Annotated in this window: 56 protein-coding genes and 3 tRNA genes (1 of these 59 only partly in view); 30 read left to right on the top strand and 29 right to left on the bottom strand. The window is 66.8% G+C overall.

Translation table 11 applies throughout. The features are described from left to right. The 4 genes from WB461_RS02320 to WB461_RS02305 form a co-directional block, all read right to left on the bottom strand. A protein-coding gene (locus WB461_RS02320; protein ID WP_423851107.1) for an oxygenase MpaB family protein crosses the window boundary here: on the bottom strand, positions 1–43 show its 5' portion. Its footprint begins 827 nt before the window's first position; 43 of the gene's 870 nt are visible here — the first part of the coding sequence; it begins with the start codon at positions 41–43; its stop codon lies off the left edge, out of view. A gap of 80 nt (positions 44–123) precedes the next feature. Next, a complete protein-coding gene (locus tag WB461_RS02315) occupies positions 124–2,769 on the bottom strand; it encodes a dipeptide ABC transporter ATP-binding protein (RefSeq protein ID WP_423851106.1) in 2,646 nt (881 codons plus the stop codon). Next, on the bottom strand, positions 2,769–3,854 hold the full coding sequence (locus WB461_RS02310; RefSeq protein ID WP_423851105.1) for an ABC transporter permease: 1,086 nt from the start codon (positions 3,852–3,854) through the stop codon (positions 2,769–2,771). Before WB461_RS02310 ends, WB461_RS02315 begins: the two co-directional genes overlap by 1 nt. A gap of 79 nt (positions 3,855–3,933) precedes the next feature. Continuing rightward, positions 3,934–5,535, bottom strand: a complete 1,602-nt coding sequence (locus WB461_RS02305; protein WP_423851104.1) for an ABC transporter substrate-binding protein — start codon at positions 5,533–5,535, stop codon at positions 3,934–3,936. A 193-nt stretch (positions 5,536–5,728) separates the two neighbouring features. Between WB461_RS02305 and glyA the strand changes: the two genes are divergently transcribed. Genes glyA through WB461_RS02290 form a run of 3 tightly spaced genes read left to right on the top strand, consistent with a single transcriptional unit; the run spans position 5,729 to position 8,086 of the window. Then, a complete protein-coding gene (gene glyA, locus WB461_RS02300; RefSeq protein ID WP_423851103.1) occupies positions 5,729–7,006 on the top strand; it encodes a serine hydroxymethyltransferase in 1,278 nt (425 codons plus the stop codon). Then, complete coding sequence (locus WB461_RS02295) at positions 7,003–7,746, top strand: SURF1 family protein (RefSeq protein ID WP_423851102.1); 744 nt, start codon at positions 7,003–7,005, stop codon at positions 7,744–7,746. The genes glyA and WB461_RS02295 overlap by 4 nt, the downstream gene beginning before the upstream one ends. Before the next feature lie 4 nt (positions 7,747–7,750). After that, complete coding sequence (locus WB461_RS02290; RefSeq protein ID WP_423851101.1) at positions 7,751–8,086, top strand: DUF3817 domain-containing protein; 336 nt, start codon at positions 7,751–7,753, stop codon at positions 8,084–8,086. 2 nt (positions 8,087–8,088) lie between these two features. Here the strand turns inward: WB461_RS02290 and WB461_RS02285 are convergent, their stop codons facing one another. After that, positions 8,089–8,865, bottom strand: a complete 777-nt coding sequence (locus WB461_RS02285; RefSeq protein WP_423851100.1) for an enoyl-CoA hydratase/isomerase family protein — start codon at positions 8,863–8,865, stop codon at positions 8,089–8,091. Continuing rightward, positions 8,865–9,002, bottom strand: coding sequence for a hypothetical protein (locus tag WB461_RS02280; protein ID WP_423851099.1), 138 nt, complete (start codon positions 9,000–9,002; stop codon positions 8,865–8,867). The genes WB461_RS02285 and WB461_RS02280 overlap by 1 nt, the downstream gene beginning before the upstream one ends. A 116-nt stretch (positions 9,003–9,118) precedes the next feature. Between WB461_RS02280 and WB461_RS02275 the strand changes: the two genes are divergently transcribed. After that, complete coding sequence (locus WB461_RS02275) at positions 9,119–9,637, top strand: peptidylprolyl isomerase (RefSeq protein WP_423851113.1); 519 nt, start codon at positions 9,119–9,121, stop codon at positions 9,635–9,637. Further along, the gene (locus tag WB461_RS02270) at positions 9,634–10,497 is read left to right on the top strand and encodes a rhomboid family intramembrane serine protease (protein ID WP_423851098.1); all 864 of its coding nucleotides are present in this window, start codon (positions 9,634–9,636) and stop codon (positions 10,495–10,497) included. The genes WB461_RS02275 and WB461_RS02270 overlap by 4 nt, the downstream gene beginning before the upstream one ends. Before the next feature lie 61 nt (positions 10,498–10,558). Here WB461_RS02270 and WB461_RS02265 read toward each other — a convergent pair whose 3' ends face one another. Continuing rightward, entirely contained in the window at positions 10,559–10,840 is a 282-nt protein-coding gene (locus tag WB461_RS02265; RefSeq protein ID WP_423851097.1) for a cell division protein CrgA, read from the bottom strand. 49 nt (positions 10,841–10,889) lie between these two features. Between WB461_RS02265 and WB461_RS02260 the strand changes: the two genes are divergently transcribed. Further along, positions 10,890–11,621: a DUF881 domain-containing protein gene (locus tag WB461_RS02260; protein ID WP_423851096.1), complete on the top strand. Its 732-nt coding sequence runs from the start codon at positions 10,890–10,892 to the stop codon at positions 11,619–11,621. Positions 11,622–11,625: 4 nt separating this feature from the next. Here the strand turns inward: WB461_RS02260 and pknB are convergent, their stop codons facing one another. The 6 genes from pknB to WB461_RS02230 all read right to left on the bottom strand — a co-directional run bounded on the left by pknB (position 11,626) and on the right by WB461_RS02230 (position 18,836). Continuing rightward, positions 11,626–13,392: a Stk1 family PASTA domain-containing Ser/Thr kinase gene (gene pknB / locus WB461_RS02255; RefSeq protein ID WP_423851095.1), complete on the bottom strand. Its 1,767-nt coding sequence runs from the start codon at positions 13,390–13,392 to the stop codon at positions 11,626–11,628. 97 nt (positions 13,393–13,489) lie between these two features. Continuing rightward, positions 13,490–14,965 carry a peptidoglycan D,D-transpeptidase FtsI family protein gene (locus WB461_RS02250; protein WP_423851094.1) on the bottom strand — a complete coding sequence of 492 codons (1,476 nt, stop codon included), beginning with the start codon at positions 14,963–14,965 and terminating at the stop codon, positions 13,490–13,492. Continuing rightward, positions 14,962–16,344 carry an FtsW/RodA/SpoVE family cell cycle protein gene (locus WB461_RS02245; protein WP_423851093.1) on the bottom strand — a complete coding sequence of 461 codons (1,383 nt, stop codon included), beginning with the start codon at positions 16,342–16,344 and terminating at the stop codon, positions 14,962–14,964. The genes WB461_RS02250 and WB461_RS02245 overlap by 4 nt, the downstream gene beginning before the upstream one ends. Next, complete coding sequence (locus tag WB461_RS02240) at positions 16,332–17,633, bottom strand: PP2C family protein-serine/threonine phosphatase (RefSeq protein ID WP_423851092.1); 1,302 nt, start codon at positions 17,631–17,633, stop codon at positions 16,332–16,334. Before WB461_RS02240 ends, WB461_RS02245 begins: the two co-directional genes overlap by 13 nt. A gap of 3 nt (positions 17,634–17,636) precedes the next feature. Continuing rightward, positions 17,637–18,113 carry an FHA domain-containing protein FhaB/FipA gene (locus WB461_RS02235; protein WP_423851091.1) on the bottom strand — a complete coding sequence of 159 codons (477 nt, stop codon included), beginning with the start codon at positions 18,111–18,113 and terminating at the stop codon, positions 17,637–17,639. Then, complete coding sequence (locus WB461_RS02230) at positions 18,114–18,836, bottom strand: FhaA domain-containing protein (RefSeq protein WP_423851090.1); 723 nt, start codon at positions 18,834–18,836, stop codon at positions 18,114–18,116. A gap of 156 nt (positions 18,837–18,992) precedes the next feature. On the opposite strand from WB461_RS02230, the gene WB461_RS02225 reads away from it, so the two are divergent. Next, positions 18,993–19,075, top strand: a tRNA-Leu gene (locus WB461_RS02225). A 114-nt stretch (positions 19,076–19,189) separates the two neighbouring features. Here WB461_RS02225 and WB461_RS02220 read toward each other — a convergent pair. From WB461_RS02220 to WB461_RS02200, 5 genes are all read right to left on the bottom strand, one after another. Continuing rightward, the gene (locus WB461_RS02220) at positions 19,190–21,028 is read right to left on the bottom strand and encodes a phosphoenolpyruvate carboxykinase (GTP) (RefSeq protein WP_423851089.1); all 1,839 of its coding nucleotides are present in this window, start codon (positions 21,026–21,028) and stop codon (positions 19,190–19,192) included. Positions 21,029–21,179: 151 nt separating this feature from the next. Then, on the bottom strand, positions 21,180–21,476 hold the full coding sequence (locus WB461_RS02215) for a DUF4235 domain-containing protein (protein WP_423851088.1): 297 nt from the start codon (positions 21,474–21,476) through the stop codon (positions 21,180–21,182). Between the two features lie 5 nt (positions 21,477–21,481). Beyond that, positions 21,482–22,039, bottom strand: a complete 558-nt coding sequence (locus WB461_RS02210) for a type 1 glutamine amidotransferase domain-containing protein (RefSeq protein WP_423851087.1) — start codon at positions 22,037–22,039, stop codon at positions 21,482–21,484. A gap of 64 nt (positions 22,040–22,103) precedes the next feature. Continuing rightward, positions 22,104–22,385 carry a WhiB family transcriptional regulator gene (locus WB461_RS02205; protein ID WP_423851086.1) on the bottom strand — a complete coding sequence of 94 codons (282 nt, stop codon included), beginning with the start codon at positions 22,383–22,385 and terminating at the stop codon, positions 22,104–22,106. A 43-nt stretch (positions 22,386–22,428) separates the two neighbouring features. Continuing rightward, a complete protein-coding gene (locus WB461_RS02200) occupies positions 22,429–23,688 on the bottom strand; it encodes a YncE family protein (RefSeq protein ID WP_423851085.1) in 1,260 nt (419 codons plus the stop codon). A gap of 87 nt (positions 23,689–23,775) precedes the next feature. Between WB461_RS02200 and WB461_RS02195 the strand changes: the two genes are divergently transcribed. Together WB461_RS02195 and WB461_RS02190 are read left to right on the top strand one after the other, a co-directional pair. Next, on the top strand, positions 23,776–24,579 hold the full coding sequence (locus tag WB461_RS02195) for a crotonase/enoyl-CoA hydratase family protein (protein WP_423851084.1): 804 nt from the start codon (positions 23,776–23,778) through the stop codon (positions 24,577–24,579). Between the two features lie 49 nt (positions 24,580–24,628). Continuing rightward, on the top strand, positions 24,629–25,393 hold the full coding sequence (locus tag WB461_RS02190) for a class I SAM-dependent methyltransferase (protein WP_423851083.1): 765 nt from the start codon (positions 24,629–24,631) through the stop codon (positions 25,391–25,393). 19 nt (positions 25,394–25,412) lie between these two features. Here WB461_RS02190 and WB461_RS02185 read toward each other — a convergent pair whose 3' ends face one another. The 3 genes from WB461_RS02185 to WB461_RS02175 all read right to left on the bottom strand — a co-directional run bounded on the left by WB461_RS02185 (position 25,413) and on the right by WB461_RS02175 (position 27,500). Beyond that, complete coding sequence (locus WB461_RS02185) at positions 25,413–25,685, bottom strand: DUF2277 domain-containing protein (RefSeq protein ID WP_423851082.1); 273 nt, start codon at positions 25,683–25,685, stop codon at positions 25,413–25,415. 32 nt (positions 25,686–25,717) lie between these two features. After that, the gene (locus tag WB461_RS02180) at positions 25,718–26,863 is read right to left on the bottom strand and encodes a glycerophosphodiester phosphodiesterase (RefSeq protein ID WP_423851081.1); all 1,146 of its coding nucleotides are present in this window, start codon (positions 26,861–26,863) and stop codon (positions 25,718–25,720) included. 109 nt (positions 26,864–26,972) lie between these two features. Continuing rightward, positions 26,973–27,500, bottom strand: coding sequence for a TetR/AcrR family transcriptional regulator (locus WB461_RS02175; protein ID WP_423851080.1), 528 nt, complete (start codon positions 27,498–27,500; stop codon positions 26,973–26,975). Between the two features lie 96 nt (positions 27,501–27,596). On the opposite strand from WB461_RS02175, the gene WB461_RS02170 reads away from it, so the two are divergent. Then, positions 27,597–29,123: an MFS transporter gene (locus WB461_RS02170; RefSeq protein WP_423851079.1), complete on the top strand. Its 1,527-nt coding sequence runs from the start codon at positions 27,597–27,599 to the stop codon at positions 29,121–29,123. 22 nt (positions 29,124–29,145) lie between these two features. Here the strand turns inward: WB461_RS02170 and WB461_RS02165 are convergent, their stop codons facing one another. Beyond that, positions 29,146–29,697 carry a TetR/AcrR family transcriptional regulator gene (locus WB461_RS02165; RefSeq protein WP_423851078.1) on the bottom strand — a complete coding sequence of 184 codons (552 nt, stop codon included), beginning with the start codon at positions 29,695–29,697 and terminating at the stop codon, positions 29,146–29,148. Positions 29,698–29,744: 47 nt separating this feature from the next. On the opposite strand from WB461_RS02165, the gene WB461_RS02160 reads away from it, so the two are divergent. The 3 genes from WB461_RS02160 to WB461_RS02150 all read left to right on the top strand — a co-directional run bounded on the left by WB461_RS02160 (position 29,745) and on the right by WB461_RS02150 (position 34,145). After that, positions 29,745–31,286 (top strand): carboxyl transferase domain-containing protein, encoded by a 1,542-nt coding sequence (locus WB461_RS02160; RefSeq protein ID WP_423851077.1) that lies wholly within the window; start codon positions 29,745–29,747, stop codon positions 31,284–31,286. A 70-nt stretch (positions 31,287–31,356) separates the two neighbouring features. Beyond that, positions 31,357–33,225, top strand: a complete 1,869-nt coding sequence (locus WB461_RS02155; RefSeq protein WP_423851076.1) for an acetyl/propionyl/methylcrotonyl-CoA carboxylase subunit alpha — start codon at positions 31,357–31,359, stop codon at positions 33,223–33,225. Then, positions 33,225–34,145, top strand: a complete 921-nt coding sequence (locus tag WB461_RS02150) for a hydroxymethylglutaryl-CoA lyase (protein WP_423851075.1) — start codon at positions 33,225–33,227, stop codon at positions 34,143–34,145. The genes WB461_RS02155 and WB461_RS02150 overlap by 1 nt, the downstream gene beginning before the upstream one ends. Positions 34,146–34,175: 30 nt before the next feature. Here WB461_RS02150 and WB461_RS02145 read toward each other — a convergent pair whose 3' ends face one another. Continuing rightward, positions 34,176–34,850 carry an EcsC family protein gene (locus WB461_RS02145; protein WP_423851074.1) on the bottom strand — a complete coding sequence of 225 codons (675 nt, stop codon included), beginning with the start codon at positions 34,848–34,850 and terminating at the stop codon, positions 34,176–34,178. 67 nt (positions 34,851–34,917) lie between these two features. Between WB461_RS02145 and WB461_RS02140 the strand changes: the two genes are divergently transcribed. The 3 genes from WB461_RS02140 to WB461_RS02130 all read left to right on the top strand — a co-directional run bounded on the left by WB461_RS02140 (position 34,918) and on the right by WB461_RS02130 (position 36,913). Continuing rightward, complete coding sequence (locus WB461_RS02140; protein WP_423851073.1) at positions 34,918–35,883, top strand: phosphotransferase; 966 nt, start codon at positions 34,918–34,920, stop codon at positions 35,881–35,883. Next, on the top strand, positions 35,880–36,533 hold the full coding sequence (aat, locus tag WB461_RS02135) for a leucyl/phenylalanyl-tRNA--protein transferase (RefSeq protein ID WP_423851072.1): 654 nt from the start codon (positions 35,880–35,882) through the stop codon (positions 36,531–36,533). The genes WB461_RS02140 and aat overlap by 4 nt, the downstream gene beginning before the upstream one ends. A gap of 107 nt (positions 36,534–36,640) precedes the next feature. Then, positions 36,641–36,913 (top strand): HU family DNA-binding protein, encoded by a 273-nt coding sequence (locus tag WB461_RS02130; protein ID WP_423851112.1) that lies wholly within the window; start codon positions 36,641–36,643, stop codon positions 36,911–36,913. Positions 36,914–36,992: 79 nt separating this feature from the next. Here the strand turns inward: WB461_RS02130 and WB461_RS02125 are convergent, their stop codons facing one another. Then, a complete protein-coding gene (locus tag WB461_RS02125; protein ID WP_423851071.1) occupies positions 36,993–37,319 on the bottom strand; it encodes a rhodanese-like domain-containing protein in 327 nt (108 codons plus the stop codon). A 166-nt stretch (positions 37,320–37,485) separates the two neighbouring features. On the opposite strand from WB461_RS02125, the gene WB461_RS02120 reads away from it, so the two are divergent. Both WB461_RS02120 and WB461_RS02115 read left to right on the top strand, forming a co-directional pair. After that, positions 37,486–37,881 (top strand): ATP-binding protein, encoded by a 396-nt coding sequence (locus WB461_RS02120; protein WP_423851070.1) that lies wholly within the window; start codon positions 37,486–37,488, stop codon positions 37,879–37,881. 34 nt (positions 37,882–37,915) lie between these two features. Then, positions 37,916–38,752, top strand: coding sequence for a DUF5926 family protein (locus tag WB461_RS02115; RefSeq protein ID WP_423851069.1), 837 nt, complete (start codon positions 37,916–37,918; stop codon positions 38,750–38,752). Positions 38,753–38,767: 15 nt separating this feature from the next. Here the strand turns inward: WB461_RS02115 and WB461_RS02110 are convergent, their stop codons facing one another. After that, the gene (locus tag WB461_RS02110; protein ID WP_423851068.1) at positions 38,768–39,949 is read right to left on the bottom strand and encodes an arginine deiminase; all 1,182 of its coding nucleotides are present in this window, start codon (positions 39,947–39,949) and stop codon (positions 38,768–38,770) included. A gap of 160 nt (positions 39,950–40,109) precedes the next feature. On the opposite strand from WB461_RS02110, the gene WB461_RS02105 reads away from it, so the two are divergent. The 4 genes from WB461_RS02105 (at position 40,110) to WB461_RS02090 (ending at position 44,871) form a co-directional block, all read left to right on the top strand. After that, positions 40,110–40,820 (top strand): HAD family hydrolase, encoded by a 711-nt coding sequence (locus WB461_RS02105; protein ID WP_423851067.1) that lies wholly within the window; start codon positions 40,110–40,112, stop codon positions 40,818–40,820. Continuing rightward, positions 40,817–43,303 (top strand): glycoside hydrolase family 65 protein, encoded by a 2,487-nt coding sequence (locus WB461_RS02100; RefSeq protein ID WP_423851066.1) that lies wholly within the window; start codon positions 40,817–40,819, stop codon positions 43,301–43,303. Before WB461_RS02105 ends, WB461_RS02100 begins: the two co-directional genes overlap by 4 nt. 132 nt (positions 43,304–43,435) lie before the next feature. Then, positions 43,436–43,813, top strand: coding sequence for a hypothetical protein (locus tag WB461_RS02095; RefSeq protein WP_423851065.1), 378 nt, complete (start codon positions 43,436–43,438; stop codon positions 43,811–43,813). A 47-nt stretch (positions 43,814–43,860) separates the two neighbouring features. Continuing rightward, positions 43,861–44,871: an adenosine deaminase gene (locus WB461_RS02090; protein ID WP_423851064.1), complete on the top strand. Its 1,011-nt coding sequence runs from the start codon at positions 43,861–43,863 to the stop codon at positions 44,869–44,871. 67 nt (positions 44,872–44,938) lie between these two features. Here WB461_RS02090 and WB461_RS02085 read toward each other — a convergent pair whose 3' ends face one another. Further along, a complete protein-coding gene (locus WB461_RS02085; protein WP_423851063.1) occupies positions 44,939–46,555 on the bottom strand; it encodes a phosphatase PAP2 family protein in 1,617 nt (538 codons plus the stop codon). A 74-nt stretch (positions 46,556–46,629) separates the two neighbouring features. On the opposite strand from WB461_RS02085, the gene serS reads away from it, so the two are divergent. Beyond that, positions 46,630–47,898 (top strand): serine--tRNA ligase, encoded by a 1,269-nt coding sequence (serS, locus tag WB461_RS02080; protein WP_423851062.1) that lies wholly within the window; start codon positions 46,630–46,632, stop codon positions 47,896–47,898. 13 nt (positions 47,899–47,911) lie between these two features. Next, positions 47,912–48,697: an HAD family hydrolase gene (locus WB461_RS02075; RefSeq protein WP_423851061.1), complete on the top strand. Its 786-nt coding sequence runs from the start codon at positions 47,912–47,914 to the stop codon at positions 48,695–48,697. A 10-nt stretch (positions 48,698–48,707) separates the two neighbouring features. On the opposite strand, the gene WB461_RS02070 is transcribed toward WB461_RS02075, so the two are convergent. The 3 genes from WB461_RS02070 to WB461_RS02060 form a co-directional block, all read right to left on the bottom strand. Then, positions 48,708–49,271 carry a transcription factor WhiB gene (locus WB461_RS02070; RefSeq protein WP_423851060.1) on the bottom strand — a complete coding sequence of 188 codons (564 nt, stop codon included), beginning with the start codon at positions 49,269–49,271 and terminating at the stop codon, positions 48,708–48,710. Between the two features lie 75 nt (positions 49,272–49,346). Continuing rightward, positions 49,347–49,850 (bottom strand): bacterial proteasome activator family protein, encoded by a 504-nt coding sequence (locus tag WB461_RS02065; protein WP_423851059.1) that lies wholly within the window; start codon positions 49,848–49,850, stop codon positions 49,347–49,349. 74 nt (positions 49,851–49,924) lie between these two features. After that, the gene (locus tag WB461_RS02060; protein WP_423851058.1) at positions 49,925–50,896 is read right to left on the bottom strand and encodes an NAD(P)H-quinone oxidoreductase; all 972 of its coding nucleotides are present in this window, start codon (positions 50,894–50,896) and stop codon (positions 49,925–49,927) included. 57 nt (positions 50,897–50,953) lie between these two features. Between WB461_RS02060 and WB461_RS02055 the strand changes: the two genes are divergently transcribed. The 6 genes from WB461_RS02055 (at position 50,954) to WB461_RS02030 (ending at position 54,519) form a co-directional block, all read left to right on the top strand. Continuing rightward, positions 50,954–51,871: an alpha/beta hydrolase gene (locus WB461_RS02055; RefSeq protein WP_423851057.1), complete on the top strand. Its 918-nt coding sequence runs from the start codon at positions 50,954–50,956 to the stop codon at positions 51,869–51,871. A 79-nt stretch (positions 51,872–51,950) separates the two neighbouring features. Continuing rightward, positions 51,951–52,736, top strand: a complete 786-nt coding sequence (locus WB461_RS02050) for a carbon-nitrogen hydrolase family protein (RefSeq protein WP_423851056.1) — start codon at positions 51,951–51,953, stop codon at positions 52,734–52,736. After that, positions 52,733–53,785, top strand: a complete 1,053-nt coding sequence (locus WB461_RS02045; RefSeq protein WP_423851055.1) for a hypothetical protein — start codon at positions 52,733–52,735, stop codon at positions 53,783–53,785. Before WB461_RS02050 ends, WB461_RS02045 begins: the two co-directional genes overlap by 4 nt. Before the next feature lie 42 nt (positions 53,786–53,827). Beyond that, a tRNA-Ser gene (locus tag WB461_RS02040) sits at positions 53,828–53,916 on the top strand. Position 53,917: 1 nt separating this feature from the next. Beyond that, the gene (locus WB461_RS02035) at positions 53,918–54,349 is read left to right on the top strand and encodes a hypothetical protein (protein ID WP_423851054.1); all 432 of its coding nucleotides are present in this window, start codon (positions 53,918–53,920) and stop codon (positions 54,347–54,349) included. Between the two features lie 83 nt (positions 54,350–54,432). Further along, positions 54,433–54,519: transfer RNA gene (locus WB461_RS02030), tRNA-Ser, on the top strand. Positions 54,520–54,693: the final 174 nt, after the last annotated feature.

The raw sequence follows: 54,693 nt of genomic DNA, 5'->3' as shown, positions 1-54,693 counted from the left end.
TCGCATCACCGACCCTGGTGCGGACGATGTGCAGCGGACCCATGCCTAGAGTCTGCGCCCTCAATCCCAATCCGGCCCGCCGGCCACCGCGATGCGTGATCAACGCGATGGCTGGGCGACGGGTCAGGAGATGTCGGTCAGCAGATGTCCGCGAGCCTCGCGGCGTCGGCGCTGCTCGTCGGGGTCCGGCACCGGCACCGCCGCGATGAGCCGCTTGGTGTAGTCCTCCTGGGGATTGCCGAGCACCTGCTCGCGAGGACCGATCTCGACCAGCTTGCCGTGCTGCATCACCGCAACACGGTTGGCGAGTGTGTCGACGACGGCGAGGTCATGGCTGATGAACAAGCACGCGAACTGCAGACGCTGCTGGAGGTCGGTGAACAGCTCGAGCACCCGCGCCTGCACCGACACGTCGAGTGCAGAGGTCGGCTCGTCCGCGATCAGCAGATCGGGGTCCAGGGCCAGAGCGCGGGCCAGGCTGACCCGCTGACGCTGCCCACCGGACAGCTCATGGGGGAATCGACCGACGTACGAACCACCGAGCTCGACGCTGTCCAGCAGTGCCAGCACCTTGGCCTCGACCTCCGGCTGCGTCATGTCGGTCTGGACGTGCAGCGGTTCCGCGATGCACTGGCCGATCGACATCCGCGGGTTGAGTGATGACGCCGGATCCTGGAACACGAAACCGAAGCGCGAGCGCAGCGGGCGCAGCTGCCGATCCGACAGCCCCGACACCTCGTTGCCGGACACATGGATCGTGCCACTGGTCGGCTGCTGCAGACCCACTGTGGTGCGCCCGATCGTCGACTTGCCCGAGCCGGACTCACCGACCAGGCCGAGCACCTCGCCCTTGCGCACCTCCAGGGAGACGTGGTCGACTGCTCGGAATGTCGGCTGACCGAACCCTCCGGGGAAGTCCACGACCAGGTCGTTGACCTTCAGGACGATGTCGTTGTCGTCGACCAGACCGGGACCGTTAGCCTGCCCGAGGTGGGGTACCGCCTCGAGCAACGCCCGGGTGTAGGGGTGTCGGGGCGCAGCGAAGAGCTGGCGTGCTGGCGCCTCCTCGACCACATTGCCGCGGTACATCACCACGACCCGGTCGGCCATGTCGGCGACCACGCCCATGTTGTGGGTGATCAGGACGATCGCCGTACCGAGGCGGTCGCGCAGGGACAGGAGGAGCTCCAGGATGGCCGCCTGGACCGTGACGTCGAGGGCGGTGGTCGGTTCGTCCGCGATGATGACGTCGGGGTCGCAGGCGATGGCCATGGCGATGACCACACGCTGCTTCTGACCGCCCGACAACTGGTGCGGGTAGTAGTCGACTCGTCTCTCCGGGTCCGGCATGCCGACCATGTCGAGCAGCTCGACGGCACGTTTGCGGGCGTCCTTCTTGGAGGTGCGACCATGAGCCTGGATTCCCTCGATGATCTGCCACCCGACGGTGTACACGGGGTTGAGGGCGGTCGACGGCTCCTGGAAGACCATCGAGACCTTGTCGCCGCGGATCGGCCGCAGCTCACCATTGGACATTCCGAGCAGCTCGCGGTCTCCGAGCTTGACGGAGCCGGTGACCCCGGCAGTGGACGGCAGCAGACCGAGGATCGCGCGTGAGCTGACCGACTTGCCCGAGCCGGACTCGCCCACGACTGCGACGACTTCTCCAGGAGCGACGTCGAACGTGATGCCGTTGACGGCGTGGATCCGACCGGCATCGGTCCGGAAGGTCACGGCCAGGTCGGTCAGGGACAGGGCTGCGACGCGGAGCTCGTCGCCCGCCTCCACCGTGCGGGTCGCGACGGCAGCAGCCTCATCGCCGCTGACCTCTTCGAATTCGTGCTGGATCTCGGCCTCATCGGCCGACGTGGTGTCGGCACCCCGCGTCCGCAGCAGCGGATTGAGGATGTCGTTGAGGCTCTCGCCCACCAAGGTCGCGCCCAGCACGATGAGGACGATCGCCGTTCCGGGGAACACGCCGGTCCACCAGATCCCGGACGATGCATCGGGTAGGGCCTTGTTGAGGTCGTATCCCCACTCGGCGGCGGCCGACGGCTCGATCCCGAAGCCGAGGAAGCCAAGGCCGGCGAGGGTCAGGATGGCCTCGGAGGCGTTCAGGGTGCCGATGACAGGCAGCGACTGCGACACGTTCGAAAAGACGTGCTTGCGCAGGATGCGCGGCGTCCGGACACCGACGACACGCGCCGAGTCGACGAACGGCTCGACCTTGATGGCGACCGTTGCGTTGCGGATGACCCGGAAATACTGCGGGATGAACACCACGGTGATCGAGATCGCCGCGGCCATGATGCCGCCGAAGGCACCACTGTTGCCACCCGACAGGACGATCGCGACGACGATCGCGAGCAGCAGCGACGGGAAGGCATAGAGCGCATCCATGATCAGCACCAGGATGCGATCGATCCAGCCGCCGAGATAGCCCGACAGCAGGCCGAGTGGCACCCCGATGATTCCCGACAGGATGACCGCGAGAACGATGACCTCGACGGCGGTCCGTGTGCCGTAGATGACCCGCGAGAGCACATCGGTGCCCCCCACGGTCGTGCCGAACCAGTGGTCAGCGGACGGCGGCTGCTGGGTGCCGAAGATGACGCCGCCGGAGCTGTTGTCGTTGAACCCGTAGGGCGCGATCAACGGAGCGAAAATCGCGATCAGGATGAAGGCGAAGATGAGCGCGAAGCCGAGGAACAGCATGAAGCGCTGCAGGCCGTGCGACTGCCGAACCACGGACGGGATGAATCGCTTCATCAGAACCTCACTCTCGGATCGACGAATGCGACGATGACATCGATCAGGAAGCTTGTGATTCCGACGATCAGTGCCAGCAGGGTCACGATGCCCTGCACGGCCAGGAAGTCACGCCGGATGAGGTACTGGGCGAGCTGGTAACCCAGACCCTTCCACTCGAAGGTCGTCTCGGTGAGGATCGCTCCGCCGAGCAGCAGAGCGATCTGCAGACCCATGACGGTCACCACCGGCACCAGCGCGTTGCGGAACGCATGCTTGTTGAGCACCCGCCGTTCACTGACGCCCCTCGCACGGGCTGCGGTGACATAGTCCATCCGCATGGTCTGCAGCAGGTTGACCCGGACGAGTCGCAGGAACACACCACCGGTCAGCAGGCCGAGTGCGATGGCCGGGAGCATGGCGTGCTGCAGGACATCCCAGATCAGCGACGGCTCACCCCACAGCAGTGAGTCGACGATCATGATGTTGGTCTGCGGGTGAACGTTCTGCAGGGTGAGCTCGGTGTTGATCGACGCTCGACCTGACGACGGCCAGCCGAAGGGGGTGAACGCGAGCTTGAGCAGCAGGCCGACGAAGAACACGGGGGCGGCGTAGACGAGGATCGCGAACAGCCTCAGGGCCACGTCAGGCAGGCGATCGCGATAGCGCGCAGCCAGCCGACCGAGCGGTATGCCGATCGCGAACGCGACCAGCAGCGACCAGAACGACAGCTCGAGCGTTGCGGCTCCGTTCTCGATCAGGATGCCGGAAACCGAGCGATTGTCGGTGAGGGTAGTGCCGAAGTCGCCGTGGAACAGGCCGCTGATGTACTCCCAGTACTGGGTCAGGATGGGCCGATCGAGGCCGGCCGCAGCTTTGCGCTCAGCGATCTGCTCAGCACTGAGCCGGCCACCGAGAGCCGCGGAGATCGGATCGCCGATGACCCTCATCAGCAGGAACACCATCGTCACGAGCACCCAGATCATCGGCACGATCAGAGCGAGCCGGACCAGCAGGTAACGCGCGAGAGGGCTGATGCTCCGCCGGGTTGCGGGGGGTTCATCCGGCGGGGGGGACATGGGCGCGACGGCTTCGGCTGTTGTCATCGGGGACTGCTTCCTTGATGAGGCAGGGCGGGCTCGGTGTTCGTCGAGCCCGCCCTGCCGTCAGATGTTGCTCGATTACCTACTTGGTGAGCGAGGTGAATCGGAACTTGAATGACGCGTCCAGCGTCTTTTCGACACCCTTGACGTTGTCCCGGGCGATCGCCACCTGCGAGCCGGTCAGCAGCGGCAGGAACGGGATCTTCTCGGCGAGGCGATCCTGCACCTGCTTGAGGGTGGCCACCCGGGAGTTCTGGTCGCCATCGGTCCGCTCGGAGTCGAGCAGCTTCGTCATGGTCGGATCAGAGTTGTCCTGGTTGTAGTGGTTCTTCGTGAAGTTGTCCGGGCTCAGGAACGGCGACAGGTAGTTGTCGGCGTCCGGGAAGTCCGGGAACCAGCCGAGCTGGAAGACCGGGTAGCCGTCTTCCTTGTACTCGTTCTGGTACGTGACCCACTCGGTGGACTGCAGGTCAACCGCGAACAGATCCGTGCTCTCGAGCTGACGCTTGACCGCGTTGTACTCCTGGTCCGAGCTGGAGCCGTAGTGATCGGGGTTGTACTGCAGTGCGATCTTGACCGGAGTCTTGACGCCCGCATCGGTCAGGAACTTCTCCGCAGCGGCCTTGTCAGGTCCTGCACCGTATGCGTCCTTGAACGCCTCGGTCGCGCCGGTCTGGCCCTCAGGGACCATCGAGTAGGCCGGGGTGAACGTGTCCTTGTAAACCTGCTTCGAGAGCGCTTCGCGATCGACCGAGGAGGCGACGGCCTTGCGGATCGCGAGCTTCTGCTCGCTGCTGTCGCCCGGCATGGTCTTGAAGTTGAACACGATGTAGCGCAGCTCGCCGCCCGCACCGGTGTGCACGGTGACACCGTCGGACTTGTCGAGGTCGGCGATGTCGGTCGGTGTCAGCGAACGGAACGCGACGTCGATCTTGCCGTTCTTGATGTCCAGCTTGAGGTTGTCGGACTGCGCGTAGTACTTCATCGTGACCCGATCGGTCTTCGCCTTTCCGTACGTGCCGTCGTAGTCAGGGTTGGCCTTGAACTCCGCGAGCTGGTTCTTGCTGTAGCTCGCGATCGTGTACGGGCCGGAGAAGCCGTTCGCCTTGACCGCTGCCTCGTCGTCGAGGACCTTGTCGGCGGGGTAGGTCTCCTCGTCGACGATCGGGCCGGCCGACGTCACGAGGATCTGCGGGAAGGTCTGGTCGTTGGGCGCGGCGAGCGTGAACACGACGGTCTTGTCGTCCGGCGCCTCGACCGACTTCATGGCACCCAGCAGCGATGACGGCCCACTGGGGTCTTCGATCGCGACGACCCGCTTGAAGGAGAACGCGACGTCGGACGCCGTGAGGGCGTTGCCGTTGGCGAACTTCAGGCCGTCCTTCATCGTGCACGTGTACTCGACGGGCTTGGTGAAGGAGCACTTCGACGCGGCATCCGGGGTCAGCTCGGTGCTGCCCTCGGGAAAGTTGAGGAGGTACTGATACACCTGCGTCTGGACGTTGAGCGAGCCGTTGTCGTACGAGCCAGCCGGGTCGATCGAGACGACCTTGTCGGTCGTACCGACCACGAGTCCCCCGCCCTTGTCCCCGCTGCTGTCCTTGCTCTGCCCACACGCGGCGAGCGCGATGCTGGCCAGTGAGGCGACCGCGACCAGCGCGATACCTCGTCGGAAGTTCTTCATTGCTCTCCTACCGGTTGTGCCGCACCACATGAGTACGGCGGATTGTCCACATGATGGGACTGAGCCGTTTCGCAACTTACACGCGGCAGACCCCGCCGAACCGTTCGGAAAGATTTCATTTTGGTTACCGAAGCGGAGACCTTCGGGGCCGGGACCCGGCCAGCGCCCACGGGCCGCCCGATACCCTTGGCTCATGAGCCACAACCAGCACCTGTCCGAGTTCGACCCTGACATCGCAGCGCTGCTCGACGCCGAGCTGCACCGTCAGCAGTCGACGCTGGAGATGATCGCGTCGGAGAACTTCGCACCGGTCGCTTCGCTCGAGGCGCAGGGCAGCGTCCTGACCAACAAGTACGCCGAAGGTTATCCCGGCAAGCGGTACTACGGCGGGTGTGAGTTCGTCGACCAGGTCGAGACGATCGCGATCGATCGCCTCAAGCAGCTCTTCGACGCGGGCTATGCCAACGTCCAGCCCCACTCCGGCGCCACCGCCAACGCCGCTGCCCTGCATGCCATCGCGACCGTCGGTGACACCATCCTCGGGCTGGACCTGGCCAATGGGGGCCACCTGACGCACGGCATGAAGCTCAACTTCTCCGGCAAGCTCTACCGCCCGATCGCCTACCACGTCGTCCCCGAGACCGGCCTGGTCGACATGGAGGAGGTCCGAGCGCTGGCACACGAGCACCGTCCCACGGTGATCATCGCCGGCTGGTCTGCCTACCCGCGCCAGCTGGACTTCGCGCTGTTCCGCGAGATCGCCGACGAGGTCGGCGCCAAGCTGTGGGTCGACATGGCGCACTTCGCCGGCCTGGTCGCCGCCGGCCTGCACCCGAGCCCGCTGCCGCACGCGCACATCGTCACGACCACGACGCACAAGACGCTGGGTGGACCTCGTGGTGGCGCGATCCTCACGAATGACGATGACGTCGCCAAGAAGATGCGCTCCGCGGTGTTCCCCGGTCAGCAGGGCGGCCCGCTGGAGCACGTCATCGCTGCCAAGGCCGTGGCATTCAAGATGGCGCTCGAGCCGGAATTCACCGAGCGCCAGCGGCGCACGATCGAGGGCGCTCAGATCCTTGCTGAGCGACTGATGGCCGATGACACTCGCGCGGCAGGAATCAATGTCCTGACCGGAGGCACCGACGTGCACCTCGTGCTGGTCGACCTGCGCGACTCCGCACTCGACGGACAGCAGGCAGAGGATCTGCTCCACGAGGCCGGCATCACGGTCAACCGCAACGCCGTGCCCAACGACCCCCGCCCGCCGATGGTTACCTCAGGACTGCGTATCGGCACGCCGGCGCTGGCGACCCGTGGATTCGGAGCAGAGGAGTTCACCGAGGTGGCGGACATCATTGCCGCCGCCCTGCTGCCCGGAGACGTCGACGTCGAGGGTCTGCGCAAGCGAGTGACAGTGCTGGCCGAGCGCTTCCCGCTCTACCCGGACATCGCGCCCTTCACGGCGTGAGCCGCGGCACGACCGCGCGGCTGTGGCTGCGGCCGGGGCTCGTGGGTCTCCACGTGTTCGCGGTCGTTGCGCTGGTGTTCTGCGTGTTCATGGGGCTGTGGCAGCTGGGCGTGTACGACTCCCGCCAAGGGCATGAACGAGCCGATCAGCAGGACGTCCCGCGAGTGGCCCTGTCGGCTCTGTGGGGCCCGGACGAGCCGTTCGAGGCCAGGCTGAATCATCGCCCGGTGAAGGCCGAGGGCTCGTTCGCACCAGCGGACGAGCAGGTGTGGGTCAGCGACAAGAAGCTGGGTGGACGCTCCGGTGCCTGGTTGCTCGCACCCTTGATCGTCGACGGCGATCGCGCGTTGCTGGTCGTGCGTGGCTGGGCGCCGGCCGTGACCGATCCGCCTGAGGTTCCCCCCGGTCGGATCAGCATCGATGCGGTGCTCGAGCCGGGCGAAGCCAGCGGCTCGGCCTTCGATCCGGACCGACGGGAGATCGGCTCGGTCCGGATTCCGGCGCTGACGAACGAGCTGCCGTACGACCTGTTCTCGGGGTTCGCCATCAGCACGACTGCATCCTCCTCCGGTGGGCTCGAGCTGGTGCCGCCACCGGAGCCGGGCGACGTCTCCTGGACCGTCGGCCTGCGCAATCTGGCGTACGCCCTGCAATGGTGGATCTTCGGCCTCTTCACCGTGTTCATGTGGTGGCGGATGTCGGCCGAGAGCGTGGCCACTGCGAGGGCGAAGGTAGCCTGACCGCGTGAACAAAGTGGCCGTCGCCTATCGCGTGCTCGCCTATGTCGTGGGCATCAACCTGATCTTCGTCATCGGCGCCTGGCTCGCCCAGCTCTCCACCGACGACTCCTCGTGGTGGAATCGCAACTCCGGTGCCATCGGCGTCGTGGACATGATTCACGGCTACCTCTTCATGGGGCTCCTGGTGCTGATCGCGGTCCTGGCTCGCCGTCATCGGTGGCAGCCGGCGTTCATCATCACGACGATGCTGCTGGCCACGATCCCGTTCGTGAGCTTCTGGGCCGAGCATCGGGCGACCGCCGCGGTGCACGCGGCCGACGCGTCCCAGCTGACCAGCTGACCTCAGCGGCCCGTGAAGGTCGCCTTGCCCGGCCCGTCGCGCAGGAACGACTCCGTGCCGTGCTGCAGGTCATCGGTGTCGAACAGCTCGGCCGCGATAGCCGTGGTCCGAGCGATCGACTCAGGCACACCGCCGGCCTCGAAGTGGCGCAGGATGTCCTTCGCCGCTGCGAAAGCCTGGGTTGGTCCGACCGCGATGTGCTCCACGAAGGAGAGAACGGCGTCATCGAACTTCTCGGCCGGTAGAACGCGATTGACGACGTTCCAGCGTTCCATCGTCGTGGCGTCGTAGAGGTCGCCGGTGAAGACGAACTCCTTGGCGCGACCCACACCGGCGCGGGCTGCCAGGCGCTGGGTGCCGCCCATCGTGGGCGTCAATCCGATGACCCGCTCGACCAGGCCGAACTTGGCCTTCTCGGAGGCCAGGATGATGTCGCACGCCACCGCGACCTCGAACGCCCAGGTCAGTGTGAGGGCGTGGGCCGCGAAGATCGTCGGAAACGGTAGCGCGTCGATGCGGGTCGGCAGCTCGAGCATCCTGTCGTACAGCGCCTGGGTGTCGGCCTTGGTCCGGCGAGCGTGGAACTGGGAGACGTCGACGCCGCCAGAGACGATCTTGCCCTCGGCCCGGATCAGGAGTGCGCGCGGAGGCGTAGCCACGATCTCGTCGAGCACGCGGTCGAAGTCGTCGTGCAGCTCGAGCGAGTAGAGGTTGACCGGCGGGAGGCCGAAGGTCAGGATCGCGATGCCTGAATCCGTGCGCTCGTGGGACACCGGCATCAGCGGGTACCTGCCTCGGCGGGGTCGTACGAGCCGCCCTTGTCGGCGACTGCGTTGCGGAATGCCACGACGGCGGCTGCCATCAGGAGGAGCAGAACGAGCTTGCGAACCGGATGTCTCTTCTGTGGCTGCGGCATGCCGCTCACGATAGCGACCAGAACGGTGGACAGGGCACCCGCCTGCCGCTGCTCCGCGCTTGGCATCGCATGAAAAGATGATCTCAGCACACCGAAAGGAACCCCCTGTGGCTTCGCTGATTGCGACCTTCAAGACCAACCACGGCGACATCGTCGTGGAGCTCTTCCCCGACCACGCCCCGAAGACCGTCGACAACTTCGTTGGTCTCGCCGAGGGCACCAAGGACTGGATCGACCCCAAGACGGGCCAGATCTCGAATCAGCCGTTCTACGACGGCATCGGCTTCCACCGTGTCATCCCGAACTTCATGCTGCAGGGCGGCGATCCGCTCGGTACCGGCACGGGAGGTCCGGGCTACGAGTTCGAGGACGAGTTCCACCCCGATCTTCAGTTCAACCGCCCCTACCTGCTGGCCATGGCAAACGCCGGGCCGGGCACGAACGGTTCCCAGTTCTTCATCACACTGGTGCCGACCGACTGGCTCAACCGTAAGCACACGATCTTCGGTGAGGTCGTCGACGCCGACAGCAAGGCGGTCGTGGACGCCGTCGGTGCCGTGGCGACCGACGGCTTCGATCGCCCGACCACCCCGGTCGTGATCGAGAAGCTGACGATCGAGCGTCGCGAGGCGTGAATCTTCCCGCTTCGGACTACCGCTGCTATCGGCACCCTGACCGCGAGGCCTACATCTCGTGCCAGCGCTGCGAGCGGCTGATCTGTCCGGAGTGCATGAACGACGCATCGGTGGGCTTCCACTGCCCGTCATGTGTCGCTGAGGGCGCCAAGACGGTGCGCGCACCCCGCACGATCGCCGGCGGGGCGATCTCGGGGCGCGTGGGCACCGTGTCCCTGGTGCTGATCGGGATCAATGTCGTGGCCTTCCTGGTCACCCTGGCCAGCGGCGGCAACAGCGGACCTGTCTTCCAGCACGGCTCGATGTTGTCGTCCAGCGCGGTCAACAGCTCTGGCGACGTCCTGACCGGTGTCGATGACGGGGCCTACTGGCGGCTGCTGACCTCGGCATTTCTGCACCAGAACGTCCTGCACATCGCGTTCAACATGTACGCCCTGTACCTCTTCGGACCCTTCGTCGAGCGCGCCCTCGGGACGGTTCGCTTCGTTGCGGTCTACATCACCATGGCGATCGGTGCCTCGGTGTTCGTCTACTGGCTGTCGGATCCTCGAGCCTTGACGATCGGAGCATCCGGTGCGGTCTTCGGACTGTTCGGAATGGCACTGATCTTCCTGCTCAAGGCCAAGCAGGATGTCACCACGCTCCTGGTGCTGCTCGCGATCAACGCCTTCCTCAGCACTCGCGGCAACATCAGTTGGCAGGGCCACCTCGGTGGCTTCGTCGTCGGCTGCGTGCTGGGCCTGGCCTTCGCCTACGCGCCGCGAGACCGCCGGACTCTCGTTCAGGTGGGCGTGCTGACCCTGTTGTGGGTCGGGATAGTCGTGTCTTTGATCATCCGGACCGGACAGCTCCGGGGCTAACTACACGCATGTGATTGTCAACAGCTGTGCATACAGGTGTGGATAACTACACGGGTGTAACTCACTCCCACTTCATGGCGAAACCGAACGCGGAGACGATGAACCCCATGCCGATCACGATGTTCCAGCTGCCGAGGTCGTCGTACCACTGTAGGAACGAGGGATAGTCGATCGCCTGGTTGCTCACGGTGTAGAACACCACGATCCACAGCAGGCCGATGATGCCAGAGATCACCATCGCCGGACCAGCCCAACGGTTTCCGATCTTGGTGGGCTTGGGTCCCTGAGGGGTCTTGTCTTTCGCCACGACGTCTCCGGAAGGTTGCTGCGGCCGCGACCGCATCGATGGGTGCTCTCCGATAGCCTAGGCCATCAGGTGAGAGGGGTTCTGGGTGGCAAAGACAGGGACGCACGCGCGCCAGCGCTGGCCGCTGGCCGTGCTCGGCGTCTTCGCCGCCACCGGCTTCTTGTTCGTCGCAGCATCGGTCAGTGCCGGCGGCGCGGACCTACGTCCAGCGGGGGGTGATCTTGCCTCACTCCTGCAGGAGCGTGCCCATCGCGTCGACGAACGTCGCGCTGACGCCAGGAGTCTGCGCGTCGACATCGACGGGCTCTCGGCCAGCGTCCCGGGCGCCGAGCTCGACGTCTTTCGCACCCGGGTCAAGCAGCTCGAGGAGCCCACGGGACTCACTGCGGTGACGGGCCCCGGTGTCCGGGTCACGTTGACTGACGCCCCGCGCACGGTCGATGCTCCGGGGATCAACCCCAACTTGCTGGTGGTGCACCAGCAGGACATCCAGGCTTTCGTCAACGCGCTCTGGGCTGGTGGCGCCGAGGCCGTGACGTTGCAGGGGCAGCGGCTCATCACGACGACAGGCATCAAGTGCGTCGGCAACACCGTGGTCCTGGATGGCGTCCCCTACTCGCCGCCGTATGTCATCGAGGCGATCGGCGACACCGCCGGGATGGAGTCGGCACTGGTCACGTCGTACGACACCGTGACGTATGCCGACTACGCCGCGAAGTACGAGCTCGGCCTCGAGATCGAGACCGTCGGCCAGATCAAGGCCGAGGCGTATGCCGGCGAGGTCAGCCTTGACCACGCCACGGCCACCTCGGGCTGACCCGTCAGCCGCCGTCGGCCAGCCCACCGCCGGGAACTCCACCGTCCGCACCATCGGTCTTCCCGGGATCCGGACCGGGATTGGCCGAGACCGTCAGCTCGATCGTCGTGCCGGGTGGGACCTTGCTGTTGGGGTCGATCGACTGCGCGGTGACGTCGTCCTTGGGGGCTGTGGCTGCCTTGTCGTCGGTCTGGGTGACCTTGAGGCCCGCCTTCTTGAGGGTCTTGGTCGCGTCGTCGATGTTCTGGCCGACGACGTTCGGGACGGTGACCTGGCCCTTCGACACGAACAGGGTGACCTTCGATCCGACGTCGACCTGCTCGCCGACCAACGGAGTGCTGTTGATGACGACGCCCTCGTCAGCACTGTTGTCGACATCCTTGCGACTGACCTTGAAACTGCCGTCGCCATCCTCGAGCTGTTTCTTGGCGACGTCGAACTGCAGCTGTCGGACGTCGGGCATCGTGACCTGTTCGGGGCCGGCGCTGACCACCAGGGTCACGGTGCTTCCATCGTCGACGGTGTCACCCGCGGATGGATCGGTCCTGATGACCTCGCCCTGACCGACGTCACCGCTGGCCTCTTCCTGGGTCTTGTCGGCCACCACCAGGCCTTGTCGCTCCAGCACACGGGTCGCTGCGTCGACCTCCTTGCCGGAGACATCCGCGACGGTGACCTGCTTGACCGCGGGCGGTGCCTCGGTGGCCTTGTAGATGCCGAAGGCGATCGCCCCCAGCAGGAGCACGGCGATCAGACCGATCCACCACCACTTGGCGGTGCTGTCGGTGTCGTCGTCGAGGTCCGGTTCCGCGCGACGCGCGCCCCCGGTGGGCGGCGGGAGCACAGGGGCGGCTGCGATCGCGGTGCCGCCAGCGATCGCGGTGGCTGCCGCGGGGGCCTCGACGTCCTGGCCGGCAAGCACCCGGTCGAGGTCGATACGCATGTCGGCAGCGCTCTGGTAGCGGTCCTCGACTCGTTTGGCGAGCGACTTGGCCACGATGTTGTCGATTGCTGCGCTCACATCGGGGTTGAGCTGCGACGGTGGGCGAGCCTCCTCGCGCACGTGCTGGTAGGCGACTGAGACCGGACTGTCACCGACGAACGGCGGCCTCCCGGTCAGCAGCTCGTACAGCAGGCAGCCGGTGGAGTAGATGTCGCTGCGGGCATCGACGGTCTCCCCCCGTGCCTGTTCTGGGGAGAGATACTGCGCCGTGCCGATGACGGCCGCCGTCTGCGTCATGGCCGACGAGGTGTCGGCTATCGCACGGGCGATGCCGAAGTCCATGACCTTGACCTGCCCGGATGGCGTCAGCATGACGTTGGCGGGCTTGATGTCGCGGTGGATGATGCCCGACCGATGGCTGTAGTCCAGCGCGCTCAGCACATCGGCGGTGATCGACAGGGCTCGCTCGGGCAGGATCTTGCGGCCGTTCTCCGCCCCGCGCATGATGTCGCGGAGGGTCTGCCCCTCCACGTACTCCATCACGATGTACGGCACGTGGCTACCGTGCTTGTCGGTCGACTCCCCGGTGTCGTACACGGCGACGATCGAGGGATGGTTGAGCGCGGCAGAGGACTGAGCCTCGCGGCGGAAGCGGGCCTGGAAGGTGTCGTCGGCCGACAGGTCGCCGCGAAGCTGCTTGACCGCGACAGTACGGCCCAGGCGGAGATCACGGCCGACGCGCACGTCAGCCATGCCCCCTCGGCCAAGCAGACCGCCGAGCTCGTAGCGGTCGCCAAGGCGGATCGTCTCGTCGCCGGATTCGGTCATGGTGTCAGTCTCCCAGAAGGTGTCGTCAGAGCGGGCGAGCGCGGTGTCGCGCGTGTAGCGGCGACGGATCCGAGCGGGTTGTTCGCTGATGGGTAGGTCATTTTCCGAGCACGGCCTCCATGACGGAGCGAGCGATCGGGCCAGCCAGGCGACCGCCGGCGATCTCATCTCGGACCGTGTTGCTGGATTCGACGAGCACCGCGACGGCGACCTTCGGGTCCTTGCCCGCAGGAGCGAAGGACACGAACCAGGCATACGGTGGGCGGTCGGGAGTGGATTGCGCGGTACCGGTCTTGGCGCCGACGTCGACGCCGGGAATCATCGCCGAGGTCGCGGTGCCACGAGTCACGGTGCTGATCATCATCTTGCGCAGCTTCGCGGCGTTGGAGCCGCTCATGGCCTGACCGAGGCGTTCGCCGGACGGCCGGTCCAGGACGCGCAGGTCGGGCGCGCGGACGGTCTTGACGACGTACGGCTTCATGACCTCGCCGCCGTTGGCGATGCCAGCGGCGACCATGGCCATCTGCAGTGGAGTCGTGGCGACCTCGAACTGTCCGATGCCGGACTGCGCGAGCTGAGGTGCCTCAAGCTGGCTGTCGGCGCCAGCGAACCGGCTGGGGTTTGCTGCGATCCCGTCGATCGGGTCGGTTCCGAAGCCAAACTTCGCGGCTTGGGTGGCAAGCTTGTCCTGCCCGATCTTGCCGGCCAAGGCGCCGAACGCAACGTTGCACGAGACGTTGAGCGCACGCTCGAAGGTGATCTTGTCGCCGCCGCAGTTGCCGCCGTTCTCGTTGGGCAGCGTGTACTGGATTCCGGGGAACTTCAGCAGGGCGCCGGCCTTGATCTTGTCGTCGATGTTGTCGACGACACCGTTCTCCAGAGCCGCCGCGGCCGTCACGAGCTTGAATGTCGAGCCGGGTGGGAGCGTCTGCTGCGTCCCCCGGTTGGTCATCGGCTGGTCCTTGTCCGAGGTGAGCGCGTTCCACGACTTCTGCACGGCGCTGAAGTCGTGGCTGGCCAGCCGATTGGGGTCGTACGAAGGCTGGCTCACCATGGCCAGCACCGCGCCGGTCTGCGGGTCGAGCGCGACCACGGCACCCTTGGTGTTCTTGCCGAGCCGCTGGAGGCCTTCGGCGGCGGCCTTCTGCGCCAACGGGTCGATCGTCAGCTCGACGCTGCCGCCCTTGGCCCTCTTGTTGGACACCAGATCGACCACCCGGTTGACGAACAACCGGTTGTCGCTCCCGGACAGCACCCTGTTCTGAGAGTTCTCCAGGCCGCCGCGACCGAAGACGTAGGAGAAGTAGCCGGTGAGCGGTGCGTACAGGCCACCATCGGGATAGCGCCGCTGGTACTTGAACTCGTCGGACGCCTTGACGCTCTCGGCCACGGGCTTCCCATCGACGAGGATCGCACCGCGGTCACGCGAGAACTCCTCATTGATGACCCGTTTGTTGCCATTCTTGGCGTTGAGGCTGTCGGCCTGGACGAACTGCACATAGTTGAGGTTGACCAGCAGCGCGAGAAACAGCACGAGGCAGGCGACGGCGATGTTGCGGATCGGTCGGTTCATGCCAGCTTCACCACCTGGGTCTCCTCGTTGCTGTCGAACGAGGAGATCTCGGGGGCGGGACGTCGGGTCTGGTCGCTGATTCGCAGCAGCAGGCCGATGATGGCCCAGTTCATCACGACGGAGGAGCCACCCTGTGCCATGAATGGTGTGGTCAGACCCGTCAACGGGATGAGCCGGGTGACGCCGCCGACGACGACGAAGACTTGCAGCGCAAACGAGAAGGCAAGGCCGGCTGCGAGCAGCTTGCCGAAGGCGTCGCGGCACGTCAGCGCAATCCTCAGACCCCGCTCGGCGATGAGTCCGTAGATCAGCAGGATCGCCATGAGCCCGGTGAGCCCGAGCTCCTCGCCCATCGATGCGGCGATGAAGTCGGAGAAGGAATAGGGCGTGAGCTGGGGGCTGCCCTGACCCAGCCCCTTGCCGAGCACGCCGCCGTGCGCGAGTCCGAACAGGCCGTTGATGATCTGACCATTGGCGTCTGGATCGCCGAACGGGTCGAGCCACGCGTCGAAGCGAACCCGCACGTGGCTGAAGGCGAGATAGCCGAAGTATGCGCCGACGGTGAACAGACCGGCGCCGACGATCAACCAGCCCGGTCGCTCGGTCGCGACGTAGAGCATCACGACGAACAGGCCGAAGAACAGCAGCGACGAGCCGAGGTCACGCTGGAAGACCAGGATGCCGACGCTGATGAGCCAGCCGCCGAGGATCGGACCGAGATCGCGTCCCCGGGGCAGGTCGATGCCCAGGACGCGGCGACCCGCGAGCGCCAGCGCATCCCGCTTGACCACGAGATATCCCGCGAAGAAGATCGCGAGACAGACCTTGGCGGCCTCACCGGGCTGGAAGCTGAACGGACCGAAGTTGACCCAGATGCGTGCACCGTTGATCGTGCGCCCGAAGTGTGGAAGCAGCGGCAGGATCAGTAGCGCGATCGCGGCGAATCCGAAGGTGTAGGTCAGCGACTGCAGTCGGCGATGATCACGCACCAGGATCAAGATCCCGGCGAAGGCCGCGACACCCAACCCGGTCCAGACCAACTGGGAGTTGGCGAACGCGGCGCGGTCGGGGTTGATCTGCTGCCGACCGAGGTCGAGGCGGTAGATCATCGCGAGTCCCAGGCCGTTGAGTGCGATCACCAGCGGCAGCAGCACAGGGTCCGCGTAGGGCGCGACTCGGCGCACGATGAGGTGGGTGGCGATCGCGAGGACGATCAGCGCGGCGCCGAGCTTGTACGTGTCTGCCGGGACCGTGCCCTCGGCTCCCAGACCGACCGCCGCATACGCAGCGATGCCGATGAAGACCGCCAGCACGGTCAGCGCAAACTCGGCCCCTCGCCGCTTGCGAGGGACCCATGCGGGCGTCGTCATTGAAGCCATACCGCGCTCGCGGCTGCCGCCGAGGTGGTCTTGCTGGGTGTCGGCTTCCTGCTCGGGGTCTTGGTCGGCGCCGGGGTTGGCCTGACGGCGAGCTGGTCAAGTTCCGCGACGGTCTTCTCGGCATCGGCCCTGCTGGAAGCCTGGATGCCAGCCTCTACCTGTTGGCGCCGGAACTCCGGCAGGGAGGACAGCTCGACATCGGTCACCCGCTCCACGTGCTGCAACGTGATGCCGGGGATGTCGGCCTGGACACCGCGGAAGATCGTGACCTTGCCGTTGTCAGCCGCGACGAAGTACTGCTTCTGCGACCAGTCGTACGCGTATGCGCCGACCGCGCCGAGGATCGCCATGATCACGACGAGAGCCGCCACCCAGCGGAACCAGCGGTTTCGACTCGGTGGCCGGGGTGCGTAGCGGAGCTCTTCGGGGTCGAGGTCGGCCGCCTTGCGGCGCGTGGCGTCGGTGCCGCTGGTGCCTTCGCCCGTGCGGGGCCGTTCCTGGCTTGCGGCGGCGCCGACGAGCTGCGGCTGTCCGTCGGCCGAGGACAGGTTCTCGTCCGGCTCCGTGCCCAGCCGGACGAACTCGGCGATGACGACGGTGACGTTGTCGTAACCGCCACCCTCCAGCGCCAGGCGGACGAGCTCGGTCGCTGCCATGTCGATCGTCTCCGCGCCCAGTGTGCGGCGGATGACGTCGTCGGTGACCATGTCGGTCAGTCCGTCGCTGCACAACAGGTAGCGATCGCCGAGGCTCGGCTGCAGCCAGCTGAGGTCGGCGGCGTTGTCGTCGCGACCCAGCATGGCTCGCAGGATCAGCGAGCGGTGCGGGTGGACCCTCGCCTCGGCCGGAGAGATGCGACCCTCGTCGATCAGGCTCTGGACGAAGGTGTGGTCCGTGCTGATCTGGGTCAGCTCAGGCCCGCGAAGGCGGTAGACCCGGGAGTCACCGATGTGGGCAAAGGCGAACTTCTCGCCGTCCCACAGCAGGGCGTCGAGCGTCGTGCCCATGCCCTCCACCGCGGGATCGGCCGTGATCAGCGCGGCAAGGCGCTCATTGGCGTCGTCGACCGCCTGCTCGAGAGCCGCCATCGCGTCGCCGTCGAGGTCACTGCGGTCGAGCTGCCGAATGACGTGCATCGTCTCGGACGAGGCGAGCTCGCCCGCAGCAGCACCGCCCATGCCGTCGGCAACGACCAGCAGGTGGTCGCTGGCGTAGCCGGAGTCCTCGTTGCCGGCTCGGCGCAGACCGGTGTCGCTCAGTGCGACGTAGCGGTAGGTCAGTTCGGTCATGGATTACTTCTGCAGCTCGACGATGGTCTTGCCCAGTCGCACTGCGATGCCCAGGCCGATGGGGATGGGTGAGGTGATGCGCTGGCTGCCCAGGTAGGTGCCGTTGGTTGAACCGAGGTCCTCGACGAACCACTGTTCACCGTTGGTCGCGAAGCGCGCGTGGCGGGTCGACACGTAGTCGTCGTCGAGCCGGATCGCGGCATCGGTGCCGCGGCCCAGGAGGATCGGGGTGTCGCCCAGCGGGACGCTCTGTCCGGCATTGGGTCCGGACACGACCTGCAGCTTGGTCGGGACTCCGCGGGGCGTCTTGCGGCTCCGAGACCGTGCCGGTGCCTTCTGCTTGGTCTTGGCCGGCCGGGGGGACGCGGGTGCCTTGGCACCGAAGATGTCCGAGCGGATGACCGACACCGCGGACAGCACGAACAGCCACAGCACGGCCAGGAAGCCCAGCTTGATCAGCGTGAGGGTGAGCTCGGACATCTACGCCTCGACCTCCGTCACGCGGATCACGATGACGGTGTTGCCCAGCCGGATCTCCGACCCGTCCACCACGACCCCGGTCTTGACCCGGTGACCGTTGAGGACGACGCCGTTGGTCGAGTCGAGGTCGACGACGGTCACGGTGGTCTCGGTGCCGCTCTGGTGGATCTTGATCTGGCAGTGTCGCCGCGAGATGCCGGGGTCGTCGATCTTGAGATCGGCTTCGTTGCCTCGACCGATCACGACGCCGGGTGGATTCAACGGGTGCTTCATCCCGTTGACCTCGATCAACACGTTGGAGCCGCGGATGGCGGTGTCGGTCATTCGCTGTCCGACGACCGGGGTGACTGAGGCATTGGTCTTGCTGCGCACTCGGAAGCGTCCGGTGCTGAGATTGCCGGAGTTGGTGAATGCGATCTCGAGCGGACCGGCCATCGTGTAGCGCTGCTCCACGACGTGCTCCTTGACCAACGTCGACAATTCGTCGACCAGGGTGTTGCTGAACGGATCGAGCCGCTCGAAGTCCGACGGTGACAGTTCCACGGTGAAGACGTTGGGCACGAGCATCCGCTCACGCGACAGGATGTGCGCGGAGTTGTCGACCTCGCGCTGCAGGGCTGCGGCGATCTCGACTGGCTGCACGGCGCTGCGGAAGGCCCGGGCGAACGCGCTGGAGACAGCTCCCTCGAGGCGTTGCTCGAATCGCTGCAGCACCCCCGCCATCGGCCTCCACCCTTCTGTCGTCGCGTCCGTACCCTGCGATCGTATCTGCAGAGGCCGCCCGTCCCGCATCTCCGTCGAGGACAGGCGCGCGGAATCAGTTCTCGCGCGGCCTGTTAGACTCGTTTACCGGTCCCTGAGCAGTCGTGTGGGGACCACGCGCGGGTGGCGGAATGGTAGACGCGCTGGCTTCAGGTGCCAGTGTCCGCAAGGGCGTGGGGGTTCAAATCCCCCCTCGCGCACAAATGCACAGCAGCCCCGGTGGTGAGGAATCCTCGCCACCGGGGCTTCGCCTTTTCCAGGAGTCTTCGCGCGAGCGTGGTGTGTGGGAACGGGGAGCTCGTGTGGTCCGCGCCTCAGGCCTCGGCGTCAAGGGAGGCGGCGACGCGACGGTGCGCCACCCAGATCTCCTCGGGAAGATTGGTGAACTGCTGCAGGTGTTCCTCGCGGAATCCCATCTCCTGACGCCAGCGTTGATTGTCGATCGACAGGATTGTCTCGAGGTCCTCCGGCGTGATGTCGACGCCGTCGAGGTTGAGCTCCTCGGCAGTCGGGATGATGCCCACCGGGGTCTGTCGACCCGAGACCTCACCGTTCTTGAGCTGCAGTAGCCACAGGAGTGGGCGCAGGTTGTCGCGGTATCCGGGCCACAGGAAGTGGCCGTCCTCGGGGTCCCGCTGGAACCAGTTGACGTGGGCGAAGATCGGCAGGTCCTTGGCCGCTCCGACGATCTTGAGGTAATGCGCGGCGTAGTCACCCTCGCCGTAGGCCATGAACGGCCGGTTGGACATCGGGTCGTACCGCAGCTGACCCTCGACACCCTCGGCGGCCGAGGTGGCCTCGGCGCCCAGCGTCAGGCCGTCGTAGACGCCCTCAGCCAGATCGGTGATGGCGCGGATGAGCGGCTCACGATCACGGGTGCGGCCTCCAACGATGATCGCGTCGATCGGGACGCCGGTCGCCGCGTTGTAGTCCGGGGCGATGTTCGGGACGTTGTCCAGCGTGGTGGTGAACCGACTGTTGGGGTGCGCCCACGGGCTGTCATCGCCCGCCTCGCGATCGGCGATCGGTGCACCCGTCCAGTCGAGCCAGCCGCTCGGATCTGCCGGCGGTGCGGGGGTACGTCCTTCCCACCACACCTCGCGGGTCGTGGGGTTGTAGGCGATGTTGGTGAAGATTGCCTCGGTGCCCTCGGCGATGGAGGACAGCGCCGTGGGGTTGGTGCCTTCGTTGGTGTCCTTCGCGACCCCGAAGACGCCGTACTCCGGGTTCATGCCGTAGAGCTTGCCGCTGGTCTCGTCGACCCACAGCCAGGCGATGTCGTCACCATAGAACGACACGTGGTAGCGATCGCCGAGCACGTCCGGCGCCAGCATCATCGCGAGGTTGGTCTTGCCCGAGGCGCTCGGGAAGCCACCGCAGATGTGGTGCGTCTTGCCGGTCTCCTTGTCGTGAATGCCGATCAGCATGTATTGCTCGGCAAGGAACTTACGGGACGCCCATCCGTCGTACGCGGCCTGGCGAAGGCCGTGGGCGATCTTGCCCAGCAGCGCATTTCCACCATAAGACGAGCCGAAGTGCAGGATCGTGCGCTCGTCGGCGACGGTCACGAAGTAGCGCTGGTCCTCTGGCGTGCCCTGGCCCAGATTCTCCAGGTCACCGGTCACGTGGACTGCGCGCACGAACTGGTCAGGATCGTCGAGCCCCTCGAGGAACTCGACACCGACGCGAGCCATGCGGATCATGTGCAGGACAACGGTGCGGGTGTCGGTCACCTGCACGCCGGTGGCCCACGGAGCGAGCGCGTTGCCGGGAGGTGCCATCAGATACGGGATGACGTACATGGTCTTGCCCTGCGAGGCGCCGCGCATGCGGTCCTCGAGCATGGGCCGCATCTCCGAGGCCGGGCGCCAGTTGTTGTAGACGCCCTTGTCCTCGGGGTTGTTCGTCGCGACAATCGTGCGCTCTTCCGAGCGCGCCGTGTCCTTGACATAGCTGCGGGAGTAGTAGAGCCCCTCGCCTGCCGGTTCGAGCTCGCCGGCCTCCAGCGCCTCGGCGATCAGTCGCGCGTCGTCGGACGCACCCACCACCTCGATCCGACCTGCTCCGGTGAGCTCAGCCCAGTGGTGCACGTATTCACGCACCCGGGGGTTGCTGAGTCCTGCTTCGTCCAGTGCTGCATCAACGTCGGCCATCGCTCGATCATGCCCTCTCAACTTGCAGAACGCACTCACGGGTGGCGCGAATCTCACCGAACGGTATCGCAGGTGAAGATTTCTTCACGCGACGCGATTGTTCACAGTGAGGGGTCCTGCACCGCGGAGCGCGTCGCTGCTGCACGCATGATCACGAACCGGGCCACTCCCCCGTCACGCGCTGGAAGCCCTTGGCACCCTGGCGCTGGATGATTGCCTTGACCGCGGCGTAGATCGCGCCCTGCAGCACGGCAGCGACGAGGATCTCCTTGAATCCGTATTCCGACTGCAGGGCACCGGGAGGATCGGCGTCGTCGCCCGCGCTGACCCGCTTCCAGATGTTCTTGAACAGCAACGACGCGATCAGGCCGCCGATGATCGAGCTGATGAGTCCGACCGGCCGATACAGGATCTTGGCCGAGGTGCTGGGCTTTCGGGTCGCAGACACGGCGCTCAGGCCTCCGAGAAGACGTCGGTCAAGGCGGAGTTGAACGCGTCGAGGTCGTGGGGATTGCGTGACGTGACCAAGTCCCAGCCCTCTGCCGTGCAGTGGAAGACCTGCTCATCGACCCATGAGCCGCCCGCGTTGGTGATGTCGGTTCGCAGACTCGGGTACGAGGTGAGCGTCTTGCCGGGGAGCACGCCGGCCTCGACCAAGGCCCAGGGGCCGTGGCAGATGGCGGCGATCGGCTTGCCGGCCGCAACGAACTGCTTGACCAGAGCCACCGAGTCTTCGTCGGCACGCACCTTGTCGGCATTCACGGTGCCGCCGGGGATCACCAGCGCGTCGAAGTCAGCGACGCTCACATCCGCGACGACCGAGTCGGGATCGAACTCCTCGTCCTTGTCGACGTCGCCGACCATGGACTGCACCGGCGACTTCTCGGGTGCGATCAGGGTCGGCTCTCCGCCGGCATCGAGCACGGCCCGCCAGGGAGACGTGAGTTCTGCCTTCTCCACTCCGACCTGCGAAGTCAGGAAGGCGATCTTCTTTCCAGTCAGTCTGCTCATGTCGCTCCTCGTATCGAAGTCGTACCGACGCAGGCCTCGGGGCGGTGTCCTCCGTCGCGGCAGTTCAGCTCGCGATGTTGCGGTACAGCACGGCACGCTCGCCCTCGCTCATGCCACCCCACACGCCGTAAGGCTCCTGCACAGACAGAGCATGCTCTCGGCAGCGATCGATCACCGGACACGTGAGGCAGACCTTCTTGGCGTTCTCCTCGCGCCGGATGCGCTTGGCGCCGCGTTCGGCCTCGGGCGAGAAGAAGACGTCACTGTCGGCGCCCATGCACGCGCCCTGGTACTGCCACTCATACTTCTCGATGAGCGGTACGGGGAGTCTCTTGACGTTCACCATGGGTCGGTAGTGCCCAGCGAGGACCGGGCTAAACCTGCCTACCTCATTTCCAGGCAGTCAGCACCTTGGCCGCGACCCGGCCCTCCCGAATCCGCTGCGGATGATCGCCGACGGGGATGCGCTTGACGATCTTCTTGGTGGCGTAGTCGATGACGGCCACCTGGTCGTTGCCGCTGGTGGACATCCAGCAGGTCTTGCCGGTCGGCCCGGTCGTGGCCCAGTACGGTTTGGGGCCGACGGGGATGATCGTGTGTCGGAAGGATTCGCGGCTGACGATCGCTGCGTAGTCCGACATCGTGCCCGCGACGCACAGCGAGGTGCCGGCTGCATTCATCGCGATGCCGTGGTGTGCCGAGTTGAGGACGTACTGGGACTCGGGGGTCTTCTTGGCCTCTTCGCTCTGCGGCAGGAGCGCTACCCGAGTCACCTTGCCCGCTCCGGCGGTGTCGAACTCCACGAAACCGTGGAAGAACGACACCTGGAGGTACACGAATCGCTCGTCGGGAGCGACCGCCATGGGGCGGACGGCCGAGCTCATGCCCGGGTAGCCGGCCTCGTCGAGCTTCTGCCCGATGTCCCACTGCTTGGTGATCCCGAAGGTCTTGTTGTCGACGATCTGGAAGACCTGCTTCCCCTTGACGATCGAGGCCGCCTGACCCAGGGCTCCCAGATTGCCTGGGACGTAGACCCGACCGATGCTGGCGTGGAAGATGCGGTCACCGTTCTTGGTGTAATTGCTCTCGTGGGGTGTGTCACCGGAGGGGAACTCGCGCAGCTTGCGCCCCGTCCGCAGCTCGAGCTCGTGCACCTTGTTCGCTGTCGAGTCGGACACCAGCAGGCGTCTGCCGTCCGGCGAGACTCCCATGTGGTCGGTGCGGTAGCCCTCCATCGGAAAGCGCCACGCGATCTTGCCGGTTGCGAGGTTGATCCCGACGACGTCGGCGAGGCTGGGTCGGGACACGGCCAGCAGGGTTCCGTCAGGAGTGCTGAACATGTCGTCGACGAGCTGGTCATGACCTTCGCCCACGAGCTGGCCGATGGCGAGGTAGTACGCCAGCTTGACCGGGTTCGCCTTGATCTCGGCTATCCGTGCTGCCCGGTCCGGCGCGACATCGACCCGCTTGAGCCGGCGGTACGTCGCAGCGTCGATGACATCGGCCGTGCCGTCCCAGTTGTTGCCGACGTACATCACGGTGCGTGGACCGGGCGATGTCGCGGCATCGGCAGGACCTCGCGCGATGGCCCAGACGGTGACGGGAATGAGCAGGATCAGACCGACAGTGGCCAGCAGGGGACGATGCATGGACTGATCAACGCGCGCCTGTGCGCCGAAGTTATGCCGGCGATGGGAGTGCGGCACGACCGTGGCCTGCCCGGATATCATCCCCGCATGACTGAACCCCGTGTGCTCACCGAGATCGATGGCCCGATCGCGTACGTGACTCTCAACCGGCCGGACAAGCTCAACGGTGTCGATCTTGAGCTGATCGACGAGCTGATCGCGGCGGCCGAGGCGCTCCGGGGCAACCGGGACATCCGCGCGGTCGTGCTGCAGGGCAGCGGTCGCTCGTTCTGTGCCGGACTCGACTTCGGCGCGGCCTTCAAGGACAAGCGGCGGGTCGCCCGGTTCTTCTTCGCTGGCCCGCGGATGGTCAACCGTTTCCAGAAGGTCACGGCCATCTGGCGCGATCTTCCGGTTCCGGTCGTCGCAGTGGTGCATGGACACTGCTACGGCGCGGGCGTTCAGCTCGCTGCCGGGGCGGACCTGCGGTTCACGACACCAGACGCGACCTGGTCGATCCTCGAGGCGAAGTGGGGGCTCGTCCCCGACATGGCCGGGACGGTGCCGTTCGGGGAGCTGCTTCCCGCCGACGTCGTGATGCGGCTGTCGATGACTGGCGAATCGATCACCGGCAAGCGGGCGGTCGAGCTGGGTCTGGCCACCGAGGTCAGCGATGACCCGCTCAAGGCCGCACTGGGTTTCATCGAGCAGATCATCGAGCGGTCTCCCGACTCGGTCGCAGCGACCAAGCGCCTGCTGTACGCCAACCGGCACCAGAGTCTCCGCAAGGCCTACCGACTTGAGCGGCGGCTGCAAGCAGCAATGTTCAAGTCCAAGAACACGACCATCGCTCGTCGGGCCGGCATGGCCAAGGAGAGCCCCGCCTTCGGGCCGCGGACGTACGGCCCGTAGTTCGGCCGGCGATTCGGGCTGCGTGCCAGGGGTTGTTACTGTGTTCGGCGTGAGTGACGACAAGCCTTCCAAGAAGGTCGCCAACCAGTACGAGCGCGGCTACGACTACACCAAGTACTGGGACAACCGGGACTACGAGAACGCCGCGGAGCACATCGCCATCCGGCGCCTGCTGAAGGGCAACCACTTCCGTCGGGCCGCGGACATCGGTGGCGGTTTCGGCCGACTGTGCATCTTGCTGCGGACGTTCTCGGACGAGGTCACCCTCGCCGAGCCGGCCGCATCACAGCTCGAGGCAGCCAAGAAGGTGCTCGAGGGCACCGACATCGCGCAGCTCCAGATGCAGGCTGACGACCTCAAGTTCGCCGACGGTGAGCTCGACCTGATCACGATGATCCGCGTCATGCACCACCTACCGGATCCGACGGCCGAGTTCGCCGAGATCGCGCGCGTGCTCGCGCCCGGTGGCACCGCGATCATCGAGGTAGCCAACTACGGCCACTTCAAGAACCGTCGCCGACACAAGAAGGAAGGCACGCCGCTGCCGACCGAGCCGGTCAACATCCGCACGGTGAAAGCCGACGAGCCCGACGCGATCGCCTTCGTCAACCACAACATCGACACGGTGCTCGGCCAGCTGCAGGCTGCGGGACTGGTGCTCGACAGCAAGCTGTCGGTGTCCAACCTGCGCAGTCAGAAGCTCAAGCGGGCGCTCCCGACCCGTGCACTGCTCACTGCCGAGCGCGCAACCCAGCGCCGGCTGGCCAAGAAGAACTTCGGCCCGAGCATCTTCCTCAAGCTCCGCAAGGTCTGACTTTCCGCGCGAGGTTGGCTCAGGCGGGGGCGTAGCGTCGGGCGGCGCGCGCCCGGGCCTTGGTGGCCTCGACCTCCCGATCCTTGGGCGCGGCGGTTGTGACCAGGTCCTCGAGGAGGTGCCCGGTGATGTGGGCGATCTCGGCGACGGCGCGGTTGAACGCTTGCTCGTTGGCCTTGGACGGCTTGGCCGAACCGCTGACCTTGCGGACGTACTGCAGGGCGGCGGCGTGCACCTCGTCCCCGGTGGCGGCGGGCTCGAAGTTGTGGAGCGTACGGATGTTGCGGCACATGTCCTCAGGCTAGAACAGCCGCCCACCGAGCACTAGTGCCGCTGCCACCAGTCCCGGGCAGCATCGGCGCTGTCGGTGTAGTCGGCGAAGACCCCGTCCAGGCCCGCCTCGAAGAACCGCTCGAGCTCGCCGAAGATGTCGCCCTTCGTATTCGGTGACGTTCCGTCGCGGAAGTCGGCGGGCAGGAACCGGTTCTCGTCTCGGAAGGTGTACGCGACGACCTTGAGCCTCGCGCGGTGTGCATCCTTGACCAGCGGCGTCGGGGATGTGAGGAATCCCTGGGCGTCGCGCGGGATGACGCTGTTCTTCTCCGGACCGAGCCAGTCGGCGTAGGTTGCGACGTCGCGCAGACCTGCGGGCGTCATCAGGTCGGCGTACGTCCGTGGGTCACCGGCAGCAGCCAGGTCGTACGGTGCGCCGGAGGCGGATGTGAGCTGGACCAGCGGCACCCGGGTCTGCTGGGCGAGACTGCGCAGATTTCCGGTCTCGAAGGACTGGATGACGACCCTGGAGCGGGAGGAGTCACGATGCGCCCGGCGCAGCGACCGCAGCATCGGCTGCTCGAGCGGAAGACCGACCGTTCGGAAGTACGTGGGGTGCTTGGTCTCGGGGGCGACGCCGATCACGCGACCCCGCTTGCGGCCCTCACGGTTCGCCAGCGCCAGGACCTCGTCAAAGGTCGGAATCTGGAACATGCCGTCGTAACGAGTGTTGCCGGCACGCACGGACGGCAGCCGTTCCTTGGCGCGTAGGGTGCTGAGCTCGCGGAGCGTGAAGTCCTCGGTGAACCACCCGCTCTCGGCAACCCCGTCGACGACCTTGGTGGTCTTGCGCTCAGCGAACTCCGGGTGGTCGGCGACGTCGGTCGTGCCGCTGATCTCGTTCTCGTGCCGGGCGACCAGGACGCCGTCCTTGGTGCTGACCAGATCGGGCTCGATGTAGTCGGCGCCGAGTCTGATCGCCAGCTCGTACGCGGCGAGCGTGTGCTCGGGACGGTAGCCGGAGGCACCGCGGTGGGCGAAGATGGTGATGGCCTGGTGGCGGCGGTCCGTTGTCGTGGGTGCGGTCGTGGGTGTCGTACTGGTGGCGGCCGCTGGTGCGGTCACGGCTCCGGTGGCGAGCGCGGCGACGCCGACGGCGTGGACTGTGCGGCGGACGTACGGGTGAACGAAAGTCATGACCCGAGTCCACGTGCGTCAGGTGTCGGAGCCGTGCACGCTACGGGCACGACGGGTGAACAACGGTCGATTGTTGCGTGGAATCGGTCCCGGCGCGGCAGCTTCCCGGCTAGAGGACGTCGAGGCGCCTGAGCACGTCGCGTACGTGCTTGAGCGCGTTCTTCTCGGTGAGCCCGGTCGTGTCGGCGAAGTAGAGTCCGTCACCGATCAGCTGGATCGTCCGTGCGAGCGATTCGTCACCCAGGTGCTCGCGGAGCACCGTGAACCAGCCCTCGCGCAGATCTGCGAGAGCCGCCGAGGCTCGTGAGTCACTCTCCTGCGCGATGCGTCCGGCGGCCACCAGTGCGCGATCGAAGTCGCTTCCGGTGTTGATCGAGGTCGCGAGGTAGAACTCGACCGGGCCCTTCTTCGCAGTGCGCATCTTGGCGACGTCGGTGTCCCCCTGCTCCCGAAGCCGATCCAGCATGCCGTCGACCAGCTCGTCCTTGCTGTGGAAGTGGTAGAGCAGGCCTCCCTTGGAGACCTCGGCCTCGGCCGCCACCGCGTCGAGCGTGGCCGAGCGACTGCCCCCCGTCACCAGCAGGGTCTCGAAGGCGTCGAGCAGGCGATCTCTGGTTGATCGTTCCCCGGCGGTCATGCGCCCACCCTACCGAGAGGAATATCACCATCGATCGGGTCATTGACTGTACCGTCTGGACGGTATAGTCAACTCGAACGACGAGAGGAGGACCCGATGACCACCATCGACCCGCGCTACCGCGCCGAATCGACCCAATCACCGCGCGCCGGAGTGCGCGACTGGCTGGCGCTGGGCGTCCTCCTGCTGCCGGTCCTGCTGACCTCGATCGACAACACGGTGCTGAGCTTTGCCCTGCCACAGGTCAGCACCGCACTGCACCCGACGGGTGAGCAGCTGCTGTGGCTCGTAGACATCTACCCGCTGATGCTCGCGGGCCTGCTGATCGCTATGGGGAGCATCGGCGACCGGATCGGGCGGCGCAAGCTCCTGCTGGTCGGCGCTTTCGGCTTCGGCGTCGCTTCGGTCTTCGCCGCGTACAGCCCGAGCGCGGAAGCACTGTTCGCCTCACGGGCGCTGCTGGGCGTCTTCGGTGCGACCTTGATGCCGTCGACGCTGTCGTTGATCCGCAACATCTTCACGAACCGTGAGGATCGCCGACTCGCGGTCGCGACGTGGGCCTCGGCGTTCGCCGGCGGCGCGGCGCTCGGCCCAGTCGTCGGCGGGTGGCTGCTCGAGCACTTCTGGTGGGGCTCGGTCTTCTTGATCAACGTGCCGATCATTGCGGTCTTCCTGGTGGCCGCGGTGCTGCTGCTTCCCGAGTCTCGTGATCCACGACCCGGCCGCGTGGACCTGCCCAGCATCGTGCTGTCGATGACGGCGATGCTGCCATTTGTCGTCGGCATCAAGCAGGTCGCCGAGCACGGCGTGAGCGAGGTCGCGATCGTGAGCTTCACCACCGGGATCGTCAGCGGGCTCCTGTTCGTCCGGCGCCAGCACCGACTCGTCGAGCCCATGGTCGACATGTCGCTGTTCTCCGACCGGGTCTTCAGCGGTGCGATCGTGGCGAACCTGCTGAGCCTGATGGGCTACGCCGGCTTCGTGTTCTTCGCGGCACAGTTCCTCCAGCTGGTGGCAGGCCTGTCCCCGATGTCGGCGGCGACGGTGCTGCTTCCGGGGCTGGCCGTGACGGTGCTCGGAGGCTTCGCCGCCGTACGACTGGTGCGGCTCTTCCCCGCCCGGGCCCTGGTGGCGGGCAGCTTCGTGCTCTCGGCCTCGGGCTACGGCATCGCGGCGTTCCTCGGGACGCCCACGACGTGGTCGATCATGATCGCGTTCACCGTGCTGGGACTGGGCATCGGGTTGGCCGAGACCTTGACCAACGACCTGATGCTGTCGAGCGTGCCGCCGCACAAGGCGGGTGCGGCGTCGGCGATCTCCGAGACGGCGTACGAGGTCGGCGCGGTGCTGGGAACCGCGGTGCTCGGAAGCATCCTGACCTCGGCGTACCGCTCGCACCTGACGGTGCCGGCCGTTGCGCGCTGGGGAGGTGGTGACTCCTCGTTCGAGACCCTCGGTGGCACGATGGAGTACGCCGACAACTATCCCAATGTCGTCGGTGAGGAGCTCGTGCGATCCGCGCACGCTGCCTTCGACCTGGGCGTTCAGATGACCTCGGCCACGGCGATCTTCGTGGCTCTCGCGGCCGCTGTCGTGTCCTGGCGCACCCTCAAGGACGCCTGACCGGTACCGTCCGCGCCTCGGCCTAGGCGCGAAGCGCCGATCGCGCCATCAGCGCCAGCCTGGAGCGCATCACGGCCTCGCTGATCCGCGCACTGTGTGGAGTCGAGTTGAGCAGACCGAAGGTCGCCTGGACCACGGCTCTGGCCTCTCTGGGATCCAGGTCGTCTCTCAGGCCTCGCAGCACGGCGACCCAGATGTCGACATATGCCAGCTGCAGGCGACGGACCTGCTTGCGCCCCGTGGCATCCAGGTTGGCCCACTCGCGCTCCTGGATGACGATGAGCGCGGGGTGACCCAGTGCGAAGTCGATGTGCCACGCAATCAGCCGTTCGAGTGCCGCCGCGGGACTGGCTGCCGCGGCGGCCCTGGCCTCTCCCTCGGCGAGAAGCTCCTCGCTGACTGCGGTCAGGGACTGGGTGAGGATGTCGTCCTTGCCCGCAAAGTGCTTGTAGAGCGCGGGTCCGGAGATCCCGCAGGCGCTGCCGATGTCATGGACCGAGACACCATGAAAGCCGCGCTCGGCGAACAATGCTGCGGCGGTGTCGAGGATCTGCTGGCGTCGGGACGTGCTCACTGCGCCACTGTAGCCGAAACTGGTTAACGACTGTTAACCTTTGATCCATGCGCCAACTCGTGGAAGAGCTGCGGACCACCCTCGCCACCGTGCGCGCAGGGGGGAGCGCGACGTCTCGGCAACGGCACGTCGCCCGCGGCAAGCTGCTGCCCCGCGACCGCGTCGATCATCTGTTGGATCCCGGCTCGCCCTTTCTCGAGATCGCGCCCCTGGCGGCTCACGAGATGTACGGCGGCGAGGTTCCCAGTGCAGGAATCGTGACCGGTATCGGGCGGGTAAGCGGCCGGGACTGTGTGATCGTGGCGAATGACGCGACAGTCAAGGGCGGCACCTACTACCCGTTGACGGTCAAGAAGCACCTGCGAGCACAAACCATCGCGCAGCAGAACAACCTGCCGTGCATCTACCTGGTCGACTCCGGCGGCGCATTCCTGCCGATGCAGGACGAGGTCTTCCCCGACCGGGAGCACTTCGGCCGCATCTTCTACAACCAGGCTCAGATGTCGGCGGCGCAGATTCCGCAGATCGCCGCCGTCATGGGATCGTGCACCGCTGGTGGGGCGTACGTTCCGGCGATGAGTGACGAATCGGTGATCGTCAAGGAGCAGGGCACGATCTTCCTGGGCGGCCCGCCGCTGGTCAAGGCTGCGACGGGCGAGGTCGTGACGACCGAGGACCTGGGTGGCGGCGACGTCCACGCCCGGCTCTCCGGGGTCGTCGACCACCTCGCGGACGACGACGAGCACGCCCTGCAGATCGTCCGGTCGATCGTCGGCACGCTCGAACGGACGACCAGTGTGCCGCCGCCGCACGAGCCGGTCGAGCCGGCCGAGGATCCTCAGACGCTCTATGACGTGGTGCCGGTCGACGGGCGTACGCCCTACGACGTTCGGGAGGTCATCCGCCGGGTCGTCGACGACTCGCGCCTGCACGAGTTCAAACCTCTCTACGGTGAGACCCTGGTGTGCGGCTTCGCCCGGATCTGGGGCTACCCGGTGGCGATCATCGCCAACAACGGAATCCTGTTCAGCGAGGCCGCACTCAAGGGTGCCCACTTCATCGAGCTGGCCAATCAACGCGGCATCCCGCTGGTCTTCCTGCAGAACATCACCGGGTTCATGGTCGGTCAGGAGTACGAGAACAAGGGCATCGCCAAGGACGGCGCCAAGCTCGTCACCGCGGTCGCGTCCTCGGTCGTCCCGAAGTTCACAGTGGTGATCGGCGGATCCTTCGGTGCCGGCAACTACGGTATGTGCGGCCGGGCGTACGAGCCGCGGTTCCTGTGGATGTGGCCCAACGCGCGGATCTCGGTCATGGGCGGTGAGCAGGCCTCTGCCGTGCTCGCAACGGTGCGCCGAGACGGTATCGAGGCCAAGGGGGGCGAGTGGTCCGCGGAGGACGAAGAAGCGTTCCGCGCGCCGATCCGCGAGCAGTACGACGTGCAGGGTTCGCCTTACTACTCCAGTGCACGGCTGTGGGACGACGGCATCATCGACCCGGTCGACACCCGCCGCGTGCTCGGCATGGGTCTGTCGATTGCCGCAGCCACCCCGACGCCGGCGCCTCAATTCGGCGTCTTCCGGATGTAGGGGGCGAAATGTTGCGTCGGCACCTTTTGAATCGACTCTGCGGTTACGCCGCGAGAAACCGAGTGATCGCATGACGTTCTCGAGTGTCCTGGTCGCCAATCGCGGCGAGATCGCCCGGCGGGTGATCCTGGCCTGCCGTGAGGCTGGTCTGCGCAGCATCGCGATCTACTCCGACGCTGACACCGATGCGCCCTACGTGCGGCTGGCCGACGATGCGGTGCACGTCGGTCCGACCCCGGCCAGTGAGTCGTACCTCTCGATCGATCGGGTGCTGGCTGCGGCCAAGCAGTCCGGTGCCGAAGCGGTGCATCCCGGCTACGGCTTCCTGTCCGAGCGAGCTGAGTTCGCCCGGGCCGTCGTCGACGCTGGACTGGTGTTCATCGGGCCGACCGCCGATGTGATGGACGCGATGGGTCGCAAGGACCGCGCCCGGACGATCGCCGAGCGCGCCGGTGTCCCTGTCGCGCCACACTTCGACCCGCAGGAGGTGCCGGGCGGTGCCTTCCCCGTCCTGGTCAAGGCTGCGGCCGGCGGGGGCGGCAAAGGCATGCGGATCGTCCGCGAGGCCGGTGGCCTTGCGGCCGCAATCGACGCGGCTCGTCGGGAGGCGGTGTCTGCCTTCGGTGATGACACGCTGCTCGTCGAGAAGTACGTCGAAGCCGGACGGCACATCGAGGTGCAGGTCTTCGGGGACGAATCCGGGCACGTGGTGCACCTGTTCGAGCGCGACTGTTCGGTGCAGCGCCGGCACCAGAAGGTCATCGAGGAGGCGCCGGCCCACGGACTCAGCGACGAGCTTCGCCGAACGCTGCACGACTCGTCCGTCGCACTGTGCCGTGAAGTCGGCTACACCGGCGCCGGCACGGTCGAGTTCCTCGTCGCCGATGGTCAGGCGTACTTCCTGGAGATGAACACCCGCCTGCAGGTCGAGCACCCGGTCACCGAGGAAGTCACCGGCCTTGATCTTGTGCAGTGGCAGCTGCTGGTTGCCGCGGGCCACGATCTGCCGCTGACCCAGGACCAGATCACCGCGAGGGGCCACGCGATGGAGGTCCGGGTCTACGCCGAGGATCCGTACGCCGGCTTCGTCCCCCAGGCGGGACACGTTCTCGCCGCTGCGTGGCCCGAGAATGTTCGGGTCGAGACCGATCTGCTCGGCGATCAGGAGGTCTCGACGGCCTACGACCCGATGCTGGGGAAGATCGTCGTCGCCGGCACGGACCGCGAGGACGCCCGTCTGCGCATGCTCGCCGCGCTCGACGACACGGGGATCTTCGGCGTGACGACCAATGTGGGTTTCGTCCGGCGACTGGTCGCGAGCGACGAGTTCGCCGCCGGCCGGGTCCACACCGCCTGGCTCGACAGCGACGCGGCCACGGACCTGTTGGCCGCGCCGCCCCTGTCGGAGCCGGCAGCACGAGCCGCAGCCTTGCTGTGGGCTGAGCTGACGCTTCCCGATGGCAGCTCGCCGCTGTCGATTCACGACGGCTGGCGCTCCGGCGCCGATCCCGCCGCGCTCCGGATCGTGCTGGTGGATGAGGCCGACCGCACCTGGGAGCACACGTTCGACGGCGACGAGAAGTCCTTCGCGGCCGAGCTGGCGATCGCGGACACCGACGGCCTGACGATCGCGTGGCGAGGTCAGACTTGGCGACTCGACGCCCCCGATCCGATGCGCGGTGGACACCAGCGCGGTGCCGCCACCGACGCGGATCTCGTGTCACCCATGCCCGGCACGGTGCTGCGGGTCGATGTCGTGCCGGGAGACATCGTGACGCTCGGACAGCAGCTCGGTGTGGTGGAGGCGATGAAGATTGAGCTGTCGTTGGTGGCTCCCTACGATGGCGTCGTTTCGCACGTCGGCGCCAGCGTCGGTGACCAGGTGCCGATCAGACATGTGCTGTTCACGGTCGATCCGACGGATGTGCAGGAGGCGTGATGACACCGATGATCGTCCGCGACCCCGGACTCCCCGAGCGGGTCACGATCTACGAAGTGGGACCGCGCGACGGTCTGCAGAACGAGGCCGCGATCGTGCCGCTTGCCGACAAGATCGAGTTCATCGGCCGACTCGTTGCCGCTGGGCTGCCCATCGTCGAGGCCACGAGCTTCGTGCACCCCCGATGGGTCCCGCAGCTCGCCGACGCCGCCGAGCTCGTCGCCGGCCTGCCGATCGACGGGTCGACCCCGCTGCCGGTGCTGGTTCCCAACGAGCGGGGCCTGGAGCGCGCACTGGATGCAGGCTGCCCGCACATTGCGATCTTCGGCAGCGCGACCGAGACGTTCGCGCAGAAGAACCTCAACGCAACACTGGACTCCCAGTTCGCGATGTTCGAGCCGGTGGTGTCCCGCGCACAGGAAGCAGGCGTCGACGTTCGGGCGTACGTCTCGATGTGCTTCGGAGACCCGTGGGAGGGTCACGTTCCGATCGAGCAGGTCGTCGAGGTCGGCACCCGGCTGCTCGACCTGGGCGCTTCGCAGCTGTCGATCGGCGACACGATCGGCGTGGCGACCGCGGCCCACGTCGGCGCGTTGATCGACGCCTTCGGAGCTGCGGGGGTCGATGTCGACCGGCTGGCGATGCACTTCCACGACACCTACGGGCAGGCGCTGGCCAATGCCTATGCCGCGCTGCGACACGGCATCACGACCTTCGACGCCTCGGCCGGCGGCCTTGGCGGGTGCCCCTACGCCGAGAGCGCGACCGGCAATCTGGCGACCGAAGACCTGGTGTGGATGTTGACGGGTCTGGGCATCGAGCACGGCGTTGACCTCGAGGCGTTGGTGCAGACCAGCGTCTGGATGGCTGGCGTGCTCGGCAAGGAGCCGGCCAGCACCGTCGTCCGGGCCCTGGGCTGATCGGGCCTGCGCCCGGGATCACCGGTGACGTCAGCGGGCCAGCCGGCGGTCGCGGAGCTCCTCTTCCGCGAACTGACCGATCTGCCACGTCGCGTAGGCGTCGCTGGATGCGCCGACCGCGCCACCGAGCAGCGGCACGCGCCGGCCGATCAGGGTGATCGCCCGGCGACCGGTGGTGCGACCGACGAGCTCGGAAGTCACTTCGCGCGACAGGGTCTCGTCGAGCACGGGGTCGTGCACGGGGGACGTCGCCAACGCCATCGGTGAGGAAGGCAGTCGGTGCCTCTTGACGAGGGACTCGACCGCTTCCTCTCCGAGCATGCAGGCGAGGATCGCGTTGCGCACGCGTGGGTCATCGAGGTCGTAGCCACGCAGGTGTGCGATGCCCGCGACCAGGTGGCACTGCACGACGGTGACGCCGACGACATTGGCGGGGACCGAGACGGCCAGCGCAGTCACGCCGCCCAGATTGGTCACAAAGCCCTGGATCCCGGCCAGCCCCGCGTGCATGCGGATGAGCCCGCGGATCGCCAGCTCGACGTCGCCGCCGTGGTCGACGAGCTTGGCATCGCCGGAGGCAGCGGCAGATCGCAACGGGCCGATGCCGTCTATCGCGTGGTCCAAAACTATGCGGACGTAGCTTGAGGCCACGGCGGGAACGAGCTTGGCACCCGCCGTGACGGCGACATTTCGGCGGACTCCCATGGCACCAGCATAGGTCGCGTCCCGAGCGCAGGGCTGGTGCGGCGAGGCCCGGCCCTAGTCTGGTGTCATGGGACGCCCCTTCTCCGAGCGCGTTGCCGAGCCCGGCTGGCATCGGGAGGTCGAGAACTGGGTCGAGGAGCAGCTCGCGCCCGCCGGTCACCGGGTCACCGGGCCGAGCAGGCAGCCGCATCTGCGACCATGGTCGACCCAGCTCGTGCTGCCGACGGATCTGGGCTTGATGTGGTTCAAGGCCAACTGCGCGGGGCTCGCGTTCGAACCGCTGCTGCACACCGAGCTGGCGCGGCTGGCTCCCGCGTCGGTGGATCAGCCGTACGCGATCGATGCCGCGCGAGGCTGGGCGCTCACCCGCGACCGGGGGGCGACGCTGGGTGATTCCCATCAGCCGACGGCCGCCGATTGGCGCCAGGTGCTGGGTGAGGCGGCCGCTGTCCAACGCCTCGCTGCGGGACACGTCGAGGAGCTGCTCCGGACCGGCCTACCCGACTGCTCGCCCGGGACGGTCGTCGACCGTCTCGACCGTCTCGTCGACATCCTGGTCGATCTGCCCGAACAGCACCCGAGCCGCATCGACGCCGATCTCGAGCGCCGACTGCGGATTGTTCGGCCCGCGATCGTCGACGCGGTCGACGAGCTCTGCTCGTCCAGCCTTCCCGCGACGTGGCAGCACGGGGACATCCATCCGTGGAACGTGTTCGCGGTCTCCCCGGACTCTCTGCGGATCTTCGACTTCGGCGACGGGCAGTGGGCACATGCCGCGGAGCTGCTGAGCGTGCCGCGAGGTTGGATCACGGAGCGCAGCGAGGTCCCGTGGGAGGACGTCGTCGAGAGCTACTGCGCGATCTGGGGCGTTGGGCCCGCGGATCTGGAGTCGCAGCGCAGAGCCACCGACCTGACCCAGCCGGTCAACCGCGCCATGACCTGGTGGGTGTGCCTCACCGAGGCCACTGCCGCGGAGTGGGCCGAGTGGGGCCGCGCCCCGGTGGACCACCTCTCCCGGCTCGTCGACCCATGAGGAGGCAGTCACTGGCCGCTTCGCCATGGATCTTCGATCCCACCGCGTGGCCGGACGAGGATTGTGTCGCGGCCGGCGCTGATCTCGAGCCGGGGACCCTGCTTGCCGCCTACCGCAACGGGGCCTTCCCCATGCCGCACGACGGCCAGCTGCTGTGGTGGTCACCGATGCTGCGCGGCGTGCTGGAGCCCTTGGCGCTCCGGGTCACCCGGTCGCTGGCGAAGTCGCGCCGCCGCTATGTCGTGACGATCGACGAATCTTTCGAAGAGGTCATCGACGCCTGCGCCGATCCGAATCGGCCCGGCGCCTGGATCGATTCGCCGATCCGTGAGGCATACGTGCGCATGCACCGACTCGGATGGGCTCACTCGGTCGAGAGCCGGGACGACCACGGCGCGCTCCTCGGCGGCCTGTACGGCCTGAGCGTCGGCCGGCTGTTCGCCGGAGAGTCGATGTTCCACCGGGCGGCTGACGCATCGAAGGTCTCGTTGATGGCGCTGGCGGAGATCATGGGCCCGACCGGCCTGATCGACACCCAGTGGCGCACGGACCATCTCGCTTCGCTGGGGGTGACGGAATGGCCGCGCGATCGCTACCTGCAGACGATCGGGCCGCTCGTGCAGGCCGACCCACCCCCGATGTGGTTCTGATAGCAGGCCGAATTCCCCGTTGCCCGCGGGGGGTGGGGCAGAATCACGGATCTCGGTTCATAGACTGTGATGGAACACTTCACCACTCACTAGGAGCTTTTGTGGCTATCTCACGCAACGACCTCGTCGCTGCCCTCGCTTCGAAGGCCGGCACCAGCAAGGCCGAGGCCGACGCCGTCCTCTCGTCCTTCAGCGAGATCCTGCTCGACTCCGTCAGCAATGGCGACAAGGTCTCGATCCCCGGCATCCTGTCCGTCGAGCGCGTCGAGCGCGCCGCTCGCACGGGTCGCAACCCTTCCACGGGCGAGACGATCGACATCCCCGCCGGTTTCGGCGTCAAGGTGAGCGTCGGCTCGCGCCTCAAGGCTGCGGCCAAGTAACACTCAGCAGAATCCGCGCAGCGCCATCGGGTCTGATCCGGTGGCGCTGTCGTGCGTCCGGTGGTCGATTACGTACTGGCTACAGGTCCCCGCGTGCGACCGGACGTCCCGCCTGCTCCCAGGCGTCCATGCCGCCGGCGAGGTTGATCACGTCGTGCCCCTGGGAGTGCAGCCACTCCGTGGCCCGGGCCGATCGGCCGCCGACGTGGCACACCACAACGGTCCTGGCGTCGGGATCGAGCTCGCCAACCCGCGCCTGCAGCTCGCCGAGCGGGATGTGGATCGCGCCGATGATGTGCCCGGCTGACCACTCGTGACTCTCGCGCACGTCGAGCACCACCAGATCGGCCGGAATCACCTCCGGCACGCCGGTGATGTCAGTGGTCGGGATGCCGAATTCGTTCATCTGTCCATGGTCCATGGCGACGTGTGATGCAACACCGCGGGGGTGTTTTTTGGCTCCAGGAGTAGCAATGGACCCCCTCGTGTAGTTACTTTGGACTACATGCGGGCAGCCGCCCGTGATTTTTTCGGCGTTGCACGCTCTCGTACTCGGTGGATCGGTGGTGGTCATGAAGGCTCACGACACGATCCGTCTGCCCTTTGTCGCCTCCACACCGGGGATCGCCCGCACACGACTGGCGGCTTTCCTGACGGTGAACCGGGCGTCCAACGAGGTGATCGATGACGCGCTGATCGTCATCAGCGAGATGATCGCCAACGCGGTGAGCCATGGCGTTCCGACATCCGACGGCACGGTCGAGATCTCGTGGTCGATCAGCGGAACCCTGCTCGAGCTGAGCGTCTACGACGCAGGCGTCGGTGCCTCGCTCAAGCCAATCGACTTCGACGAGGACTCGCTCAGCGGTCGTGGTCTGTCGATCATCAACCGGGTTGCGGATCGATGGTGGGTCGACATGTCGGCGGGCACTCGCGTCAACGCTGAGCTCGGCCTCATCCCCCACTGAGACACCGGCTTCCCTCGACATAGACTCCCCCGTCATGGGCAAGAAGTCGCGAAACAAGAACAAGGCCGCCAAGAAGCAGCGCATGCCCTTCGTGGCTCGCACGTTCGAGGGGCTCCCGCACGAGGCCGACTGGATAGCACTGCGCGAGTTCGTGCCGTCCGCGAGCGCGGTGGTCCAGCTCATGTCGGGCCGATCGGTTCGCATCTGCTCGTTGCTCCCGGGCAATGGCGCCGGCATCGTGCGCCCCGACGGCGAGATCTGGGTCGGTCTTCAGGTCGCGCACAACTTCGGTGACATCAGCCGTGACCTGGCGTACGTCGTCGAGACGGCCCTCGAGCTCGACCCGGGTCAGCCGGTGCCGATGGCCGACCCCGGGGTGGGGCCGCGCCTGCAGGACCTGGTCGATCCCGAGAGCGGGTTCGAGGTGGAGGTGCACGAAGGATTCGACTACTGGGTCGAAGGCACCGACGAGCGTCCCGAGACCGCCGAGCTGCTCGCCCAGGCCAACGAGACGATCGCGCCGACCGTGCGCCTCACCTCGGTCGATGCGGCCTACTGGACCGAGATGGGTCCGCAGCGATTCCTCCGCTGGGTCATGACCGAGGACGAGACCGCGCTGCTTGACGCTCTCGCGCGCCTCCGCGTGCGCGGAGAGGACACACTGGGCGACGGAACCAAGCTCATTGGTCACTTCCGCGGCCACGGGCGGCTGGTGCCGGTGTGGGAGTTCGACGTCGACGCAGAGGCGCTGGAGGAGCCGGCGCGGGCCTTCCGTATCCGGCTCGATGCGGCACTAGCCGATGACGGCCCCCTGACCACGGAGCAGCGGTCGGCGCGCAACTCCATCGTCAGCCGCCAGGTCACGATCTGACCCGAGATCGGTGGCTCAGTCGCGGTCGATCGGGCACGACATGCAGCGCGGCCCGCCGCGGCCCGAGCCCAGCTCGGATCCGCTGATCGCCACGACCTCGATACCGTGCTCCTCGAGTCGTGCGTTGGTCTGCACGTTGCGCTCGTACGCCACGGCGAGCCGTGGTCCGATCGCGAGGGTGTTGTTCCCGTCGTCCCACTGCTCCCGCTCGGCAGTGACGGGATCCAGGCCGGTGTCGATCTGGTGCAGCGTCTCGATACCCATCGCCTCCGCGGCCGCGGCGAAGAACGATCGCTCCGGCGCTACGACGAGCTGGTCGTCGTCGAGGGTCACGGAGTACGCGCGAAGCGTGTCGGCCATGTTGGGGTAGATCACCACAGTGTCGACGTCGACCATCGTCACGATCGTGTCCAGATGCATCGTGGCGCGTTCCTGAGCGATCGGCACCGCGAGCACGGTGTGCGCGAGCCCGCCGGTGAGTGCTTGCTGGGCGAAGCGCTCGAACCCGGCCGGTGTGGTGCGCTCGCCGACCCCCACCGCGATCGTCCCCGGGGCCAGCAGCAGGACATCCCCACCCTCGACGTGCTCGAGGTGGGCGCCATGCACCCGGGGCACGTCGGCGAACCTGGGATGGTGATCGTAGATCAAGCCGGTCAGCCTGGTCTCGCGGACGCGGGCCGGCATGGCGAGGCTCGTGACGGCAACGTGGCCGCGCAGCCACACCGATGAGTCGCGGGTGAACAGCAGATTGGGGAGCGGTTCGATCAAGAACTCGTCTCGGGGCAGCAGGCTCGTGACGATGCTGCGGAAGGTCTGGACCTCGTCGTTGCGCAGGCCCGCCGTCAGGGTGTGGGCCAGCTCCTCGGGAGCCAGGTCGGTCATGACCCGGCAGAGGTGGTCGCGCAGGCCGTCACCGAGTTGCAGACTCGAGGTCGTGCTGTTGATGATCGACTCCCTGGCCTGTGCGTCGGCGAGGGTCTGCACCAGCAGGTCCATGAGGTAGAGCACCTCGACGTCGCGGTCGCGGAGAGCCTCGGCGAAGGCGTCATGCTCCTCCTGGGCCCGGCCGAGCCACGGGATGGCGTCGAACAGGAGCTGGTCATTGTTGCGGGGCGTCAGCCGGCCGAGCTCGGGACCGGGCCGGTGCAGCATGACCGTCCGCAATCGACCGACTTCGCTGTCTGCTCCACGTGTCATGCCACCACCCTAGAGACTCGGCGGCCAGACGGTGCGGCGCCAACGGATCGGCTCGGATCGTCCAGCCATGGCCGCCAGGGATGCCGGGTGATGAGATTCACGCGCTGGATCCTCCCCCGTTGGTCGACACCACGGGCCGGGTCGGGCATACCCTCGACATGTGGACTGGAACGACTACGACGCTGCCCTGTTCGACCTCGATGGGGTCATCACCCCGACCGCCGAGGTGCACATGCGCGCCTGGGCCCAGATGTTCGGCGACTTCCTGCACGAACGCGGGATCAGCCAGGCGTACACCGATGACGACTACTACCGCTTCGTCGATGGCAAGCCGCGGTACGACGGCGTGCGGTCGTTCCTCCAGAGTCGTGACATCGAGCTGCCGGAGGGCGACCCCGGCGACGGACCGGAGCAGAAGACGATTGCCGGCCTCGGCAACCGCAAGAACGCGGACTTCGAGCAGATCCTGAGCACCGAGGGGGTCACGGCCTATGCGGGGTCGGTGGCACTGATCGACATTCTGCAGAAGCGCGGCACCAAGCTGGCCATCGTGTCGAGCTCGCGCAATGCAGCGGCTGTGCTCGAGGCGGCAGGCCTGCTGGACCACTTCCCCGTCATCGTCAGCGGCAAGGAAGCGGCCGAGCGGGGACTGGCCGGAAAGCCTGCCCCTGACACGTTCCTGGATGCCGCGGAGCAGCTCGGGGTACCCAAGGAGCGCGCGGTCGTCTTCGAGGATGCACTGTCCGGTGTGCAGGCTGGCGCCGCCGGCGAATTCGGTCTCGTCATCGGAGTGGACCGTGGGGTGGGTGCCGATGCTCTCATCGAGCATGGCGCCGACGTCGTCGTCGCGGATCTGCAGGAGCTCACATGAACGGTCCGTCGCACGTCGCGCCCGAGAACATGGACTTCCTGGATCGTTCGCGTTATCCCGTCGACGAGTGGGCGCTGGTCGAGAGCCACATCGACAATGACGACCTCGGCGCGACCGAGACGGTGTTCTCCGTCGGTAACGGCTACATCGGTCTGCGCGGCAACGTCGACGAGGGCCGCGACTCGTACTCGCACGGCACGTTCGTCAACGGCTTCCACGAAACGTGGCCGATCCAGCACGCAGAGGAAGCATTCGGGTTCGCGCGCGTCGGCCAGACGATCGTCAACGCACCCGACGCCAAAGTCATCCGGCTCTACGTGGACGACGAGCCGCTGCTGCTGCCGATTGCCGACCTGATCGAGTACGACCGACGGATCGACTTCCGGGCCGGGGTCATGATCCGCGACATCCTGTGGCGCACGCCGAGCGGGAAGCGGGTGCGGATCCGCTCGCGGCGGATGGTCTCGTTCACCCAGCGACACCTGGTGGTGCTGACCTTCGAGGTCACGCTGCTGGACGCGCCGGCGCCGGTGGCAATCTCTTCCCAGGTCCTGAACCGACAGGACGGCGAGGACGAGTACCACGTCCGGTCCAAGTCGATGGGCGAGGGAGTCGACCCGCGCAAGGCCAGCAGCATGCGTCACCGGGTCCTGATCCCGCAGAGCAACTCCGGCGACGCCGAGAGCGGCCGGGTCTCGCTGGGCTACCAATGTGCGGAGAGCGGGATGACGATCGGGGTCGTGGCCGATCACACTCTTGAGACCGCGAACCGATTCACGACCCACGTCCACACGGACGACGACCTGGCGAAGCTGACCTATCGGGTCGCCGCGGAGCCGGGGCAGCCGATCACGCTGACCAAGCTGGTCAGCTATCACACCTCCCGCGGCGTGCCCTCACGTGAGCTGATCGACCGCTGCCAACGGACCCTCGATCGAGCGGGTGCCGAGGGGCCCGATCAGCAGTTCGCCGATCAGCGCGCCTGGCTCGACGATTTTTGGGCCAGATCCGATGTCGAGGTGCCGGGACAGCCCGAGATCCAGCAGGCACTGCGTTGGAACCTGTTCCAGATCGCGCAGGCCTCCGCCCGCGCCGAGGGCACCGGCATCGCCGCCAAGGGCGTGACCGGATCAGGCTACGGCGGCCACTACTTCTGGGACACCGAGGTCTACGTCCTGCCGTTCCTGACGTACACGACTCCTCGGTCGGCTCGCAACGCCTTGCGGTTCCGCTACACGCTGCTCGACGCGGCGCGCAGACGGGCGGATCAGCTCGCGCAGCAGGGTGCGCTGTTCCCCTGGCGCACGATCAACGGCGAGGAGGCATCGGCGTACTACGCGGCTGGCACGGCGCAGTACCACATCGATGCCGACATCTCGTACGCGCTGAGCCAGTACCTCGCCGCGACGGGTGACATTGACTTCCTGACCCGCGAGGCCATCGACGTGCTCGTCGAGACGGCCCGGATGTGGGTCGACCTGGGCTTCTGGCGCAGCGAGGAGGATGGCATCTTCCACATCCACGGCGTCACGGGCCCGGACGAGTACACGACGGTGGTCAACGACAATCTTTTCACCAACGTCATGGCCCGGTTCAACCTGCGCAGAGCCGCCGAGGCAGTACGTGACCTGGCCATTCGCGACGGTGTCGAGTACGACCAGGTCGTCGGTCGCCTGGAGCTGGACGAGCGCGAGGTCCAGGACTGGGAGCGGGCAGCGAACGACATGGCCATCCCTTACGACGAGCACATGGGAGTTCATCCGCAGGACCAGCACTTCTTGGAGCGGGAGGTGTGGGACCTGACCAAGACGCCCATGGACAAGCGACCACTGCTCCTGCACTATCACCCGCTGGTGATCTACCGGTTCCAGGTGCTCAAGCAGGCCGATGTCGTGCTGGCGCTGTTCTTGCAGGGCAATCACTTCACGCCCGAGGAGAAGCGCGCCGACTTCGAGTACTACGACCCGATCACGACGGGCGACTCCACGCTGTCTGCGGTCGTGCAGTCGATCATCGCGGCCGAGGTCGGCTACCACGACCTCGCGCTGCGTTACTTCCTCTCGGCGCTGTTCGTGGATCTGGCCGACCGCCACCACAACACTGCCGACGGCGTGCACGTCGCCTCGACCGGCGGGGTGTGGAGCGCGCTGGTCAATGGCTTTGGTGGGTTCCGTGACTACGGCGGTGTGTTCACCCTCGACCCACGGCTCCCCGAGGAGTGGGACTCGCTGGTCTTCCGGGTCACCTTGCGGGGCACTCGCGTCCGAGTGATCGTCCGGCCCGGCGATGTCGAGCTGAGCATCGAGGAGGGCAAAAGTGCCATGATCGTCGTGCGCGGCCAGGAGGTCGAGGTGCTGCCGGGTGATCCGGTGTCTGTGTCGCTCGATGGTCAGGGGCCACGCCTGGAGGGTGTGCCGGAGCCCGTGCCGGGCCGTCGTCGCAGCGATGGATCGATCATCACCGCGATCGTTCCGGGGTCCTGAGCGAGCCTGGACGGTCCCCCCACACCCCGCTGGGTGCGTTGCCAACACAAGCAGTTCCGGCATTCACTGTGTGGGTGGTCGCGACCCGTGAAAACATCGTCACGACCGAAAGGCAGCTCAATGCTCACCGTGATGTGGAGGACCGCCGCCGGCGAGAACGGCGAGTCCGTGCTCGGCGCCGACGACAAGTGGACCTTCGGACGCTCCGGCGGTGCCGATGACGTGACGGTCGCAGTCGACGATCCTGCTGTCAGTCGCACCGCCCTCGTGATCCGTGACGCTGCACCGGGCCCGATCGTGTTCCGTGGACAGATCGACAACGGGGCCAAGGTCGCTCTGGTCAGCGTCATCGGCTCGACCACGTGGCTCGACGAGGGCACGGCCGGCAACCTGACCGCGGAGGAGAACCGGGTCGAGTTCTCGATCAATGATGAGGTCCTGCTGACCGTCGACGTCGAGTTCGACGACCGAGGCTCCGTGGTCGAGCGGCAGCAGTCCGCCGGCGCCTGATCGCTGCGTCCGCGGGCGCAGAACGGAGCTCTCGATACGATCTCGGTATGTCGTTCATCTCCGAGCTGCCCAAGGCAGAGCTGCACGTGCATCACGTCGGTTCCGCTTCTCCGCGTACCGTCGCCGAGCTAGCCTCCCGCTACGAGGGCCAGACTGCGGTGCCGACCGACCCCGACCTGTTGGCGGATTACTTCACATTCACTGATTTCGGGCACTTCGTCGAGGTCTACCTCTCGGTGGTCGACCTGATCCGCACGCCCGAGGACGTGTGGACCCTCACGTATGACGTAGCTCGTGATCTCGCGCAGCAGAATGTTCGGTACGCGGAGCTGACCCTGACGCCCTACACCTCGATCCTGGCGGGGATCTCGGCCGAGGCGTTCTGCGAGGCCGTCGAGGACGCGAGGCACAAGGCCGAGGCGGAGCTCGACATCACGCTGCGGTGGTGCTTCGACATTCCCGGGGAGTTCGGCATCCCGGGAGCCGACGTCACGCTCGACACGGCGCTGCGGATCCGCCCTGACGGCCTGGTCAGCTTCGGCCTTGGTGGACCTGAGGTCGGCGTTCCGCGGCCGCAGTTCGCCCCGCATTTCGAGCAGGCGATCGCGGCCGGACTTCGCAGCGTGCCGCACGCCGGAGAGTCGACCGGACCCGAGACCATCTGGGACTCGATCAATCATCTGGGCGCCGAACGGATCGGCCATGGCATCGCGGCTGCCCAGGACCCGGCACTGATGGACTATCTGGCCGACCGTCAGATCACCCTGGAGGTCTGCCCGACTTCCAACGTCCGCACCCAGTCGGTGCCCTCACTCGAGGAGCACCCGTTGCCGCAGCTGGTCGCCGCGGGAATCCCCGTGACGATCAACTCCGATGACCCGCCGATGTTCGCCACGACGCTGAACGACGAGTATGCGGTCGCCGCCGACCTGCTGGGACTGGACGACCTCGGCGTCGCCGAGCTGGCTCGCGTTGCCGTTCGCAAGTCATTCGCCGACGATGCGGTGAAGCGCGACATCCTCGCCGAGATCGACCGGTACGTCGCTGCGTCGACGTGACAGGTGGCCCGTAGGCAGGGCTCGCGCGGCGTGCCGTCAGGAGCAGCCGGCTGACTCACCACATCGTTTAAAGGGCGGTCACCGGCGCCGGCGGGAGCGGGACGCGAACCAGCAGGACGCCGGGCTGGACATTCGCCGTGATCTCCTTGCCCTCGCCGACGGGGTCACCGTCCAGCTGCATGGGCATGGTCTTCTCCGCACGGATGACGACCTTGCGGCCAGTGAGCCGGTCGAGTCGCTCGTTCGTCCGCTTGTGCCGACCGAGGACCCGCACGATGATCGCCAGCCAGCCGATGAATCGCTTGGGCGCGAGCACCACGACGTCCAGCAGCCCGTCATCGATCTGGGCGTCCGGGAGCAGGGGGATGCCACCCTGCAGGAAGCCGACGTTGCCGATCACGACGGTACGGGCCCGGAACTTCTTGAACTCGCCGTCGTCCACCGAGATCTGCACCTTCATGGCGGGGAATCGGGCGGCCTTGACCCCACTGACGAAGTACGCCAGCCAGCCGACCTTGTTCTTGAGCTGGTCATTGACCCCGGTCATGATGGCGGCGTCCATGCCGAGACCGGCCATCACGAGGAAGGTCGTGTCGGTGCCGGTGTCGGTGTGCAGCGTCGACAGGTCGATCGCCCGGTCCTGCCCGCCGAACACCACGTCGAGGGCATCACGTGTGTTGAGCGGGATCGAGAGATTGCGGGCCAGCAGGTTGCCGGTGCCGTGCGGCAGGATGCCCACGGCCACACCGGTGCGGGCGGCCTCCTCGCAAACTGCTCGCACCGTCCCGTCGCCGCCCGCGGCCACGATCAGGTCGACGCCCTCGTGCAGGCAGGAGGCGGCCTGTCCGTGGCCGGGGTCTTCGATCGTGGTCTCGAGCCAGATGGGCTCAGTCCACTTCTCGCGTTTCGCGACGAAGCGGACCCGGGCCTTGAACTCCTCGACGTCTCCGACCTTGGCCGGGTTGAGGATCACTGCCACCCGCTTGCGACCCGTGCCGGTCAGGGCTGCGAGCTCGTGCGGGAGACGCGCGGTGTCGGTGACCAGCAGGATCCACAGGCCCAGCGCCACGAAGACACCGAAGCTCAGCCCGGCCACGACATCGCTGAGGTAGTGCACGCCGAGATAGATCCGGCTGGCGCCGACGCCGATCGCGAGCAGGGCCAGGATCGTCACGATGATCCGGCGACGCAGGCCACGTCCGGTCAGCACGATCGTCAGCAGGATGGCGACGGTAAAGAACATCCCAGCGCCGGCCGAGTGACCGCTCGGGAAGGAGTAGCCGCCGATCTCGTGCAACGGCTTGTCGAAGACGGGGCGCGATCGATCGAATGCGAGCTTGATCAGGGCGTTGCCGACGATCGCGACAACGGCACTCGCGATGATCCAGATCGCGACCCTGCGCTCACGTCGCCAGAGCGCGTAACCGGCCAGCAGGATCAGCGCGATGGCCGAGCCGAGATTGCTGAATACCACCGCGACGACGTCCAGGAACGAGACGAGCCCGTCGTGACGGGTGCTGAAGTCGTACGCGCCTTGGGCGACGTCGTGGTCCAGCGATATCAGCGGGTCCGCCTTGATCCCGACGCATACTGCCAGGATCGCGAACAGGGTGGCGGGCACGAGCAGGATCCACAGGAGGATCACGGGCCGGGCGGGCTTGGCGCGGCGCAGGTCGAACGACACAGCTTCCTCCTTGGGGGGTCGACCAACTCTAGTCGACCGATCTGGGCGCGCGAGCCGGACGATAGGCTGAACCGGTGATCGACCCGAGAATCCTGCGAGACGACCCTGACGCCGTACGAGCCGCCCAGCAGCGCCGCGGCGAGTCGACCGAGCTCGTCGACGAGCTGATCGGGGCGGACGAGCAGCGTCGGTCGACGATCTCTGCCTACGAGGCGGTGCGCGGTGAGCAGAAGAACCTCGGCAAGCTCATCCCCCGGGCGCAGGGCGAGGAGAAGCAGCTGCTGCTGTCGCGAGCCAAGGAGCTGAGTCAGCAGGTCAAGGAGGCCGAGACGGTCCAGGCCGCTGCAGCGGAGACCTTCGAGCGGCTGATCAAGACGCTGCCCAACCTCGCCTCGGTGGATGCACCGCAAGGTGGCGAGGACGACTTCGTCGTGCTCGACACGGTAGGCACGCCGCGGGACTTCGCCGCCGAGGGATTCGATCCACGGGACCACCTTGAGCTGGGGCAGATGCTGGGCGCGATCGACACCGAGCGGGGCGCCAAGGTCAGCGGCGCCCGCTTCTACTTCCTGACCGGCGTGGGAGCCCAGCTGGAGCTGGCCCTGACCCAGCTGGCCATGAGCAAGGCTGCTGCGTGGGGCTTCACGCCGATGATCCCCCCGGCCCTGGTCAACGAGCGCGCGATGGAGGGCACGGGGTTTCTCGGTCAGGCCGCTGATGACGTCTACCACCTCGAGAAAGATGGCCTCTACCTGGTGGGCACCTCCGAGGTGCCGATGGCGGCCTACCACTCGGACGAGATCCTCGACGCCGGGTCGATGCCGCGTCGTTACGCAGCCTTCAGTCCCTGCTATCGGCGGGAGGCCGGTTCCTACGGCAAGGACACGCGAGGGATCTTCCGGGTGCACTGGTTCGACAAGGTCGAGATGTTCGTCTACACCACGATCGACGAAGCCGCTGCGGAGCATCAACGCATCCTTGGCTGGGAGCGTGCCTGGCTGGATGCGCTCGAGCTGCCGTACCGCGTCATCGACGTCGCCTCGGGCGACCTGGGGCTGTCGGCGATCCGCAAGTTCGACTGCGAAGCCTGGATCCCGACACAGGGCAAGTATCGCGAGGTGTCCTCGGCGTCCAACTGCACCGAGTTCCAGGCGCGCCGCCTGAACATCCGCGTGAGCGGCGACGAGGGCACTGCCCCGGCGGCGACGCTCAACGGCACCTTGTGCGCCATGACCCGCACGATCATCGCGCTGCTGGAGAACGGGCAGCAGGCCGATGGCTCGGTACGTCTCCCCGCCGCGCTCCACCCCTTGCTCGGCGAGGTCCTGAGGCCGATCGCGTGAGCGGACCAGCGCTGTGACCTTCCGTCCCCGTCTCGTCGCGCTCGACGTCGACGGCACCCTCGTCGACGGTGACAACATCATGACCGCCGCCGTGCGGGAGGTCGTCCATGCGGTTCGCGACGCCGGCATCGAGACGGTCATCGCGACAGGTCGTGGTGTTCCGGGTGTGATGGATGCCGTCGAGAATCTGGGCTTCACCCGAGGTCATGCCGTCGCCAGCAACGGTGCCGTCACGATGCGGTACGACCCCCACGTCGAGCTGCTCGACGTCGTGACCTTCGACGCCAGCGAGGCGGTCCGCCGTGTGCTCGAGCAGATTCCGGACGCGCTGGTCGCGGTCGAGGAGGTCGGTGTCGGCTTCAGGCTCAACAAGCCCTTCCCCGACAGCGAGATCAGCGGGCAGCTCGTGGTCGAGGACGTCGAGTCACTGATCTCCGAGCCCGTCGCCCGCGTCGTGATTCGCTCGGCCGACCACACCCCCGACGAGTTCACCGCGATCGTCAAGGATCTCGGCCTGACCGGCACCAACTACTACATCGGCTACTCGGCCTGGCTCGATCTGGCACCGGACGGGGTGTCGAAGGCCTCCGGGCTGGAGTTCTTGTGTGCCAAGTTCGGTATTGCGCGGTCCGAGGTGCTGGCAGTCGGCGACGGCAACAACGACCTGGAGATGCTGCGCTGGGCCGGTCGGGGCGTCGCCATGGGACAGGCGCCGGACTCCCTGAAGGCAGCAGCCGACGACGTCGTGGGACCCATCGACGCCGACGGACTGGTGACCGAGCTCAGCAGGTACGTCTGAGCAGGACGCCTCAGGCGACCCGGCTGGACTCCAGCTCGTCGAAGCAGTCCAGCACTGCATCCACGCTGGGCCGGCTCGCAATCGACTCCCGGGGCAGCAGCGACTCGTCGTGCTTCTGCTCACGCGCACGGCGCAGGTGACGCTTGACCGTCGAGGTCGAGCAGTCCAGGCGGTCGGCGAGCTGGTGGCAGGTGTCCTTGGGGTAGGCATGACGCATGGTCATGACCGCCTCATGGCTGACCGGCCCCCCGCCAACCCGGGCGGCACCGAAGGGCACCGCGGAGGGCTGCTGGATCACGATGCCGAGTCGGTGGCGGATCTGTTGACGATCGAACTCGGTCGTGCAGGCGGCGTAGCCCGAGACATCGACCTCGACGACCGCACGGTAGAGGCAGTCGATCATCAGCGGGCAGCCGGCGCACTGCCGGTGCACGGCTGCTCGTTTGGCGCTCAACCGCTCCCACTCGGCGGCGGTGATGTTGGCCCGCGCCGGGGGTGAGTGCAGTTGCTCGTCGTGGTAGTCCGCAGGCTCAGAAGCGCACGGAGGTGTCGTCGTGGCATCCACGATGGTCATGGGCTCCCTCTTTCCCATCGAGAGCCAGGACCGACGACACTCCTGCGTCGATCTCAGCTCACATCGGAGCCAAGTCTAGAGGTACATGCCCGCTGAACCACTACTTTCACCTGAAGTAGTCAAATCTTCACCTTTGGTGTCGTTTGGACCCGGTAGGGCCAGCCTCATGTTCTGGAACTGCGACTGGGCCTGAACCTGTTGTGCGTACAGCGCGGCCTGGATGCCGTGAAAGAGTCCTTCGAGCCAGCCGACGAGCTGTGCCTGGGCAATGCGGAGCTCGCCCTCGCTGGGGGTGTCGTTGTCGAACGGGAGGCTCAGGCGCTCGAGCTCATCGACCAGCTCTGGGGCCAATCCGTCCTCGAGCTCCTTGATCGACTGCAGGTGGATGTCGCGCAATCTCGTCCGGCTCGGCTCGTCGAGGGGTGCGGCCTTGACCTCTTCGAGGAGCTGACGGATCATCCCGCCGATCCGCATGACCTTGGCGGGCTGCTCGACCAGGTCTCCGAGCGCTACGTCGACCGGCGGTGGCGGCACGGCCTGGCCGTCGGGCCCGATGATCTCCGGCTGCTGCTCAGTCATGGTTCGAGCCTATCGAGTCGCGTCCAAACCCGCGTCGCGAGCAGGAGCGCCCGGCGCCTCCGGCAGGCCTGTCGTCAGGTCGTGAGCAGGACCTTGCCGCTGTGGCTGGAGTCCTCCAGCACCTGGTGGGCTTGGCGCACCTCTTCCAGCGGATAGGTCGCATGGGTGACCGGCCGGACGGTGCCGTCCGAGATCAGCGGCCACACCTGGGCGACCATCGCGGACACGATTGCCGCCTTCTCCGCCGACGGACGAGCCCGCAGGGTCGTCGCCATCACGGCCGCCCGCTTGGACATCAGGGCGCCGAGGTTGAGCTCAGCCTTGACTCCGCCCTGCAGACCGATCACGACGAGTCGACCGGCCGTTGCGAGGGCCGAGACGTTGGCCGAGAGATACTTCGCGCCGATGATGTCGAGGATCACGTCGGCCTTGATGTCGGCCCGGTCCATCTCCTCGGCGAAGTCGTGCTGCGTGTAGTCGATGGTCATGTCCGCACCGAGCTCGCGACAGTACTCGGCCTTCTCGGCCGAGCCGACGGTCACCACGACGCGTGCGCCGAAGGCCTTGCCGAGCTGGATGGCCATCGTGCCGATGCCGCCAGCCCCGCCGTGGACGAGCAGGGTCTCCCCGTGCTGCAGCTTGCCCATCATGAACACGTTGGACCACACCGTGCACGCCACCTCCATCAAGCCACCGGCGTCCAGCAGCGAGACACCAAGGGGGACCGTGGCGACCTGACCGGCAGGCACCACGACGTACTCGGCATAGCCGCCGCCGGCCAGCAGGGCGCAGACCTGGGTGCCGGGAGGGAGATCCGTGACGCCCTCGCCGGCCTCCACGATGTCGCCCGAGCACTCCAGCCCGAGGACGTCGGTGACTCCGGGCGGAGGCGGGTAGAACCCGCGGCGCTGCAGCAGGTCCGAACGGTTGAGTCCTGCCGCAGTCACGCGGATCAGGACCTCGCCGGGACCGGGCACGGGCTTGGGGCGCTCGACGACCTCGAGGGCTTCGATCTTCCCCGGGTTCGGAGCTATGACGGCACGCATCCCCGCAGGCTAGCGGCCTCGCGGCCGGAGTGCCTCCCTGAGGCTTACGATTCCATCATGAGCCGCGTGGACACACGTTTCGCCTCGGGGCCCGGCTGGTGCGCGGCCTGGTGGTACGAGCCGGACGCCGTGAGCGTGGTCGAGAGTCGAGGTCCGGTCGTGGTCATGGCCCACGGGCTGGGGTCGGTCATGCAGATGCGGCTCGACTCGTATGCCGAACGCTTCGTCGCGCAGGGGTATCGCGTGCTGGTGTTCGACTACCGCCACTTCGGGGCGAGCGACGGAGAGCCGCGCGGGTTGCTCGACATCGGGCGCCAGCTTGACGACTGGGCAGCCGCGCTGCACCACGTGCGATCACTGCCAGGTGTCGACGTGGACCGGATCGTCCTGTGGGGCACGTCGTTCAGCGGCGGTCACGTCATCGAGGTGGCGGTCCGCGACGGCCGGATCGCAGCGATCATCTCCCAGGTCCCGTTCACCGACGGGTTGTCGTCACTGCGTGCGCTGGGACCGGTCAGCTCGCTGAAGGTTGCGGCGCTGGGTGTGCGGGACGTTCTTCGGGCCGGGCGAGGCGCGCTCCCCGTGCGGGTCGACCTGGTCGGCAACCGAGGAGATGCTGCGCTGATGACAGCACCGGACGCCCGGCCCGGCTTCGAGGCGCTGATACCTCCGGACGCCGGACCTCCCGATCGTGTTGCGGCTCGTATCGGTCTTCGGATCGCGCTGTACTACCCGGGTCGGGCCGCGGCAGCGCTGGAGTGTCCGGCCCTGTTCTGCGTCGCGATGAATGACAGCGTGGCGCCCGCGCGCTCGACTCTCTGGCACGTGCGCAAGGCTCGGCTCGGCCGCATCGAGCGATACCGCACAGGCCACTTCGATGTGTACGTCCAGCCGTGGTTCGACCGGGTCGTCGCCGATCAGGTCCGGTTCCTCAGCGACACGGTGCCCGTGACTCGACCGGGCCCCGATGCGTAGGCCTGCTGGCGCCGTACCGTCGAGCCCCGGCCCGCAGGATCGCCTGCCGGGCGTGTCCCCACCTGCAAGGATGGCCCGTATGCGTGTCGCCCTGGTCCAGCTCGTCTCGACGACCGACTCCTCGGTCAATCGCGAGGCGATTCGGGCGCAGCTGGCGACACTGCAGGACACCGACGAGCTTGACCTGGTGGTGCTGCCGGAGGCAGCGATGCACGACTTCGGCCCGCCGGAGCTGGATCTGGCCGCCGTCGCCGAGCCGCTCGACGGCCCGTTCGTCCGGCTGATCGGCGAGGAGGCGCGCCGGCTGGGGACCACGATCGTGGCCGGGATGTTCGAGCAGACCGACGATCTGCCGTACAACACTCTGGTCGTGGTGGGCCCCGACGGCGAGCTGCGCGACACGTACCGCAAGATCCACCTCTACGACTCCTTCGGCTACCGAGAGTCCGAGCGCCTCCGCGCCGGCGAGATCACGCCGGTCGTCATCGAGATCGCGGGAGGGAGCGTCGGACTCATGACGTGTTACGACCTGCGGTTCCCCGAGCACGCCCGCGCGCTGGTCGACGCGGGGGCCAGCACCCTGGTGGTCCCGGCCGCCTGGGTCGCCGGTGAGCACAAGCTCGACCACTGGCGCACCCTGCTCGCGGCTCGGGCGATCGAGAACACCATGCACGTGCTCGCTGCGGCGCAGGGTGGCGAGCGCTACACCGGTCATTCCTTGGTTGTCGATGCGTGGGGCTCTATCGTTGCTGAGGCGGATACCGCCCCCGGAATCGTCCGTGCCAACCTCGATCCTGAGGACCTGGCGCACGCGCGGGAGATCAATCCCTCGCTCGCCAATCGAAGGATGCGTCCCAGATCATGAGTGCCCCCAAGGCTGGCCGCCGTCGCCTCGACGCCTCCGTCCTCCCGGAGTACGACCTCCCGACCCGCGAGCCCCGCTTCGAGTCACCGCGTGCGGCCCGGACGTTGATGCTGCTGGTGTTCGTCGCCTGGCTGGTGGGGACGACGGGCGCGGCCACCTCGGTCGTGGCGGTGGGCACCCCCACATGGGTCGAGCGACCGTCGGCTGCTCTGCTGATGGTCGTCTTCGCGATCGGCTTGACCCATCGCGGCGGTGGCCACCTGCGCATCTGGTTCCCGTTGACCGTATTGCTCGGTGGGCTGGCCCTGATCCTGGAGACCAACCTCCTGCTGGTCTCGGCCGCCGCGGCGACGGCGGTGCTGGCCGCGGTGTGGGCGGTGTTTGTCACGAGGCCGGCGGCGACTCTGCTCGGCGCGGTCGGCGAGTACGTCCTGGCGCTGGCGGTTGCGCTGAGCGGCACGGTCGGCGTCGCGGCGTGGAACGCTCCGGTCAACTACCAGCGCTTCAATCTCATCGTTCTCAGTGTGTCGCTGGGACTCGCGATCACCCTGGTGTGGAATCTGGGTGCCGGCCTGCACGGGCTGGGTCGGCAGAACTTCGCCATCCTGCTGGGCGTCGCGGCGCTCGTGGTGCTGGTGCTGGCGTACAGCAGCTTCGTCCGCACCCACGGCTCGCAGTCGGTCGTCCAGGCGTTGAGCGATCTGGTGATCTGGATGCGGCAGACATTCCAGGGGGTTCCCCGACCGGTCGAGGTGTTCATCGGCTTCCCTGCCCTCATCGTCGGTGTCTCGATGCGATCGAAGCGCCGTGAAGGTTGGTGGATCCTGGTGTTCGCGGTGATCGGGACGGCAGTGCTCACGACCTCGCTGGTCACGCCCGGGGCCTTCCCGAGCTACATCGGTCTTTCGACGCTCTACTCGAGCATCCTGGGGCTGCTGGTCGGCCTCGTGCTGCGCCGGTTCCTCATGAAGGAGCAGGACGCCCGGCTGTCGCGGGTCTTCGCTCCGGTCGTGCGAGTAGAGCCTCCCCGGTTCGCGCCATTGAAGTGATGGCATAATCGAGGCGGCGCAGCGCCCCGGCGTTGCCACCCAGGAGGGGTGCCGGAGCGGCCGATCGGAAGCGCCTTGAAAGCGCTCGCTGGCAGCAATGTCAGCCGCGGGTTCGAATCCCGCCCCCTCTGCTTGAAGACCTATCGACTCGACCGCCGGTTTGTGCTGCCCGCTGTCGGCATCAGCCTGATCGTCGCCGGACTTGCGGCCGCGTTGGCTTTCGTGCTGTCCTCGGTCGGCCCGCTGGCCTGGATCTTCGGCGGCCTGACCGTCCTGGCGCTGCTGGTCGGTTTGCGCACGATCGCCTTCCCGCCGGCCGTTGTCCGGCTCGACGCCACCGGGCTACGAATCGGCGGCCAGCTGACCGTGCGTCCGGTCCGTGTCCCGTGGCTCGAGATCCAGGACGTCACAGTCGAGAGCATGAGGCTGCTGATCGACCGTGGCGACGGTCAGGTGCTGGCATTTCCCCTGGCCTATGTGGGCTCTCTGGCCGGTGAGATGCTGCGTGAGATCTACGACGGGCTCAACACGGCGAACGGTTATCGGCGCTTCGACCAGACCTGATCGGCCGACCGTATGGTCCCGATTCGTCTCCTGTGCCTGCGGGTCGGTATCCTGTTCCGGTTGCCGGTTTCGATCGGCAGCGGGGAGGTGTCGCATAGTGGCCTAGTGCGCCCGCCTGCTAAGCGGGTTGAGGTTCAAACCTCTCGCGAGTTCAAATCTCGCCACCTCCGCTGCCACGCAAGAAGCAGCGATCAAAATGACCAGTCACCCACGTGGCTGGTCATTTTGCGTGCTGAGCACTGAGGAGTTTTCTCCGCTGCCACGCAAGAAGCAGCGATCAAAATGACCAGTCACCCACGTGGCTGGTCATTTTGCGTGCTGCTGAAAGAGGAGCTAGCGTCGCT

Source organism: Aeromicrobium sp. (assembly GCF_049587115.1).
Lineage (GTDB): Bacteria > Actinomycetota > Actinomycetes > Propionibacteriales > Nocardioidaceae > Aeromicrobium.
The sequence above is the reverse complement of the archived record's forward strand: the minus strand, read 5'-3'. Positions and strand labels throughout refer to the sequence as shown.

What these genes read in the sequence shown, in the direction of transcription:
- WB461_RS02315 (WP_423851106.1), bottom strand. Translation starts at nt 2,769, where the DNA reads ATGAAGCGATTCATCCCGTCCGTGGTTCGGCAGTCGCACGGCCTGCAG.
- WB461_RS02310 (WP_423851105.1), bottom strand. Translation starts at nt 3,854, where the DNA reads ATGACAACAGCCGAAGCCGTCGCGCCCATGTCCCCCCCGCCGGATGAA.
- WB461_RS02305 (WP_423851104.1), bottom strand. Translation starts at nt 5,535, where the DNA reads ATGAAGAACTTCCGACGAGGTATCGCGCTGGTCGCGGTCGCCTCACTG.
- glyA (WP_423851103.1), top strand. Translation starts at nt 5,729, where the DNA reads ATGAGCCACAACCAGCACCTGTCCGAGTTCGACCCTGACATCGCAGCG.
- WB461_RS02285 (WP_423851100.1), bottom strand. Translation starts at nt 8,865, where the DNA reads ATGCCGGTGTCCCACGAGCGCACGGATTCAGGCATCGCGATCCTGACC.
- WB461_RS02280 (WP_423851099.1), bottom strand. Translation starts at nt 9,002, where the DNA reads ATGCCGCAGCCACAGAAGAGACATCCGGTTCGCAAGCTCGTTCTGCTC.
- WB461_RS02265 (WP_423851097.1), bottom strand. Translation starts at nt 10,840, where the DNA reads ATGCGGTCGCGGCCGCAGCAACCTTCCGGAGACGTCGTGGCGAAAGAC.
- pknB (WP_423851095.1), bottom strand. Translation starts at nt 13,392, where the DNA reads ATGACCGAATCCGGCGACGAGACGATCCGCCTTGGCGACCGCTACGAG.
- WB461_RS02250 (WP_423851094.1), bottom strand. Translation starts at nt 14,965, where the DNA reads ATGAACCGACCGATCCGCAACATCGCCGTCGCCTGCCTCGTGCTGTTT.
- WB461_RS02245 (WP_423851093.1), bottom strand. Translation starts at nt 16,344, where the DNA reads ATGGCTTCAATGACGACGCCCGCATGGGTCCCTCGCAAGCGGCGAGGG.
- WB461_RS02240 (WP_423851092.1), bottom strand. Translation starts at nt 17,633, where the DNA reads ATGACCGAACTGACCTACCGCTACGTCGCACTGAGCGACACCGGTCTG.
- WB461_RS02235 (WP_423851091.1), bottom strand. Translation starts at nt 18,113, where the DNA reads ATGTCCGAGCTCACCCTCACGCTGATCAAGCTGGGCTTCCTGGCCGTG.
- WB461_RS02230 (WP_423851090.1), bottom strand. Translation starts at nt 18,836, where the DNA reads ATGGCGGGGGTGCTGCAGCGATTCGAGCAACGCCTCGAGGGAGCTGTC.
- WB461_RS02220 (WP_423851089.1), bottom strand. Translation starts at nt 21,028, where the DNA reads ATGGCCGACGTTGATGCAGCACTGGACGAAGCAGGACTCAGCAACCCC.
- WB461_RS02210 (WP_423851087.1), bottom strand. Translation starts at nt 22,039, where the DNA reads ATGAGCAGACTGACTGGAAAGAAGATCGCCTTCCTGACTTCGCAGGTC.
- WB461_RS02205 (WP_423851086.1), bottom strand. Translation starts at nt 22,385, where the DNA reads ATGGTGAACGTCAAGAGACTCCCCGTACCGCTCATCGAGAAGTATGAG.
- WB461_RS02200 (WP_423851085.1), bottom strand. Translation starts at nt 23,688, where the DNA reads ATGCATCGTCCCCTGCTGGCCACTGTCGGTCTGATCCTGCTCATTCCC.
- WB461_RS02195 (WP_423851084.1), top strand. Translation starts at nt 23,776, where the DNA reads ATGACTGAACCCCGTGTGCTCACCGAGATCGATGGCCCGATCGCGTAC.
- WB461_RS02185 (WP_423851082.1), bottom strand. Translation starts at nt 25,685, where the DNA reads ATGTGCCGCAACATCCGTACGCTCCACAACTTCGAGCCCGCCGCCACC.
- WB461_RS02180 (WP_423851081.1), bottom strand. Translation starts at nt 26,863, where the DNA reads ATGACTTTCGTTCACCCGTACGTCCGCCGCACAGTCCACGCCGTCGGC.
- WB461_RS02175 (WP_423851080.1), bottom strand. Translation starts at nt 27,500, where the DNA reads ATGACCGCCGGGGAACGATCAACCAGAGATCGCCTGCTCGACGCCTTC.
- WB461_RS02170 (WP_423851079.1), top strand. Translation starts at nt 27,597, where the DNA reads ATGACCACCATCGACCCGCGCTACCGCGCCGAATCGACCCAATCACCG.
- WB461_RS02160 (WP_423851077.1), top strand. Translation starts at nt 29,745, where the DNA reads ATGCGCCAACTCGTGGAAGAGCTGCGGACCACCCTCGCCACCGTGCGC.
- WB461_RS02155 (WP_423851076.1), top strand. Translation starts at nt 31,357, where the DNA reads ATGACGTTCTCGAGTGTCCTGGTCGCCAATCGCGGCGAGATCGCCCGG.
- WB461_RS02150 (WP_423851075.1), top strand. Translation starts at nt 33,225, where the DNA reads ATGACACCGATGATCGTCCGCGACCCCGGACTCCCCGAGCGGGTCACG.
- WB461_RS02145 (WP_423851074.1), bottom strand. Translation starts at nt 34,850, where the DNA reads ATGGGAGTCCGCCGAAATGTCGCCGTCACGGCGGGTGCCAAGCTCGTT.
- WB461_RS02140 (WP_423851073.1), top strand. Translation starts at nt 34,918, where the DNA reads ATGGGACGCCCCTTCTCCGAGCGCGTTGCCGAGCCCGGCTGGCATCGG.
- aat (WP_423851072.1), top strand. Translation starts at nt 35,880, where the DNA reads ATGAGGAGGCAGTCACTGGCCGCTTCGCCATGGATCTTCGATCCCACC.
- WB461_RS02125 (WP_423851071.1), bottom strand. Translation starts at nt 37,319, where the DNA reads ATGAACGAATTCGGCATCCCGACCACTGACATCACCGGCGTGCCGGAG.
- WB461_RS02120 (WP_423851070.1), top strand. Translation starts at nt 37,486, where the DNA reads ATGAAGGCTCACGACACGATCCGTCTGCCCTTTGTCGCCTCCACACCG.
- WB461_RS02115 (WP_423851069.1), top strand. Translation starts at nt 37,916, where the DNA reads ATGGGCAAGAAGTCGCGAAACAAGAACAAGGCCGCCAAGAAGCAGCGC.
- WB461_RS02110 (WP_423851068.1), bottom strand. Translation starts at nt 39,949, where the DNA reads ATGACACGTGGAGCAGACAGCGAAGTCGGTCGATTGCGGACGGTCATG.
- WB461_RS02100 (WP_423851066.1), top strand. Translation starts at nt 40,817, where the DNA reads ATGAACGGTCCGTCGCACGTCGCGCCCGAGAACATGGACTTCCTGGAT.
- WB461_RS02095 (WP_423851065.1), top strand. Translation starts at nt 43,436, where the DNA reads ATGTGGAGGACCGCCGCCGGCGAGAACGGCGAGTCCGTGCTCGGCGCC.
- WB461_RS02090 (WP_423851064.1), top strand. Translation starts at nt 43,861, where the DNA reads ATGTCGTTCATCTCCGAGCTGCCCAAGGCAGAGCTGCACGTGCATCAC.
- WB461_RS02070 (WP_423851060.1), bottom strand. Translation starts at nt 49,271, where the DNA reads ATGACCATCGTGGATGCCACGACGACACCTCCGTGCGCTTCTGAGCCT.
- WB461_RS02065 (WP_423851059.1), bottom strand. Translation starts at nt 49,850, where the DNA reads ATGACTGAGCAGCAGCCGGAGATCATCGGGCCCGACGGCCAGGCCGTG.
- WB461_RS02060 (WP_423851058.1), bottom strand. Translation starts at nt 50,896, where the DNA reads ATGCGTGCCGTCATAGCTCCGAACCCGGGGAAGATCGAAGCCCTCGAG.
- WB461_RS02055 (WP_423851057.1), top strand. Translation starts at nt 50,954, where the DNA reads ATGAGCCGCGTGGACACACGTTTCGCCTCGGGGCCCGGCTGGTGCGCG.
- WB461_RS02050 (WP_423851056.1), top strand. Translation starts at nt 51,951, where the DNA reads ATGCGTGTCGCCCTGGTCCAGCTCGTCTCGACGACCGACTCCTCGGTC.
- WB461_RS02045 (WP_423851055.1), top strand. Translation starts at nt 52,733, where the DNA reads ATGAGTGCCCCCAAGGCTGGCCGCCGTCGCCTCGACGCCTCCGTCCTC.